We start from the raw sequence: 50,313 nt of genomic DNA on the forward strand, positions 1-50,313 counted from the left end.
TGGACCTATGAGCCGTGGCGGGGGGTGTTCTATCCCGAGGGGCTGGCCCGGAAGCGCGAGCTGGAGTTCGCCAGCCGCGCCCTGACCTCGATCGAGATCAACGGCACCTATTATTCGACCTTCAAGCCCGACAGCTGGATGAAGTGGCGGGACGAGACGCCGGAGGGCTTCGTCTTCGCGGTCAGGGCCAGCCGCTACTGCATCAACCGCAAGGTGCTGGCCGGCATGGGCGAGTCGATGGAGCGCTTCCTCGGCCAGGGCCTGACCGCGCTCGGCGACAAGCTGGGGCCGATCGGCCTATTGAGGCCTGGCCGTCTTGCAGGGCGGACGCGCCGGAGCCCTGTGGGGCGGCGGGCTCAGCGCCTGAGCAGGGCGAAGTCCAGCATGAGCTCGGGGGCGACCGAGGTTTCCAGCGGACGCTCCGCAACCTTCCTTGGTGAAAACGCCATGCGACCGGTCGGATCGATGACCCGCCCGGTGTGCGCCGTCGGTCCGCGAACGGATTCGGGGGCCGCGCCCGCGGAGGATCGAAGGGCGGAGGCCGGGCCCTCCCGCTCGAACCGGCTGCTCATCAGCAGCCCCATCAGCAGACGACGCTCGTCGGGGCTTTCCTGGTAGAGGCTGTCGTAGCGCCCGGAGTGAGGGGGCGGTCCGCCCTCTGCTCGCACCGCCGCGGAAGACTCGGGGATGTCGAAATCGACCGCCGCCGGGCCGGCCGGGGATCGCCGGCCGGACGCCTGGCCCCCCGGGTCGAGCCGTCCGCTCATCAGCATGCCCATGAGCAGACGACGCTCATCGGCCTGCTCCTGCACGAGGCTGTCATAGCGTGCCTGGAGATCGGCCTGGGCCCGCTGGCTCGTCTGGGCCTTGTGCTGGAAGACAGCGACCGCGCGCGCCAGGCGACCGACGCCCGTAACCGGGCCCCGGAGATCAAGGGGACCATCGACATGACCGTCCGCCAGCCGTTCGAAATGATCGGCCAGGGCGTCGTACGGCTTGAGGGTGGTCCGGATTATGGCCCGGGCGACAAGGGCGCAGACCACCCAGAGCAGGAGGCCTGTCAAACCGGCGGAGACGGCGTCGCGGATCAGCGCCTGCTGACCGGCCGGATGCATGAGCCGCTCGCCCGCGGCGATGAGGAGGTCAAGCTGCAAGGCCGCCAGGACGCCCAGTAGCGTCGCGGCCAGCGCACCCCAGATCAGGACCGCATGGTCCCTGAATGGAAAAACCCAATGGAGACGGGAGATGTCGAAGTTCCTTGGAAGCCCCCGGCAACGTTATGGCGCGATCTTCAGAGCCTGTGTAGATGGTAGTTCTACCAACGCACGGTCCGGTGCGGCCCAGTTGGCTTCAACCCAAATCCTGAAGACAGAAACGAGGCTCCGGGCCTTCAGTTTTTCCATCATATGGAGCCTATGCATCTCAACCGTCCGTATACTGATCTCAAGGCTGTGCGCGATCAACTTGTTCGGCATTCCCGCAAGCAGGCCTTCCATCACCTGGGTCTCGCGAGGAGACAGAAGCGCCAGCCGGGCGACGGCGGCCGCCTTGCGGTCCATGCCGACCTCGGTGGCGGCGAGCCTCTCGAACGCATCGGCGACCATGCCGAGCAGGTCGGCGTCATCGTAGGGCTTTTCCAGAAAATGCAGGCAGCCCGCCCGCATGGCGTGGGCGGCGAGCTCCATGTCGTTATCCCCGGTGAAAAGGATGACCGGCATCGTCACACCGCTCGCGATCAGCTGGTCCTGAATGGCCAGTCCGTCCGGTTCCGGCAGGTGAATGTCCAGCAGGACACAGCCGGGATAGGGGTCGGGCTGGCGGCGCAGGAAATCGTCGCCTGACGCATAGCTGCGGATGTCATAGCCCGCCGAGCGAAGCCGCCGGGCCCCATGGACCCTGGTGTCTGCATCCGCATCGACGATATGGACGAGGCGATCGACCTGCACAGGCTGTGTCCTGACGGACGTATGGCCCGGGAAGGTGGGCCGGAGGCGCGAATCCCGCGCCGGAAAACCATCCGCTTTAACCACGTTCGCTTTAAAAGGTTGCCGTCGCCCTATTCCTGCGGCGCGGCGATCAATGCAACGCAGCGGCGCTTTCCGTCTTCGGGGACGAGGCAGAGACCGTGGGAGCCGGGCCGGCCGAGCGGGGCCAGTTTGAAGTCCACGGCCTGACGCAGGCCCGCCGACATCGATCCGAAGCGTGCGCCCGGACTACGGCCGGCCGGTTCGGCCTCCGCCGAAGAAGTCCAGGCCGGGTGCGGCTCCTCGGTCGCATAGAGCCGTTCCGGCTCCATCGCCGGATCATAGAGGGCGATCTGCAAACCTGGACGGTGCGCTTCAAGCGACGCGATCCGAACCGGCGGGCCGGCGCAGCCTGTACCGTCGAGGCATGGAGTTGGCGACTCAGGTAAAGGAGATACGGCTTTCCAGGTAATATAGGCGCCAACCGCCACGCCGATCAGAATGGACACGATACGCATACTGTTACGCCTTACTGATTAACCCCCGGGTAACCATAATGTCTGGTCGACGCAGATCGTTCCGGGTACTCCATACCGGTAGAGTTATAGAGCCTACAGACAGTATTAGTACGGTTGCATCATTGGATTTGGCGCGCCGTCGCTGCGCTTGCTGACAGCGGCCGGTCAGCAAGGGCCGGGATGAAGAACAGCCGCGACCGGCGCCATCCTCGTCAGCGGGGCGAAGGCTGCCCGCCCCATGCTGATCGGCGGCTGAACCACCAGCCAATCCCGGCTATGTTTAAGGTCCTGATCTTCTGACCCAAGCGGAGCCTGTCATGACCGGAACCATTCGCGTCGGCGTCGGCGGCTGGACCTATGAGCCGTGGCGGGGGGTGTTCTATCCGGATAGCCTGACGCAGAAACGCGAGCTGGAGTTCGCCTCGCGGGCCCTGACCAGCATCGAGATCAACGGCACCTACTATTCCGGGTTCAAGCCCGGGACCTGGATGAAGTGGCGCGACGAGACGCCGGACAGTTTCGTGTTTTCGATCAAGGCCAGCCGGTTCTGCACCAACCGCAAGGTCCTGTCGGAGGGCGGCGAGAGCGTCGGGCGGTTTCTCGACCAGGGGCTGACGGCGCTGGGCGACAAGCTGGGACCGATCAACTGGCAGTTCATGGCCACCAAGAAGTTCGATCCAGCGGATTTCGAGGCGTTCCTGAAGCTGTTGCCGAAGGAACAGGACGGCGTGCACCTGCGCCATGCGCTGGAGGTGCGCAACGCCAGTTTCGACACGCAGGAATTCTACGACCTGGCGGCGGAATACGGCGCCGCCATCGTCTACGCCGAGGACGACGAGGCGCCCGGGTGGCCGAGGATCGACCAGCCGACCGCCGAGTTCACCTATGCGCGCCTGATGTCGAGCCGGGAGGACGAACCGACCGGCCTGACCCCGGACGAGCTGGACCGCATCGCCGCCCGGGCGCGCGAATGGGCCGGGCGGGGCGACGTCTTCGCCTATTTCATCGCCGGGGCCAAGGTGCGCAATCCGGCCGCGGCCCAGGCCCTGATCGCGAGGCTGGGCCAGTGACGGGCCAGGTGCGGGGAAGCTGCCACTGCGGGGCCCAGCGATTCGCCGCCCCGGCGCCCGAGACGGTGACGCACTGCAACTGTTCGAGCTGCACCAAACGCGGGACGCTGGCCGCCTACTATGCGCCGGGGGAGGTCGAGATGAGCCTCACCCCGGAGATCCTGGCCGCCTACCAGTGGGGCGACCGGATGATGACCTTCCATCACTGCACGACCTGCGGCTGCGCCGTGTTCGCCGAATCCGACGCCTGGACGACGGACGAGGGCGAGGACCGGCCCGCGCGCATCGTCCTGAACGCCCGGCTGTTCGACGACTTCGATCTGGACGCCGTGCCGGTCCGCCATGTGGACGGGCGCAACGGCGGGTAGCCCCTAGCCCCTGGCCCCTCCCGAGGCTAAACCTCCGGATGAACGGGCCCCCGTCAGAGCGGGCCATACAGGGACAGGAAACGGACATGGCACGAGTGGCTCTGGTCACGGGCGGCACCCGCGGCATCGGCAAGGCGATCGTCCAGCGGCTGAAGGAGGACGGCATGGCCGTCGCCGCCGGCTATTCCGGCAACGCCGAGGCGGCCGAGGCCACCGCGCGCGAGCTCGGCGTCATGGTGGTCAAGGGCAATGTCGGCTCGTTCGAGGACTGCCAGCGCGCCGTGGCCGAGGTCGAGGCCCGGCTGGGCCCGATCGACACCCTGGTCAACAACGCCGGCATCACCCGCGACGGCTTCTTCCACAAGATGACCGCCGACCAGTGGTCGGACGTGATCCGCGTCAACATGGACAGCGTCTTCAACATGACGCGCCAGGTGATCGGCGGCATGCGCGAGCGGGGCTTCGGCCGCATCGTCAACATCTCCTCGATCAACGGCCAGAAGGGCCAGATCGGCCAGACCAACTATTCCGCCGCCAAGGCCGGGATGATCGGCTTCACCAAGGCCCTGGCGCTGGAGAACGCGCGCAAGGGGGTGACCGTGAACTGCATCGCCCCGGGCTATATCGACACCGAGATGGTCGGGGCCATGGACGAGACGGTGCTGGCCGGGATCATCGCCCAGATTCCCGTCGGCCGGCTCGGAAAGGGCGAGGAAATCGCCGACATGGTGTCGTGGCTGGCGGGGGAACGTGCCGGATATGTCACAGGCTGCACCCTGTCCCTGAACGGCGGTCAGTATCTGGTCGGCTAGCCCCCCGTCCGCCCAAAATCCGCCGCGCGGCGATTCCACGAAGTCCGCATGGATTTGACGGCGAGGGTCAGGACGGCGCGCGGGCCGCTTCCGGCCGCGGTGGCGATCGCCCTCGCGGCGGCCGTGCTGTCGCTGCTGGCCGCGCCTTCCGGGACGGCCGCCCAGAACCGCGGCAATGTGCAGGCCGAACAGAGCCGCGCGCTGAAGCACCGGCGGCCGTCCTCGCCGGCCCTGCCGCCGGTCGGCCGCTATGTGGCGGACTCCGGCGAGGGCTTCATCCTCGACCGTTCGGGCCGCCATCCGCTGCTGCGCTTCGAGCGCCGCGACGAAACCTGGGTGCTGAGGCCCAGCGCGGCCCCGCGCGGCGACGTCATCTATCGCAACGACGCCGGCGAGCAGGTGCTGAGGGTGACCCCCAGCGGCGGCGTCACCGTCTATACGCCGCGCGCGCCCGGCGGATCGCCCGCCTCGTTCACGGGCGCGGGCCAGAGCCTGACGCCGCCGACGCTCGGGCCGATCCTGCTGTTCCGGCTGATGGCCCAGCGCAGCGCCATGGTCAGCGAGGTCGTCGGCCGGCTGGTCGAGGTCAATCTGGACGGCGACCAGTCGGAATCGCTGTGCGTCGAGGCCCTGGTGGTGTCCACCGAAGCGGTCATCCGCATCGCCCGCTCGCCGACCGCCCGCCAGTATGTCAGCGATCTGCGCAGCATCACCGTCGTCGAGGGCGAGCGCGCCGGGGTGACCTATTCGCGCGGGCGGCTGACCGTCACCGTCGATCCGGCCGAGGGCATGGCGGGGCGGCCCTCCTCGGCCCGCGTGATCCGCGCCATCCTGTCCTGAGCCCGTCCCCGGCGGTCAGCCGGCGAACCCGTCCTTGGCGGCGCGGCGGAGGGCGAAGTCGGCGGCGTCGGCGGCCCGCAGGAAGGGGTTGAACGCCTTTTCCGCGCCGATGGTAGTGGGGACCGTCGGCTGGCCCCGCTCGCGCGCGGCGAACACCGCCGCGGCCCGGGCCGCCATCTGCGGCCGGTCGTCGAGGCTGAGGGCGAAGCGGGCGTTGGCCGCGGTGTATTCGTGGGCGCACCAGACCAGGGTGTCGTCGGGCCAGGCGGCGAGCCTTTGCAGGCTGTCCCACATCTGTTCGGGAGTCCCCTCGAACAGCCGGCCGCAGCCGAGGGCGAACAGGGTGTCGCCGACGAAGGCCTGACCGCCGGCCGCGTCCCGGTAGACGATGTGGCCGAGCGTGTGACCGGGGGTGTCGGTGACCTCCAGGGCCGTCCCGCCGAGCCTGACCACGTCGCCGCCGCGCACGGTCCGGTCCAGCGGGGCGGCCCGGCGCACCTCCCCGGGCCCGACGATCTCGCACCCGGTGGCCGCCTGCAGCGCCGCATTGCCCTGGGTGTGGTCGGGGTGCCAGTGGGTGTTGAGGATCATGTCCAGCCGGCCCCAGCCGGACCGCTCCAGCTCGGCCAGGATGGCGGCCGCGTCGGGCGTGTCGACCGCGGCCACGGTCCCGGTGGCGGCGTCGCGCACGAGGAAGCCGTAGTTGTCCGAAAGACAGGGGAACAGGCGAACGTCGAGAAGCATGGCGCATTGTAGCAGCGGCCCTTCGCGCGGCCTATGGTGAGCCTATGCGGCGCAGCATCGAGGAGCTCCGGACCTTCTACGGCGAGCCGGCCGGCGCGCTGGCGCGGCGCCTGCTGGCCCGGCGGCTCGACGACGCCTGGGGCGAGGCGGCCGGCTGCGACGTGCTCGGCGTCGGCTACGCCACGCCCTGGCTGGACGCCTTCGTCGGCGCCCGCCGGGTGGTCGCCGCCATGCCGGGCGGGCAGGGCGTCGAACTGTGGCCGGCCGTGGGCCGCAACCGCACCGTGCTGGTCGACGACCGCCGCCTGCCGTTCGCCGCCGGGGCCTTCGACCGCATCCTGCTGATCCATGCGCTGGAGGAGGCGGAGGACGCCGCCGGCCTGCTGCTGGAGGCGGTGCGGACCCTGTCGCCGGCCGGACGGATCATCCTGGTCGCCGCCGCCCGGGGCGGGCTGTGGTCGCGGGTCGAGGCGACGCCGTTCGGCCACGGCCGGCCGTTCACCCGGCGGCAGCTGGAGCGGCTGGTCCGCGACGCGGGGCTGGAGCCGACCGCCTGGTCGCAGACCCTCTATGTGCCCCCGTGGGGACCGCTGCTGCCGCTCGCCGACGGTTTCGAACAGGTCGGACGCCGGATCCTGCCCGGGGCCGCCGGGGTCATCCTGCTGGAGGCGACGCGACAGGCCTACGCCCGCGTCCACCCCGGCGGGGCGACCGCCGCGGCCCCGGTGCTGGCCCCGGCCCTGCAGCCCCAGCCGGCCTCGCGCAGCCGCCGGGTCCGGCCCTGATCCGGCGCCGGCGCTTTGCAGCCCGGCCGCGAGGCCCTAAAGGGCGGACATGCAGAGACTGATCCTGATGCGGCACGCCGAGGCCGAGCGGGCCGCCGGCTCGGGCCGCGACCGCGATCGCGGCCTGTCGGCGCGGGGCCGGAGCGACGCCGTCGCCATGGGCCGGGCCCTGGCGGCCCGCGGCCTGCGCCCCGACCTGGCGCTGGTGTCGCCGGCGGCGCGGACCCGCCAGACCTGGGACCTGCTCCACGACGCCTTCGGCGATGTCCAGATCCGCGACGACGAGGCCCTGTTCAACGGCGGGGCCGACACCCTGCGCCGCCTCGTCGAGGGCGCCGGGGACGAGGCCGGCTGCCTGATGCTGGTGGCGCACAATCCGGGCGTCCACCTGCTGGCCGTCGAATACCTGGTCGAAAGCGCCGCCTCGCCGTCCGTGCTCGAGCGCATGACCGGCGGCTTCCCGCCCGGGGCGGCGGCGATCTTCAGCGTGGACGCGGCCGGGCGACCGGTCCTCGAAGGCTGGCTGCGGCCGCGTGACCTGGCCGGCGAATGAGCGGTCCGGTCTACAAGCTGGTCGGGCGGACCGAATGGGCGGCGGCGCGCGCGGCCGGGGCCTATGCCGGGTCCGAGGTCGACCGCGCCGACGGCTACATCCACCTGTCGACCGCGGCCCAGCTGGCCGAGACGGCGCGGCGGCATTTCGCCGGCCGGGCCGATCTGGTGCTGGTCGCCGTGGACCCCGCGGCGCTGGGCGGGGCGCTGCGCTGGGAGCCCTCGCGGGGCGGCGACCTGTTCCCCCACCTGTACCAGCCCCTGCCCCTGTCGGCGGCGGGGCCGGAGCGGGCGCTGGCGGTGCGGGCCGACGGGGTCATGGTGTTCGAGGACGGGACGGCCGGATGGACCTGAGCGACATCGGCGCCGCCGCGCTGCGGTCCGTCGACCCGGAGACGGCGCACCGCCTCGCTTTGCTGGCGCTGCAGGTCGTCCCCCTGCCCGCCCCCGCCGCCGACGACCCGGTGCTGGCCACCACGGTGGCCGGCCTGCGCCTGCCGAACCCGGTCGGGCTGGCGGCGGGCCTCGACAAGAATGCGGAGGCGCTGCGCGGCCTGGCGCGGCTGGGCTTCGGCTTCGTCGAATGCGGCTCGGTGACGCCGCGGCCGCAGCCCGGCAATCCCCGGCCCCGGCTGTTCCGCCTGGCCGAGGACCGCGCCGTGATCAACCGGATGGGCTTCAACAACGACGGCCTCGAGGCCTTCGCCGCCCGGCTGGCGCGCCGGCCCGCCGGCCTGACGCTGGGGGCCAATCTGGGGGCCAACAAGGACACCGCGGACAAGGCCGCCGACTATGTGGCCGGGCTGACGCGCCTGAGGGGCCTGGCCGACTATGTGACGGTCAACGTGTCCTCGCCGAACACGCCGGGGCTGCGCGACCTGCAGGGCCGGGCGGCGATGGACGACCTGCTCGGACGGCTGGCCGAGGCCCGGGCCGGAGACCGGACGCCGCTGTTCCTGAAGATCGCGCCCGACCTGACGGCGGCGCAGATCGGCGTGATCGTCGAGGCCGGACTGGATCACGGCCTCGACGCCCTGATCGTCTCCAACACCACCCTCGAGCGGCCGGAGAGCCTGCGCTCGCGGCACAGGGGCGAGGCCGGCGGACTGTCCGGGGCGCCGCTGAAGGCCGCCGCCGCGGCGGCGCTGCGCGCGGCCGCCGAAGCCTCGGCCGGCCGTCTGCCGCTGATCGCGGTCGGCGGCATCGATTCCGGCGAGGAGGCCTATCGGCGCATCCGCGCCGGGGCCTCGGCGGTGCAGATCTACAGCGCCCTCGTCTACGGGGGGCCCGGCCTGGTCGGCCGCCTCAAGCGCGAGCTGGCCGATCGTCTGAAGGCCGACGGCTTTTCCACAGCCGCGGAGGCCGCCGCCAGCGCCCGTTGACGGAGCGTTAGGGCAAGCCGGGCAGGATGCCCGAGGGTCAAGACGCCCGGTCCCAGAGGGAGCCGCATGCCGATCGCCAAAGCCGACAGGCCCGCCGCCCCCTCCGTCGACGGCTGGGCCGGGGCGATCCGCCAGCGGCGCAGGACGCTGCTGCAGCGGATGGGCATGGCGTCGGCCTGCGCCCTGGTGTTCAGCCCCCTGATCGGCTGGTCCCTGAGCGCCGGCTGGGTGCTGGGCTATTTCCTGGTCCAGCTGACGGACCTGTGGATCTTCGGCCCGGTCAACGCCGGCCGCACCGAGCGTCTCGGCGGCCTGCGACGCCTGGCCGGCGACGCGATCCTGATGGTCAACGCCGGCTATTTCGGCAGCCTGGCCGTGCCGCTGTGGATCGTCGGCGGGCCCATGGGCGGCATCTGCGCGGCCATGCTGCTGTCGGCCGCCGCCATCTATTCGATGATCAACGCGCCGCGCTCGGCCTCGGTGCTGGCGCTGACGACGGCGCCGCAATTCCTCTACCTCGCCTCGACGCCCTTCTTCATGGCCGCCCACGGCGCGTCGCCCGCCTTCGTGACGGCGGCCGCGGTCGCGGTCGGAGTGTTCATCAGCTACTGCGTGTCGACCTGGCAGCGCATGAACCAGGCCCGGATCTCGGAGGACGCCGCCCGCGTCGAGGCCGAGGAGAAGCGCGCCGACGCCGAGCGCATCATGGAGGGCCGCAGCGCCTTCCTCGCGGCCGTCGGCCATGACCTGCGCACCCCGATCAGCGCCATCCTGACGGGCTCGGCCGAACTGGAGCGGGGGGCCACGGACGGCGCCGCCCGGGCCCAGGCGCGGCTGATCAACGACGCCGGCTTCATGATGAAGGCGCTGCTGGACGACCTGCTGGACCACGCCAAGCTCGAGGCCGGGCACATGACCGTCGATGCGGTCGACTTCAACCTGCGCGACCTGCTGAACCAGTCGGCGCGGCTGTGGCGCGGCCCGGCCCGGGCCAAGGGGCTGAAATTCAGGATCGAGGGCGCCGCGAACGTGCCCGGCGCGGTGCGCGGCGATCCGATGCGGCTGCGGCAGGTGCTCAACAACCTGATCTCCAACGCCATGAAATTCACGGTCGCGGGCTCCATCACCCTGCGGCTCGACGCCTGGCCCGAGGACGGGGGCGGCCACGCCGTGCTGATCGAGGTGGCCGACACCGGGCCGGGCATGACCCCCGAGCAGCTGGCGCGGCTGTTCACGCCGTTCGACCAGACCGCCGACGGCGTCAGCGCCCGGCACGGCGGCACCGGCCTGGGGCTGTCGATCAGCCGGCAGCTGACCGAGCTGATGGGCGGCCGGCTGACGGCGCGCAGCCGCGTCGGCGACGGCGCGCGCTTCACCCTCGCCCTCCGGCTGGACGCCGCCCGGGCCGCCGTCGCCGTCGCCTCGGCGCTCGATCAGGAGAGCCGCGCCGCCGTCGCCCGCGCCCTGTCGAGCGGCCCGTCGACCCGGCCCTCCGCCCCGGCCACGCCGCCGCCGCCGGCGCAGTCGCTGGCCGAGGCGGCCCGCGGCGCCCCCCAGCCGGCGCCGGAGCCGGCGGCCGACGACGAGGAGGGGCGGCCGATGCGGGTGCTGGTCGTCGACGACCACGACATCAATCGCCGCGCCATCCAGCTGATCCTCCAGCCCCTGGGCTGCGACATCGCCACCGCCGCCGACGGCATGGCGGCGCTGAAGATCTGCGAGCACACCGCCTTCGACCTGATCTTCATGGACGTGCGGATGCCCGAGCTCGACGGGCGCGAGACGACCCGCCGCCTCCGCGCCGGCGACGGTCCCAACGCCCTGGCCCCGGTCATCGCCGTGACCGCGGACACGGCGCCGGAGGACATCGCCGCCTGCACCGAGGCCGGGATGACCTATTTCGTGCCCAAGCCGATCACCCCGCCCATGCTGCTGGGGGCGATCAACCATGTGATGACGTCGGCTCAGGCGGACGGCGAGGGCGCCGTCGAGAGCGCCGCCGCCTGATCCCGCACCGCCGCGACCAGCCGGGCGGCGAAGCCCGGATCTCCGAGGCCGCACTCCCAGACCGTCAGCACCCGCCAGCCGGCCGCCTCCAGCGCCGCCGCCGCCGCCGCGTCGCGGGCGCGGTTGCGGTCGATCTTGGCGGACCAGTAGGCGGCGTTGGCCTTGGGGGCCCGGGCCCCGCGCGGGCAGTCGTGGCCGTGCCAGAAGCAGCCGTGCACGAACACCGCCGTGCGCCGCCCCTTCATCACCAGGTCGGGCCGTCCGGGCAGACCGGCGCCGCCGAGCCGGTAGCCGATCCCGGCCGCGCGCAGGATGCGCCGCACGGCCCGCTCCGGCCCGGTGTCGCGCCCCTTCACCCGCCGCATCACGGCGCTGCGCTGTTCGGGCGTGAAGACGTCGGTGGCCATCGGGCAATCGGCGCTCAAGCAGCGAGCGTTGGCGCCCCTCCTCAGAGCCGGGTCAGCAGGTGCTCGGCCGAGGACACCTTGAACTCGCCCGGCTGCTCGACATTGAGCTGGTCGACCACGCCGTCCCGGACGATCATCGAATAGCGCTGCGAGCGCTCGCCCATGCCGAAGCCCTTGGCGTCCATCGACAGGCCGAGGGCGCGGGTGAAGTCGCCGTTGCCGTCGGCGAGCATGAGGATGTCGTCCTTGCCGACGCCCTGGCTGTCGGCCCAGGCGCCCATCACGAAGGCGTCGTTGACGGACAGGCAGGCGACGGTGTCGACGCCCTTGCCGGCCAGCGCCTCGCGCTGTTCCTTGAAGCCCGGCAGGTGTTTGGCCGAACAGGTCGGGGTGAAGGCGCCCGGCACGGCGAACAGGGCCACGGTCTTGCCGGCGAAAACCTCGTCGGTGGAGACCGGCTTCGGGCCGTCGTCGGTGGCGCGGGTCAGGGTGGCCGAGGGGATGCGGTCGCCGATCTGGACGGTCATGGCAGGCTCCGGAGCAGGGTGGGAGGGAAGGACGCCCGGTCCAGATAGGCGCTGTGGCGGTCCGCGCCAACCTTTCCCGCGGCCGCCGGCCTTGCGCCCGCCGCGCCCGCTCCCGATGATAGGGGCATGAACGATTTCGACTCCCTCGCCGGGCGGCTGCTGGTGGCCATGCCCGGGATAGGCGATCCGCGCTTTGAGCACGCCGTCATCCTGGTCTGCGCCCACCGCCCGGACCACGCCATGGGCCTGCGGCTCGACCGGCCGGCCCCGGGCGTCGACCTGAAGGCGGTGCTGGACAGGCTCGAGACCCCGGCCCCGGACGCGGCCGCCGGCCGCGCCGTGCTGGTCGGCGGGCCAGTCGAGCGCGAGCGCGGCTTCGTGCTGCACACCGACGACTGGCTGGTCGAGGACGCCTCCCTGGCCTTCGGCGACGGCCTGGCCATGACCGGCACGCGCGAGGCGCTGGCGGCCATGGTCGATCCGGCCGGCGGGCCGCGGCGCTCGGTGCTGCTGCTCGGCTACGCCGGCTGGGGCGAGGGCCAGCTGGAGGACGAACTGGGCGAGAACGTCTGGCTCACCGCCGACGCCGATCCGGAGCTGATCTTCGATCCGGACTACGAGGGCAAATGGGCCCGCGCCGTGGCCGGCCTGGGCATCGATCCGGCCCAGCTGTCGGGGCAGAGCGGGCGGGCCTGACGGTCAGGCCGACCGCGCCTTGATCGGCGCGCTGCCGTCAGCGAGGGACTCGTTCAGATAGACCTCGGCCTCCTGGGCCGGCAGGGCGGGGGCGTAGCCGAAGCCCTGGCCGTAGTGGCACTGGGCCTCGAGCAGGAGTTTGGCGAGGCCGGCGTTCTCGACGCCCTCGGCGACCACCTCCAGCGACAGGTCGCGGCCGAGGTTGACCACCGACTTGACGATCTTGGCCGAGCCCTCGTCGGCGTCCATGGTCAGCACGAAATAGCGGTCGATCTTCAGCGTGTCGAACGGCAGCTTGGCCAGCCAGGTCAGCGACGAGAAGCCGGTGCCGAAGTCGTCGAGGGCCAGCGAGGCCCCGACATCCTTCAGCCGGGTCAGGACGGCCGCGGCGCGCGTGGTGTCGCGCATGATGTCGCCCTCGGTGACCTCCAGCTTGAGGGCGCCGCGCGGCAGGCCGGCGTCGGCGATGATGCGGGCCACGTCCTCGACCAGATTGGCCCGCTCGATCTCGCCGACCGACAGGTTGACGCTGCAGAACAGCCGGCCGGCCGACGGATGCCGGGCCAGCCATTCGGCCAGCTGGCGCGCCGACCGGGTCATCATCAGCAGGCCCAGCTCGTTCATCAGGCCCATCTCGTCGGCCAGGCCGAGGAATGCGTCGGGCGGGACCAGGCCGCGCTGCGGGTGACGCCAGCGGGCCAGGGCCTCGAACCCGGCCACCGCCCCGGTCTCGAGATTGACGATGGGCTGGTAGAAGGGCTCGATCTCGCCGCGCACGAAGGCGTTGCGCAAATCGGCCTCGAGCGCCAGCCGCGACAGGCCGTCGGTCTCCAGCGCCCGGCCGTAGGCGGCGGCCCCGCCGCGGCCGGCCGTCTTGGCCTGTTCGACGGCCAGTTCGGCGCGGCGCAGCAGTTCGGCCGGGTCGGGCGCGTCCGGCCCGCCCTCGGCGGCCACGGCGCCGATCGACACGGTCGGATAGATGTCGAACCCGGCCACCCGCAGCGGCTGCTCCAGCGCCTCGCGCAGCCGTTCCGAGGCGGCCCCGGACCCGCGCGGCACGATGACCGCGAACTCGTCCTCGCCGACGCGGGCCGGGTTGGCGTCCTGGGCGAAGGCCCCGTTCAGGCGCGAGCCCAGCGCCGCCAGCACCAGGTCCACGCGCTCGTGGCCGAGCGCCTCGTTGAGGCGGCGCAGGCGGTCGACGTCGGCGACCACGAGGTCGTAGTCGCCCGGCTGGGTCAGGGTCTCGCCGACGCGGGCGAGGAAGGTGCGGCGGTCCAGCAGGCCGGTCAGATGATCCCGGTGCGAGGCGGCGAACTTGGTCTCCAGCGCCACCACCCCGGCGGCGCGCAGGCCGTCCTCGAGCCAGACGCCGCGCCAGATGCAGGTCTCGGCGTCGCGCATGCGCAGGCGCACGGCGACCTCGGAGCCCTCCTCCTGCGGCTTGAGGATGCGTTCGGCGAGGGCCCGGTCCGAGGGCACGGCCACGGCGGTGAAGGCCGCGCCCGAACACTCCGGGGCCAGCGGTCCGAGGCCGAGCGCGCGGGTCGCCCCGGTGAAACGCATCCGGTCGTCGGCCGGGGTCCAGATCCACAGCGCCGCGTCCGCAGCGGCCAACGCCTCGATGGCGGTCGTCGCGTCCCAGGCCAGACTTCTGGAGCGAGTATTCAAAACGCGTGACGATCCTGACAGGACGGCGCCCGGGTCAGCCGCCGCGTCCGGCCGCGTCATTGACGATGCCGAACAGCAGATGGTCTGCCCATGCGCCGTTAATTTTAAGATAAGCCCGCGCCTGCCCCTCGAGCGCGAAGCCGGCCTTCTCGAGCACCCGCCGCGAGGCCAGGTTGGTCGGCACGCAGGCGGCCTCGACCCGGTGCAGCTTCAGGGTGTCGAAGGCGTGGGCGACCACGGCCCGGACCGCCGCGGTGGCGTGGCCCCGGCCCGCATGGGGCCGGCCGATCCAGTAGCCCAGCGACCCCGCCTCGGCGACGCCGCGACGCACGTTCGACAGGGTGACGGCCCCGACCAGGGCCTGGTCCGGCCCGGCGAGGATGAAATAGGGCCAGGCGTTGCCGGCCTCCATCTCGCGGGCGTAGATCGACAGGCGGCGTCTGAAGGCGGGCCGGGTCAGGTCGTCCTCGGGCCAGGTCGGCTCCCACGGCTGCAGATAGGCCTGCGAGGCCTGGCGCAGGGCGGCCCAGGCCTCGTAGTCCGAGCTCCGCGGCGGCCGCAGGGTGACGCCCTCGCCCCGGACGACGGAGCCGGTCGCGTCGTTGATCCAGTCGAGCAGGGCCATGCCGGGACGATAGCCGCCGGACGCTCAGCCGAAAAGGGCGTCGCGGAAGGCGGGGCCGGCCGCGGCGGCGGCCCTGGGGCCCAGCACCGCGGTCGCCGCCCGGCCCGCCGACAGGGACCGGGCCGCGGCGGCGCGGACATCGTCGACGGTCTGGGCCAGGGTCCGGTCGGCCATCACCCGGGAGGCGACCGGCGCGCCGAAGATCAGCACCTGGCTGGCGGCGCGGCCGGCCCGGGCGGCCGGGCTCTCGTCCGACATCCACAGGCCGGCGTTCATCACCGCCTTGGCGCGCGCCAGCTCGGCCGCGGTCGGGCCGTCCGAGGCCAGCGCCCTCAGCTCGGCCGCGCACACCCGGGCCAGCTCCACCGCCCGGTCGGCGGCGGCGCCCGCATAGATGCCGAGGACGCCCGCGTCCTCATACGGCTCCTGGTAGGCGTCGATGGCGTAGGCGAGGCCGCGGTCCTCGCGGGCGCTCTGGAACAGGCGCGAGGCCATGCCGCCGCCGAGGATTTCGGCCATCAGCCGCGCCGCCGCATAGGCGGGATCGGCCGCCGACGGGGCGGGCAGCTGGAAAACGAGGTTGGCCTGTTCGATCCGCCGCGACAGGGCCGCGTGGCCGCCGGTGAAGCGCGAGGCCGCCGGCGCGTCCGCGGGCGTGGCCGCCTCGCCGCCGAACCAGCGCTCGGCCAGGGCCAGCAGCCCGGCCTCGTCCACCGCCCCGGAGGCGGCCACGACCATCCGGTCCGGCGAATACAGCCGGGCCCGCCAGTCGCTGATCGAGGCCCGCGTGAGCGGCTCCAGGCTGGCCACCGAGCCGAGGATCGGCCGGCCGAGCGGCTGGCCCTCGAAGGCGCGGGTCTGGGCCATTTCGAAGACGTGGTCGTCGGGGGTGTCGAAGGCCTCGGCGATCTCCTGGGCCACCACGTCCTTCTCGCGCTCGATCTCGTCCGGGTCGAGGCGCGGGCGGAACACCAGGTCGGACACCACCTGCATGGCCAGGGGCAGGGAGCCGTGCAGGGCGCGGACCTCGAAGGTGGTCCGCTCATAGCCGGTCGAGGCGTTGAGCGAGCCGCCCTCGGCCTCGATGCGCTCGACGATGTCGCGGGCGCCCATGTCGCCCGCCCCCTTGAACACCAGGTGTTCGAGGCAGTGGGACCAGCCGGAGCGGGCCTCGTCCTCCCATCTGGCGCCGCCGCGCACGGCCACGGTCAGGGCCAGGGTGCGCAGGCCGGGCATCGGATCGCAGACGACGCGGACGCCGTTGGACAGGGTGTGGAGGGTGGCGGTCAGGAGGGGCTCTTTCGCGGGTCGCCGCGCGGTTGGCGGCGGAGCAGGGCGATGTAGACACCGGCCAGGGCCAGCGCCAGTCCGAACCAGGTGATCGCATAGCCGAGATGGTTGTTGGCGAAGGCGGCGGGGGGCGCGGACGGCTCCAGCGCCGGCCAGTCCGGATTGGAGGAGGTCAGGGCGAACAGGGTCCAGGGGGCCACGCCCCCGTCGACGCCGAGGGCGCGGGCCATGGCGGCGTTGTCGCGGGCGTAGAAGCGGCGTCCCTCGGCGGCCAGGGCCATCGGACCCGGGGCAGGCGTCCGACGCACCTGGGCGACCAGCCGGACCGGCGCCCCCGACGCCGAGACGGGCGGGCGGGCGGGCACGGCATCCTCGACGAAGCCCCGGTCGACCAGCAGGGTCCGGCCATAGCCGGGATGGCGGCAGGCCGAGATCAGGCGGACGCCGGGCCGGCCCCGGTGGATGGTCCGGAGCTCCACGAACGGCGCGGTGGCCAGGCCCGGGCAGGTCAGCGACACCTTGCCGAACTCGGGATCGTCCGCGCCGAGGACATCGGCGGGGGCTTTCGGCGGGGCGGCGGCGGCGGTCTCGGCCCGGGCGATCAGGCCCTGTTTCCACTGCAGCCGCTGGACCTGCCAGAGGCCGAGCGCGATCAGGACGGCGAAGGCCAGCGCCGAGGCGATGGTCAGGCCCCAGGGGAAGCGGCGCATCTAGTCCTCCCCTGAGGGGGAGGAATGGTTCCTCATCTGCAGGGCGATCATGACGCCCTTCGCGGGCCGCATCAGACCCAGCGACAGCCCCGCCACCAGCGGCAGGGCCACGGCCAGCATGGCCCAGATCGGCGGATCATACGCCAGCTGGACGAACAGGGCCCCGAACACCACCGGCGCGCCGGCGATCTGCATCACGAACACCGCGGCCCCGTCGCCGGTGTTCAGCCGGGTGAAGTCGAAGCCGCAGATTTCGCAGCGCCCGGCCACCTTCAGGAAGCCGGCGAACAGGCGTCCCTCGCCGCAGTTCGGACAGCGGCAAAGCAGACCGGCGCGGATCGGGTCGATCCGCGCCGGCCGAGGGTCCGGAGCTGACGGTCCCGTCGTCACCCGAAGGTGACGTAGACGAAGGCGAACAGGAACAGCCAGACGACGTCGACGAAATGCCAGTACCAGGCCGCCGCCTCGAAGCCGAAATGCTTCTGCGGCGTCATCTGGCCGGCGAGGATGCGCAGCAGGCAGACGGTCAGGAAGATGGTCCCGATCAGCACGTGGAAGCCGTGGAAGCCGGTCGCCATGAAGAAGATCGACCCGTACAGGCCCGAGTTCACCGCCTCTTCGTTGAAGAACAGGTTCTCGTGGATGATGTGGCTGTACTCATAGGCCTGGATCGCGGTGAACAGCATGCCCAGGGCGATGGTGACGGCCAGGCCGATCTTGGTGGCCTTGCGGTCGCCGACCTGCAGGGCGTGGTGCGCCCAGGTCACCGTCGTGCCCGACAGCAGCAGGATGATGGTGTTGAGCAGCGGCAGCTGCCAGGCGTCCAGCACCTCGACGCCCCGGGGCGGCCAGGTCGACCAGGCGGCGGCGGTCTCGGCCCAGTTGCCGATCTCGGGAATATGGCCGCGGGCCTCGTTGAAGACCGCCATCTCGAAGAACATCCAGAAGAAGGCGGCGAAGAACATCACCTCGGAGGCGATGAACAGGATCATGCCGTAGCGCAGGCCGATCGAGACCACCGGGGTGTGGTCGCCCTGGCGGCTTTCCTTGATGACGTCGGCCCACCAGCCGAACATCGACACCAGCACCCCGGCGAGGCCGGCGAAGAACAGCGGCTTGCTGCCGTCCGAGAGCAGGGCCGCGGCCAGCGGACCGGAGTCGGTGGGGGCCAGCCCCTTCATCCAGACCACGGCCCCGACCATCATCACCACGACGGCGATCGAGGACACCAGCGGCCACGGGCTGGGGTTCACCAGGTGATAGTCGTGATGCGGAACGGCGTGGGCGTCGGCCATCTGGATCTCTTGCAACGGTCGAGAGTCGTGTGGGGAGGCTATAGCGTCCGCTATGCGCCCGCGCCAGTAGCCGGCGCGGCGATTGCGGCGTCTTCGGCGCCCTTGGTCGGATAGAAGGTGTAGCTGAGGGTGATCTCGCGCACGCCGCGGCTCTCGCGGTCGGTGGCGATCTCGGGGGCGACGAAATACTGGACGGGGAATTTCATCGTCCGCCCGGGCTGGATCGTCTGCCCCTCGAAGCAGAAGCACTGCAGCTTCTGGAAATAGGGGCCCGCCCGCTCGGGCACCACATTGTAGGCGGCGGTGGCGTGGATCGGCCGGTCGGAGGTGTTGGTCACGTCGAAGAAGGCCATGCCGGTCTCGCCGATGCGCACCCGCTGGCTGACCTGCTCGGCGCGGAAAATCATCGGCAGGCCGCGGACATTGGTGTCGAAGCGGATCAGCACCGTCTCGTCCAGCACGGTCCCGGGGGCGGCCTCGGCCTTGCGGACCGTGCCGTCGAAGCCGGTCACCTGGCAGAACATCCGGTACAGGGGCACGGCGGCGAAGGCCGCGCCGGTCATGACCATGACGGCGAAGACGCAGGCGATGGCGATCAGGTTCTTGCGGTTCATGGCCTCCCCCTCAATCGGGCTCCACGACCAGCCGGGCCGCGGCCCCGTCGGCAGCTTCGTCCCGGTTGCCCTGCAGCTTCAGGATGGTCGTGGCGAACACCAGCACGATGAAGGCGACCAGCGCGGCGGCGAGGGCGAGGTTGCGCCGCTTGCGGGCGGCGAGTTGTTCGGGGGTCAGGCGCATGGCGGTCAGGGCCTCAACAGCGGGGTCATGCTCTCGACCAGCAGGGCCGCGAACAGGGCCATCAGATACAGGATCGAAAAGGCGAACAGGTTGCGGGCCGGTCTGGCCTCGGCGCGCACATCATACAATGCGGCCTCTCGCCCCAGAGCGAAATCGGTCGAGTTGGACGTAGTCCGGCTCGGCTCAGATTTCGCTCCGGTTTCATCCTTGACCATTCTTCGAGAAGAATGGTCTGGGGCCTCGGCCTTGTCGGGCTGGTCGCCGGCCCGCGAGCGCCACAGGCGCAGGGCGAGGAACAGGAAGCCGAGGCCGCCGGCGATCGACACGGCCAGATAGACCGGCCCGCCCGGGCCGGTCAGCCCCGGCGCGACCGCCACGGGAACGAAGACGAGGCTGTAGAGCAGGATCTGCCGCCGGGTGCTGCGGGCCCCGCGCGCCACCGGCATCATCGGGATTCCGGCCCGGGCGTAGTCGCCGGCCGAATAGAGCGCCAGCGCCCAGCTGTGCGGCGGGGTCCACAGGAAGATGATCAGGAACAGCAGCCACGCCTGCCACGGGGCCGAGCCGGTCGCCGCGGCCCAGCCGATGACCGGCGGAAACGCCCCGGCGGCGCCGCCGATGACGATGTTCTGGGGCGTCCGCCGCTTCAGCAGCAGGGTGTAGAACCCGGCGTAATAGACGATGGTCAGGGCCAGCAGGCCGCCGGCGAGCCAGTTGGTCGCCATGCCCAGCAGCATGACCGAGAACAGCGACAGGATGACGCCGAAGGCCATGGCGTCGTGCTTGCCGATGCGCCCGGCCGCCACCGGCCGCCCCCGGGTGCGGCGCATCAGGGCGTCGGTCTCGCCCTCCAGCGCCATGTTCAGCGCCCCCGCCGCGCCCGCGCCCACGGCGATGCACAGGATGGCGATGGCCGCCGTCAGCGGGCCGATGTCGCCGCGCGCCACGACCAGGCCGGTCACCGCCGTGAAGATCACCAGCGACATCACGCGCGGCTTCAGCAGCTGGAAGAAGTCTTCCGGCTGGGCCGTGGAGATCGGGGTCGCGGCGGCGGATCGGGTCATGGTTCCTCTAACGCCCGAGGGCCGCTCCCCGGCAAGAGGAGCGGCCCCCGAGGCTCTGTTCCGGCCGGACCGGTCTAGTGCTCGTCGTTCTTGACCACCGGCAGTTCGTTGAACTGGTGGTGCGGCGGCGGCGAGGACAGGGTCCACTCCAGGGTCGTGGCGCCTTCGCCCCACGGATTGTCGACGCCCTTGCGGCGGCGCACGGCGGCCTCGACCAGCATGATCAGGAAGACCAGCACGCCGACGGCGGTGATCACATAGCCGGCCGACGAGACCTGGTTCCACAGGGTGTAGCCGTCGGGGTAGTCGACGTAACGCCGCGGCATGCCCTGCAGGCCGAGGAAATGCTGGGGGAAGAACACCAGGTTCACGCCGACGAACATGATCCAGAAATGGGTCGCGCCGAGGAATTCGTTGTATTTCACGCCGAACATCTTCTCGAACCAGTAGTAGAAGCCGGCGAAGATGGCGAAGACGGCGCCCAGCGACAGCACATAGTGGAAGTGGGCCACGACATAGTAGGTGTCGTGCAGGGTGTAGTCGATGCCGGCGTTGGCCACCACCACGCCGGTGACGCCGCCGACGGTGAACAGGAAGATGAAGCCCATCGCCCACAGCATCGGCGTCTTGAAGCTGATCGAGCCGCCCCACATGGTGGCGATCCAGCTGAAGATCTTCACCCCGGTCGGCACCGCGATGATCATCGTCGCGGCGACGAAATAGGCGCGCAGGTTCACGCTCATGCCGACCGTGAACATATGGTGGGCCCAGACGATGAAGCCGATGAAGCCGATGGCCACCATGGCGTAGGCCATGGCGAGATAGCCGAAGATGGGCTTCTTCGAGAAGGTCGAGACCACGTGGCTGATGATGCCGAAGCCCGGCAGGATCAGGATGTAGACCTCGGGGTGGCCGAAGAACCAGAACAGGTGCTGGTACATCACCGGGTCGCCGCCGCCGGCGGGGTCGAAGAAGCTGGTGCCGAAATTGCGGTCGGCCAGCAGCATGGTGATGGCGCCCGCGAACACGGGCAGCGACAGCAGCAGCAGGAAGGCGGTGACCAGCACCGACCAGGCGAACAGCGGCATCCGGTGCAGGGTCATGCCCGGGGCGCGCATGTTGAAGATGGTGGTGATGAAGTTGATCGCGCCGAGGATCGACGAGGCGCCGGCCACGTGCAGCGCGAAGATCGCCAGGTCCATGGCCGGCCCGGTGTGGCCCATGGTCGACAGCGGCGGATAGGCGGTCCAGCCGCCGCCGAAGCCCTTGCCCGGCCCGCCGTCGACCACCATCGACAGGCACAGCAGCACCCAGGAGGCGACCAGCAGCCAGAACGACACGTTGTTCATGCGCGGGAAGGCCATGTCCGGCGCGCCGATCATGATCGGCACGAACCAGTTGCCGAAGCCGCCGATCATCGCCGGCATGACCATGAAGAAGATCATGATCAGGGCGTGGGCGGTGACGGTGACGTTGTAGCCGTGCTTGGTGGCCTCGATCAGGCCGAGCTGCTCGACCAGGCCGCCGGCGACGAACACGTCCATGCCCGGCGTGGCCAGTTCCCAGCGGATCAGGCCGGACAGGGCCCCGCCGACGATCCCCGCCATGATGGCGAAGACCAGGTAGAGGGTGCCGATGTCCTTGTGGTTGGTCGACAGGAACCAGCGGGTGAAGAAACCCGGCCTGTGGTCGTCGTGACCGTCGTGGTCGTGGGCGAGGTTCGCGGCTGCGGTGGCCATGGTCTTTGGGACTCTCGCGTATCGTTACTGGGCGGCCGGCGCGGCGGCGGGGGCGGCTTCGGGAAGGTCGGCGGTCGCGCCGACCGGGGCGGCGGCGGCGGGCGCCATGGCCTCGGAGGAGACATTGCGCGAGGCCACGGCGCCGGTGGTTCCGGCCTCGATCTGGGCGGCGGTGCCGCCGGGGGCCTGCGCGGCGCTCCGCGGGGTCATCGACCCGCCCCTGGAGGCGACCCAGGCGGCGAACTCGGCGCGCGGCACGACGTTGATCTGGATCGGCATGAAGGCGTGGTCGACGCCGCACAGCTCGGAGCACTGGCCGTAGTAGACGCCCGGCCGGTCGGCGCGGAACCAGGTCTCGTTGACCCGGCCCGGGACGGCGTCGGTCTTCAGGCCGAAGGCCGGCAGGGCCACGGCGTGGATCACGTCGGCGGCGGTGACCAGCAGGCGGACATTGGCGCCGACCGGCACCACCATCGGCTCGTCGGCGGCGAGGCGGTAGAGGTCGTGCGGCAGGCCGCGGGCCGCGAGCTCTTCCTCCGGCAGCATGTTCGAAATGTATTCCGGCACGCCCTGGTCGGGATATTCATAGGCCCAGTTCCACTGGTTGCCGGTGACCTTAACCGTCAGGTCCGGCTCGGGCATGTCGTGATAGGCGAACAGCAGGCGGAACGAGAACAGCGAGATGAACACCAGGATCAGGACCGGCACCACCGTCCAGATCACCTCGACCAGGGTGTTGTGGCTCCACTTGGCGGGAACCGGGTTGGACTTCTTGTTGTAGCGGACGACGATCCACACCAGCAGGCCCAGCACCAGCAGGCAGATGAAGGTGATGATCGGCATCAGGATGGCGTCATGGAACAGGTGCGCCTGCTCCTTCAGCGGCGCGGCGGCCGGCTGCAGGCCCACGGCCCCGTTGGTCGGCTGACCGACCCGTTCGGGCTCCGCGTTGCACCCGGCGGCGAAAAGAGCCAGGGCCAGGGCGGCCGCGCCGCTCCCGATCAGACCCCGGGCCCGCGTGCCCATCCCCATGCGAGACATCCTCATGAACCGTTCTGCCGCAAGCGCCTGCGAGTGAATCGCAGGCAGACGCCCGGGCGACGGCCCGCAGCGCTTCCTGGCGGGTCCATATCGCCCTCCCCCGCGATTGCCAAGCGATTGGACGCCGCGGCCGGCCCCGGGGCGGGGATTAAATCGCCGTCATGTTTTAACAGCTACCTTGCAACGCCAGATACCTTGCGATAGGTGTTCCCCATCGAGGGAGACGCCGCCTTGCCTGAAACCATCGAGATCCAGCTGAAGAAGGGGGTGCTGACGCTGTGCGTCCTGGCCCTTCTCGACCGCCGCGACAGCTACGCCTATGAGATCGCCTCGACCCTGTCGGCGGCGATCGACATGGGCGAGGGCACCATCTACCCGCTGATGCGGCGGATGCAGGCCGAGGGCCATGTCGACACCTACCTGGTCGAATCGTCGGCCGGCCCGTCGCGGAAATACTATCGCCTGACCGACGCCGGCCGCCGCGCCCTCGAGGCGCAGACCGCCGAGTGGCGCGCCTTCGTGGCCGCCGTCGAGGGGGTCGTGAACGCCGACGCGCAACCGGCCGCGCCGATCGCCGCCGCCACCGCTGAAAGGGGAGCTGAACAATGACCCGCGCCGAATTCATGGGCCGCCTGAGGCGGGGCCTCGTCGGCCTGCCGGCGGCCGCGGCCGCCGAGATCGCCTCGGACTACGAGCAGCATTTCGAGGACGGCGCCGCCGCCGGCCGCACCGAGGCGGAGGTCGCCGCCGCCCTCGGCGACCCGGTCCGCCTCGCCCGCGAGCTGCGCGCCGAGGCCGGCGCCCGCCGCTGGGACCAGGAGAAGAACCCGTCCGCGGCCGCCGGGGCGGTGTTCGCGGTGCTCGGCCTGGGCGCGATCGACATCCTGATCCTGCTGCCCATCCTGATGACCGTGGTCGGCGTGCTGTTCGGCTTCGTCATGGCCGCCATCGGCCTGTTCATCGGCGGCGGGGTGGTCATGGTGGCCGGCCCGGTCGCGGGCTTCCCCGGCGGCGCGGTCACCGCGATCCTCGCCGGCCTGGGGATGATGGCGGGGGCCACGGCCATCGGCGCCCTGACCGCCATCGCGACCATCCTGCTGGTCAATGCGACGGTGTGGTTCGCCCGCCTCCACTACCGGCTGCTGAAGCCGGCCCTCGAACCGCAGACCCAGGCCTGAGGAGAGACCCGCATGATCCGCACCCTTCTGATCATCACCGGCGCCAGCCTGGTGCTCTGCGTCGCCGCCCTGGGCGGGGCCGCCGCCGTCGGCGGCCGGGACATGGCCCGCCACGGCTGGAGCTGGACCCTTCGCGGCGATGACGAGACCGTCCGCTTCCAGCGCGCCGACAGCGGGCCGCGCGTCACCCGCACCCTCGCCTGGGACGGCGGCGACCGGCTGGAGATCGATCTCGCCGCCGACGTCGCCTACGTCCAGGGCGATGCGGCCTCCTCGGTCGAGGTCACCGGTCCGCGCGAGCAGGTCGAGGGCCTGCGCCTCAACGGCGGCCGGCTGAGTTTCGACGACGGCGACGACGGCGTCGAGGTGGTCGTCTTCGGCCGGGGCGGCCGCGACCGCCTCCGGATCACGGTCACCGCCCCGGCGGTGCGCAGCTTCGGCCTGTCCGGTTCGGGCGACCTGGTCATCCGCGGCTACGATCAGCCGAGCCTGGCCATCGCGATCCATGGCTCGGGCGAGGTCGAGGCGACGGGGCGGACCGAATCCGTCGACCTGGACATATCGGGCTCGGGCGAGGCGGACCTTGCGGGGCTCGAGACCCGCGACGCCGACGTCGACATCTTCGGCTCCGGCGAGGCGAAGGTCGGTCCGACCGGCGCCGCCCGGATCACCATCTCGGGCTCGGGCGAGGTCGATCTGACCCGCCGTCCGGCGACCCTGGCCCAGAGCCTGTCCGGCTCGGGCGAGGTCAACCAGCCCTGATCGCCGGGCGAGGCCGGTGACTTCTCCGGCCTCACCCCCTATTTCAGCGGTATGACCCTGCACGTCCAGCCGCCCGCCATCCTCGAATCCGCCGACCTCGGCGCCGACGAGGCCCTCTCCATCCTCCAGGACGCCCTGGCCGGGGCCGACGACGGCGAGCTGTTCCTCGAACGCTCCGAACTGGAGTCGCTGGTCTTCGACGACGGGCGGCTCAAGTCGGCGGCCTATGACGCCGCCGAGGGTTTCGGCCTGAGGGTGGTGGCGGGCGAGACCGCCGGCTACGCCCACGCCAACGAGATCAGCGGCCCGGCCCTGCGCCGCGCCGCCGACAGCGCCGCCCTGGCCAAGGCCGGTCACGCGGGCGCGACCGCCGAGCCGCCCCGCGCCACCAACCAGAAACTCTACGACGCCGTCGACCCGCTGGCCTCCCCGGCCTTCTCCGACAAGATCGCCCTGCTCTGCGAGATCGACGCCTGGGCGCGCGCCCGCGACCCGCGCGTGGTCCAGGTCTCGGCCAGCCTGGTCGGCGAGCGGCGCAATATCGAGATCCTGCGCGCCGACGGCCGCCGGGTCTCGGACCTGCGCCCGCTGGTCCGCCTGAACGTCTCGGTCACGGTCGAGAAGGACGGCCGCCGCGAAAGCGCCTCGTCCGGGGCCGGCGGCCGGGCCGGCTTCGAGACCTGGATCGCGCCGGACCGCTGGCAGGCGCAGGTCGACGAGGCCCTGCGCCAGGCCCTGGTCAATCTGGAGTCCGTCGACTGCCCGGCCGGGGAGATGGATGTGGTCCTCGGCGCCGGCTGGCCCGGCGTGCTGCTGCACGAGGCCATCGGCCACGGCTTCGAGGGCGATTTCCACCGCAAGGGCTCGTCGGTCTTCTCCGGCAGGATGGGCCAGCGGGTCGCCGCCCCGGGCGTCACCGTCGTCGACGACGGCTCGATCGCCGGCCGGCGGGGTTCGCTGAGCGTCGACGACGAGGGCACCCCGACCTCGCGCACCGTGCTGATCGAGGACGGCGTCATGGTCGGGCTGATGCACGACCGGCTGTCGGCGCGCCAGCTGGGCGCGCGGGCCACCGGCAACGGCCGGCGCCAGTCGTTCGCCCACATGCCGATGCCGCGCATGACCAACACCTTCATGGAAGGCGGTTCGGCGAAACAGGCCGACATGATCGCCTCGACGAAGCGCGGCCTCTACGCGGCCAATTTCGGCGGCGGCCAGGTCGACATCACCAACGGCAAATTCGTCTTCCAGTGCACCGAGGCCTATCTGATCGAGGACGGCCGGATCACCGCCCCGGTGCGCGGCGCGACCCTGATCGGCGACGGGGCCACGGCCCTGACGAAGATCGAGGCGGTCGGCGACGACTTCGCCTTCGACCCCGGCGTCGGCGTCTGCGGCAAGGCCGGCCAGGGCGTGCCCGTCGGCATCGGCCAGCCGAGCCTGAAGATCCGCGGCCTGACCGTGGGCGGCACGGCGGTCTAGGCCTACGTCCGGGTTTGGCGCAGGGCCGCGCCAGTCTGGCCACATGAACCGGATCATCCGTGCTGACGAAGTAGGCGGGGTAGATGAGTTCGACGCCTTGTTTCGGAGTCTACCGCGTCGACGCCAGCCCGGTGGCCGGCGCCCGAGAGGGGCGCTAGCAACAGCTCCGTGATTGGCCGCGCGGTTTTCAATATTGATTCTGCCCTGATAAGAACATCAGCATGACAAAGCCGTAATACTGTCTGCTTTTTAATCCACCTTGTCGTCTTGTAACTGGAACAGGTGGCATCGGGACGCCAAACCTTCGCCACACGACGAGGGGAATCCTGCAATGACCAAGACCATCCTGCTGGCCACGACCGCCATCCTGCTCACCGGAGGCATGGCCGCGGCCCAGACCTCGTCGGATGGCCCCGATCCGCAGGTCGCCCAGGCCCCGCTCCCCACCGGTCCGACCAGACAGACGCCCCAGACCGACGCCGCCCAGCAGGGCGTGCTGGTCTTCACCCCCGACTTCTTCGCCGACCAGCGCCCCAACACCGCGCTGGACATGGTGGCCCGGGTGCCCGGCTTCTCGGTCAACGACGGCTCGGGCAGCCGCGGCTTCGAGGGCGCGGTCGGCAATATCCTGATCAACAACGCCCGCCCGGCGTCCAAGAACGACACCGGCTCCAACGTCCTGTCGCGCACCCCCGCCAGCCAGGTCGAGCGTATCGAACTGATCCGCGGCGGCGCGCCCGGCATCGACATGCAGGGCTATTCGGTCGTGGTGAACGTGATCCTGAAGACGGAGAACACCCGCCAGTCGACCCTCACCGCCAGCGCCTTCCTGTTCGACGGCGGCCGGGATTCGGCCGCCGGCTCCTACCAGTTCACCGCCCGCGAGGGCGAACGCACCTGGGGCGTCACCCTCAGCGACGGCGTCTCGATCAGCGACGCCAACGGCGTCGGGCCGGTGGTTCGCACCGACGCCGACGGAAACGTCATCCGCCGCGAGGACTACTTCAACGACTCCTGGGGCGGCGGCCAGTCCGTCCGCGGCAATTTCGCCACCCCGCTGTTCGGGGGCAAGATCGATCTGACCGCGCGGTACGGCGTCAACGACTTCCACAACGTCCATCTGCAGACCGCCACCGACGTCCGCCGCGAAAGCCTGTTCGACAACGACGGCGACGGCGGCGAATTCGGGGCCGTCTACACCCGCCCGCTCAGCGACCGGCTGAACATGGAGACCCGCCTGATCCACCAGTGGAACAGCTTCGAATCGGTCTCGACCTCGCGCAGCCGCCTCGGCGGCGTCGACAGCCCGGAGCAACAGTTCGCCGGCGTGGGCGACTCGTCCGAGTCCATCCTGCGCGGCCTGGTGCGGTTCGAGCGCTCGCCCGCCCTGACCTTCGAGACCGGCGCCGAGGTGGCCTACAACATGCTGGAGGTCGACCAGGCCTTCACCGTCGGCGGCGCGCCCGTCCCGCTGCCTTCGGCCTCGGTCAAGGTCGAGGAGACGCGCGGCGAGGCCTTCGGCAAGGCGACCTGGCGGGTCCGGCCTGATCTGACCCTCGAGGGCGGCCTGCGGCTGGAGAGTTCGACGATCAGCCAGTCCGGCGACGCCGAGCAGGAGAAGAGCTTCTTCTTCGCCAAGCCGCGTTTCCTCGCCACCTGGACGCCGATGGCCGACAACCAGGTCCGCTTGCGCTTCGAGCGCGAGGTCGGCCAGCTCGACTTCGGCGACTTCGCCGCCTCGTCCGATCTGGAAGACGAGAACGTGCTGGGCGGCAACGCGGACCTCGAGCCGGAGCAGCGCTGGATCAGCGAACTGATCTATGAGCGCCGCTTCTGGGGCGACGGCATCGTCAGCGTCGGCCTGCGCCACGACGAGATCACCGACGCCATCGACGTCATCCCGCTGGACCAGGGCCTGTCCGCGGTCGGCAACATCGGCGACGGCACGCTGGACCAGCTGGCCCTGACCGTCGCCGTGCCCACCGACAAGCTGGGCGTCCCGGGCGGCATGTTCCGCTTCCGCAACACCTGGAACCACACCGAGGTCACCGATCCGACCACGGGCGAAATCCGGCCCATCTCGAACGTCCGCGCCAGCCGGGCGGTGATCTCCTGGGAGCAGGACGTCACCCGCTGGAAGCTGCAGTATGGCGCGGCCTACATCCCGCTTCTGGGCCAGAAGAGCTTCGACCCGGACCAAACCTCGGGCTGGCGCGGCCACGACTATTTCGAGGCCTGGGCCGAGTACAAGCCGACCGAGACCCTGTCGATCCGGGCCCAGGTCAACATCTGGAACGATTTCGACGTCGAGCGCACGGTCTACGCCGACCGCTCGCCGGCCCGCCCGATCGCCTATGTCGAGCACCGCTACATCGACCCGAGAACCCTTTTCCAGGTCCGGGTGCGCAAGACCTTCTAGCGCTGGTCGGCGCGGTGGACGACGACGCCGTCGACCACGGTCAGCACGGCATGGCCCTTGGGAATATCGGCCAGGGGCGCGGTCATCAGATCGACCGAGAAGGCGGTGAAGTCGGCCCGCTTGCCGACCTCGATCGTGCCCAGCTCGTCCTCCCGGAAGCTGGCCCGGGCCGGCCAGAGGGTGAACATCTTCAGGGCGGTCCGGCGGTCGACCGCCTCATGCGGCCGCCAGTCCGGGCCCTGGAAGCCTTCGAGATCGCGCCGGGCCACGGCGGCGTAGAATTCGATCAGCGGCGATCCCCGCTCGACCGGGGCGTCCGAGCCGCCGACGACGATGACGCCGAGATCGGCCAGGCTGCGCCAGGCGTAGGCTCCGTCGAGGCGGCGGTCGCCGAGCCGGGCGGGGGCGAAATGCAGGTCGCCGATGGCGTGGCTGGGCTGCATCGAGGCGATGATCGGCAGGTCGACGAACCCGTGGTGGTCCTCGGGCCGGATGATCTGGGCGTGCTCGATGCGCCAGCGCACGTCGGCGCCGTTCGGCCGATCCTCCGGGGGGACGGCGGCCAGCGCCCGCCGGTACCACTCGGCCACCGAGGCGTTGCCGCGGTCGCCGATGGCGTGGGTGGCGACCTGGATGCCGCCGCGCAAGGCCGCCTCGTACAGGGGCGCGATCTCCGCTTCGCCGATCTGCATCAGGCCGGTGGCGGACGGCCGGTCGGCATAGGGCTCGAACAGGGCCGCGCCGCGCGAGCCGAGGGCGCCGTCGGCGTAGTATTTGATCGCCCGGGTGATGATCCGGCCGTCGGCGACGCTGCGCGGGCCGCCGGCGATCAGCTCGGCCGCGCCGTCGGGGGTGACGCTGTTATAGACGCGGATCGGCGCCTCGCCGGCTCCGGCCATGGCCTCGAGCAGGGGGATGTCCCGCCACGGCGCGCTCATGAAGTGGACGCCGGTCCAGCCGTATTCGGCCTCGACGCGGAAGCCGGCGCGATAGGCCTCGCGCAGGGCGGCGGGGTCCGCCCGCGGCGTCAGGCCGGAGACCAGCTGATCGGCCGCGTCCACGAGCAGGCCGGTCGGCTGGCCGTCGCCGTCCTTGAGGATTTCGCCGCCGGTGGGCGCGGCGGTCGAGGCGTCGATCCCGGCGGCGGCCAGGGCGGCGCTCGAGGCGACCACGGCGTGTCCGTCGGCGCGGCCCAGCAGCACCACCCGCCCGGGCGCGGCGGCGTCGAGGTCCTGCCGGGTCAGGAAACGCGCCTCGGGCCAGCGCGTCTCGATCCAGCCGCGACCGATGATCGGCCCTTCCGGGTGCGCCTCGGCCCAGTCGGTCAGGCGGGCCATGGCCTCGGCGGCGGAGGCGGCGCCCTCGAGGTTCAGGGTCAGCTCGCGCCAGCCGACGCCGTCGAGGTGGGCGTGGCCGTCGGTGAAACCGGGGAACAGGGCCGCGCCCTTGAGGTCGATGACCTCCAGGCCGTCCGCGGCGGGCGCGCCGGCGGCGGCGCCGACCCAGGCGATGCGGCCGCCGCGCACCTGCACCACCTCCGCCGTCGGGGCGGCGTCGACGCCGGTGTAGACCGGGCCGCCGCGGATCAGCAGGTCCTGGGCGGCGGCGGAGGCGGCCGGGCCCGAAAACAGCAGGGCGAGAAGGAGGGTGCGGCGCATCTGACGGTTCCCGGGACTGGCGGACGACGGACTCGCCTTACCCTGGGCGGTCCGTCAAGCTCCGGGCATGAGGAAGGTCGTGATCCCGGCCGCCCTGCGGCTTGCGGCGCCCGCCGCGGACCCCGATCCGCCCGGCCGGAGCTCGGCCCCGGCGGGCGACGTCAACCCGCCCGTTCGGCCGGACCCGCGGTCGATCCCTCGGCCCCGTCCATCACGCGGCCGATTTCGGCCAGCAGGGCCGCCGGCGATATCGGCTTGCTGGCCACGCCGTCCATGCCCGCGGCGAGATAGTCCCGTCGCTGATCCGACAGGGCGTTGGCGGTCAGGCCGATGATCGGCGTCCGTCCCGCCGGTCCGGCCAGGGCCCGGATGCGGCGCGTGGCCTCGATCCCGTCCATCCGGGGCATCTGCACGTCCATCAGGACCAGGTCGAAGGGCCGCGACTGGACCGCCTCGAGGCCCAGCAGGCCGTCGTCCGCCGTCTCCACCGCCGCCCCGAGGCCTTCCAGAATCCGGGTGGCGACCAGACGGTTGGTGGGATTGTCCTCGACCACCAGGATCGACAGGCCGGCGAGACAGCCGGCGCTGTCCCCGACCGCCTCCGGGGCCGTGGCGGCGGCGACCGGGGCCGACACCTCGAACCAGAAGATCGAACCCCGGCCGTCCCGGCTGGTGAAGTCCAGCTCGCCGCCCATCATCTCCACCAGGTCCCGGGTGATGGCGAGCCCCAGGCCCGAGCCGCCGAACCGGCGCACCGTCGATCCGTCGGCCTGCTGGAACCGCTCGAACAGCGACTCCCGCACCGCCTCGGGAATGCCGATGCCGGTGTCCTCGATCTCGAAGCGCAGGCGCCGCTCGCCGCCGTCCTCGTCGCCGATGAACAACCGCGCCTCGACATGCCCCTCGGTCGTGAACTTGACCGCATTGCCGACCAGGTTGAACAGCACCTGCCTCAGGCGCACCGGGTCGGCCAGGATCGAGCCGCCGCCGCCCTCGATGCGGGCTTGCAGGGTCACCCCCTTCGCCTCGGCCTGGGGCCGCAGCAGTCCGGCCACGGATTGCAGGACGTCGGCCGGGTCCAGCGGCTCCGGCGACAGCTCCAGCCGGCCGGCGTCGATCCTCGAGAAGTCGACCACGTCGTTGAGCAGCTGCGACAGCATCTGGCCGCAAGCCGAGGCCTCGGCGAGCAGTTTGCGGCCGTCCTCCGAAAGCGGCTCTTTGGCCAGCAGGTGGAGCACGCCGAGCACGCCGTTCATCGGCGTGCGGATTTCGTGGCTCATATTGGCCAGGAACTGCGCCTTGGCCTCGGCTCCGGCCTGGGCGGCGCGCTCGGCCTCGACCAGGGCGATTTCCTGGCGTTTGCGCTCGTCGATGTCGAGCACCAGCCCGACCAGTTTCTCGGCCTGCCCCTTGTCGTCGAGGTGGACCTCGCCGTTGATCTGGATCCAGCGGCTCGCGCCGTCCGGCAGCACGACGCGGAATTCGAACGGATCGAACCTGTCCTGGTCGAGCCATTCCCGAATCTGCCGGCGGACGCGTGGGATGTCATCGGGATGGGTCGTCTGCCAGACATCGCCGATGGCTTCCTCGAAGGGTACGGATCGCCCGACGATGTCGACGAATTCGGGCGAGCACCAGAACGACCGATCCCGGAAATTGACCTCGAACACACCTGCGTGGGCGGCGTCGAGGGCGAGCTTCAGTCGCCCGGCGCTGGTCCGTTCGGCCGCCCGCGCCGCGTCGATATAGACCGACAGGGCCAGGTCGATGTCGAGCAGGACGGCCTTGAGCAGGGCGGCCAGGTCCAAACCCATGTCGTCGGCGCCGCTGGCGTCCGGGGGCGCGCCGGCGGGCCATTTCTCGGCGACCACCGCGCGGACGAGATCAGCGGCCACCAGGGCGTAGCCGCCGACATACCACCGGGGCTCGAGTCCGATGCGGGCGTGGGCCTCGCCGGTGGCCCGGACGCCGGCCACATAGTCGTCGCCGAAATCCGCGGCGGCGAGCACGCCCCAGTGGGCGCTCTGACCCTGGCGCGCCTTGGCCAGGAGGCGTGGCTCCCGGAAGAAGGCCCGGGTGGCGTCACAGGCCTGAATCTGCCCATAGAGGTCGTCGAGCGCGGCGGGGAGCCGGCCCTCGACGATCGGTTTGAGCGCGCGCAGTCTTTCGCAGTCGGCCGCTTCCAACCGGATGAACGCCATGCGTTCGGTCAATGAATAGTCGGAAGACATTTTACCAGTATGCCGGTGCGTTCGACTCCCCATTAGGGGCACGATCTCTGAAGCTCGACTTAACGCGCCGGAATTGCCATTGTTTCATTGGGCCTTACGATTGGAGAACCGGCCGTAGAAGGTGTCACCCTTGGCGGCCATGTCGCGGAGCAGCTGGGGCGGCGAGAAGCGGTCGCCGTAGCGGGCGGCGTAGGCGTCCGCCTGTTCGACGAAGGCCTTGAGCCCGGTCTGGTCGATCAGGGTGATCGGCCCGCCGGTCCAGGGCGCGAAACCCCAGGCCAGGATGGCGCCGACGTCGGCCTCGCGCGGGTCGTCGATGACGCCCTCCTCCCAGCAGCGGGCCACCTCGACGGCCTGACGGTAGAGCAGGCGGCGCTTCTGGTCCTCGACCATCTCGGGTGTCGAGTCGTTGATCTTGACCGGGGCCAGGTCGGCAAGGCCGGACCACAGTTTTTTCGGCTTCGTTTCGTAGTCGTAGAAGCCCTTGCCGTTCTTGCGGCCGTAGCGGCCGAGCTCCTCGACCATGGTCTGGACGATGTGCGAGCCGGGCAGGGGTTCATACTTGTCGCCGAGGTCGGCGGCGGTCTGTTTGGCGATCTTGACCGACAGGTCCAGGGCCACGTCGTCGTGCATCTCCAGCGGCCCGCGCGGCATGCCGGTCATGCGGCCGATGTTGTCGATCAGGGCGGGGGCATAGCCCTCCTCCAGCATGGCCAGACCCTCGGCGACATAGGTGGCGAAACAGCGCGAGGTGTAGAAGCCGCGGCTGTCGTTGACGACGATCGGGGTCTTCCTGATCTTCATCACATAGTCCAGCGCCCGGGCGGTGGCCGCCTCGCCGGTCTTCTCGCCCGTGATGATCTCGACCAGCATCATCTTGTCGACCGGCGAGAAGAAGTGGATGCCGATGAAGTCCTCGGGCCGCACGCTGGCCTCGGCCAGGCCGGTGATCGGCAGGGTCGAGGTGTTGGAGCCGAACACCGCCCCGGGCTCGAGCCGGGCCTCGGCCCGCCGGGTCACCTCGGCCTTGATCTCGCGGTTCTCGAACACCGCCTCAATGACCAGGTCCGAGCCCTTGATCAGGTCATAGTCGGTGGTGGCGGTGACGGAGGCGAGCAGGGCGTCGAACCTGTCCTGGGTCAGCTGGCCGCGCGACAGACGCTTCTTCAGCAGTTCCTCGACATGGGCCTTGCCCTTGTCGGCGCTGTCCTGGTCGCGGTCGATCAGGATGGTCTCGATGCCGGCCAGGGCCTGCACATAGGCGATGCCCGCGCCCATCATGCCGGCGCCCAGGACCGTGACCTTCTTCGGATCGGATTTGGGCTGACCGGCCGGGCGGACCGCGCCCTTGTCGAGTTCCTGCTTGCTGAGGAACAGCGAGCGGATCATGGCCTGGGCCTGCGGGGTCATCAGGGTCCTGATGAAATAGCGGGTCTCGATGCGCAGGGCCGCGTCCATCGGCGCCTGGACGCCTTCGTAGACGGCCTTCATCAGGTTCAGCACGGCGGGGTAGTTGCCGTACGACTGCTTGCGCAGCATGGCGTTGCCGACGAGGAAATTCTGGATGCCGGCCGGGTGGTAGGGGCCGCCGCCGGGCAGTTTGAAGGACTTGTCGTCCCAAGGCTGCACGGCCTTGCCCCCGCCCTTGATCCAGGCTTTCGCAGCCTCGACCTCGGACCCGACCGGCACGACCTCATGCACGAAGCCCGCCCCCTTGGCGTCGTTGGGACGGAAGGACTTGCCCTCGCTCATCGCCATCATCGCCGCCTGCACCCCGATCAGCCGCGTCAGCCGCTGGGTGCCGCCGCCGCCGGGAAACAGGCCGACCTTGATCTCGGGCAGGCCCAGCTGGATCTTCGGATCGTCGCCGACGACGCGGTAGTGGCAGGCCAGGGTCAGCTCCAGCCCGCCGCCGAGGGCCAGGCCGTTGATCGCCGCGGCGACCGGCTTGCCGCAGGTCTCCAGCGCGCGCAGGGCCCCGTTGAGCCGCCAGCCGGCGTCGTACGCAGCCTGCAGGTCGGTCCCGCCCAGCATGCCGCCGGCCATGTCGCCGAGGTCGGCCCCGGCGCAGAAGCCGCTGGCCTTGCCCGAGGTCAGGACCGCGCCCTTGATGGCGTCGTCGGTCTTCACCCGTTCGACCCACTGCGGGATCTCGGCCATGACACCCGAGGTCAGGGTGTTCATCGACCGTCCGGGGACGTCAAAGGTGATCAGGGCGATGCCGTCGGCGTCGACGTCGATCTTGAAGTTTTCCATGGCTGTCGAGCTCCCGGTCAGACGCGTTCGATGACGGTGGCGGTGCCCATGCCGCCGCCGATGCACAGGGTGATCAGGGCGGTGGACTGGCCGGAGCGCTCGAGCTCGTCGAGGGCGACGCCGGTGATCATGGCCCCGGTCGCGCCCAGCGGATGGCCCATGGCGATGGCGCCGCCACAGACGTTGATCTTGTCGTGGGGAATGTCGAGCGCCTGCATGTAGCGCAGCACCACGGCCGCGAAGGCCTCGTTGAGCTCCCACAGGTCGATGTCGGTCGTCGTCATGCCCAGCTTGCCGAGCAGCTTCTGCGTCACGAACTCGGGCCCGGTCAGCATGATCGACGGCTCGGAGCCGATCGAGGCGGCCCCGACGATGCGGGCCCGGGGCTTGAGGCCCAGCGCCTGGCCGGCCTCCAGCGAGCCGATCAGCACGCCGGCCGAGCCGTCGACGATGCCCGAGCTGTTGCCCGGAGTATGGACGTGGACGACCCGCTCGACCTCGGGGTAGCGCTGGTTGATCACAGAGTCGAAAGCAAGCTCGCCCATCATGGCGAAGGAGGGGTTGAGGGCGCCCAGGGTCTGCATGTCCGTGTTCGGACGAATGGTCTCGTCGCGGTCGAGCTGGACCAGGCCGAGCTGGTTCCTGACCGGCACCACCGATTTCGAGAACCGGCCCTCGGCCCAGCTGCGGGCGGAGCGTTTGTGGCTCTCGACGGAGTAGGCGTCGACGTCGTCGCGGCTGAAGCCGTATTTGGTGGCGATCATGTCGGCCGAGACGCCCTGGGGCACGAAATAGGTCGGGAAGGCCGAGGACGGATCGACCGGCCAGGCCCCGCCGTCCGAACCCATCGGCACCCGGCTCATCACCTCGACGCCGCCGCCGACGGCGAAGTCGGCCTCGCCGGCCTTGACCTTGGCCGCGGCCATGTTCACCGCCTCCAGGCCCGAGGCGCAGAAGCGGTTGACCTGGACGCCGGCGGTGGTCTGGGCCCAGCCGGCCGACAGCACGGCGGTGCGGGCGATGTCGGCGCCGAGTTCGCCCACCGGGGTGACGCAGCCGAGGATGACGTCGTCGACCTTCGAGGTGTCGAGATCGTTGCGGTCGCGCAGGGCCTCCAGCACCTGGGTCGCCAGGCTGAGACCGGTGATCTCGTGCAGGGAGCCGTCCTTCTTGCCCTTGCCGCGCGGGGTGCGGACCGCGTCATAGATATAGGCGTCGGCCATCAAGGTCTCCTTGAGCTTCGCGGGAGGGTACGGTTTCGAAACGCGCTCGCCAGAAACCCTACGTTTACGTCAACGTCAAGCAACTTGCCCGAACCGGCGCGGCTGGTCGCGAGAACGACTCTCACCTGGCCCGGTTTCGGGAACGCCCGCGCCGTCCGCGGCTTAAGCGGCCAGACCCCGCCAATTCCAGAGAGGACGAGACATGGCCCGGACCTACGAAGAGATGGATGCGATCGCGATGCTGAAGGCCGACCACCGCAAGGTGGAGGAGATTTTCGAGCAGTTCGAGAAGGCGACCTCGAAGGCGAAGAAGCAGCAGCTGGCCGCACAGGCCTGCCTCGAGCTGAAGGTCCACACCGTCATCGAGGAGGAGATCTTCTATCCGGCCTGCCGCGGCAAGATCGAGGATGACCTGCTGGACGAGGCCTATGTCGAGCACGACGCCGCCAAGCAGCTGATCAACGAGATCGAGGCGGGCGGGCCGGAAGAGGATTTCTACGACGCCAAGGTCAAGGTGCTGTCCGAGATGATCGAGCACCACGTCGAGGAGGAGGAGAAGCGGTCGGAGGGGATGTTCGCCCAGGCCCGCGAGGCCGGCCTCGACATGGACGGGCTCGCCGACGACATGCGCGCCCGCAAGCGCACCGCCATGGAGGAGTTCCAGGCCGGCAAGCCCGCCGCGACGCGGACGATGGAGGGCGACGACGTGGAGAGCGCCGGGGCCGAGGGGCCGCTCGGCGAAGGGGCGGGCCGGCGCTGAGGCGGCCGATGGTCCGGAGGCGATCCGCAGGCGCTGCCGCCGTCCTGATCCTGTCGGCGACGGGGGCCTGCGCCGACCCGAGATTGCTGGTGGTCCCGCCGTCACAGGAGCCGCGGACGGTCCAGCCGATCGCGCCGCCGCGCGCGACCGCACCGTCCAGCGAGGTCGAGCGGCGACTGCTGGACGCCCACAACGCCGAGCGGGGCCGGGTCGGCGCACCCCCGCTGCGCTGGGCCGACGCCCTGGAGGCGGAGGCGCGCGCCTGGGCGCGCCAGCTGATCGCCATCGACCGTTTCGCCCACGACCCCGCCCCGCACGGGCATGGCGAGAACCTGTGGACCGGCTGGGGCGGCCGCGTCTGGACGCCCGAGGCCATGGTCGGCGAGTGGATCGCCGAAAAGGCCGACTACCGCCACGGCGTCTTCCCCAACGTCAGCCGGACCGGCAACTGGAGCGACGTCAGCCACTACACCCAGCTGGTCTGGCGCGACACGACCCACGTCGGTTGCGCGGTCGAGAGCCGCGGGGACCGCTCGGTGCTGGCCTGCCGCTACGCCCCGCCGGGCAATATCGACGGACGGACGGCGTACTGAAGATGGGGTGTGGGGTGTGGGGCGTAGGGCGTAGGGCGTAGGGAGGGCCCCGACCGCTCCGGCTGCACTCAGTCCCTACTCGCTACACCCCACACCCCACACCCCACGCCCCACACCCTAGCTGACGTAGCCCGCCTGCATCAGCTCGGCGATGTGGACGATGGCCACCGGGCGGTCGTCCTCGACCACCAGCAGGGTGGCGATCTTGTTCTGGGTCATCAGGTCGATGGCGTCGCTCATGCGGGCGTCGGGGCCGACGACCTTGGGCCGCGGGCTCATCACATCGGCGGCGCTCAGCCCGGCCAGGTCGCCGCGCGAGAAGGCCCGGCGCACGTCGCCGTCGGTGACGATCCCCGCCAGGGTCCCGTCCGCGTTGAGCACGGCGACCGCGCCCTTGCGGCCCTCGGTGATGGCCGAGACCACCTCGGCGAAGGTCGCGCTCAGGGGCACGGTGGCCGGAGCCGGCGGGCGGTCGCCCATCCAGTCGCGGACGCTCTGCAGGCTCATGCCCAGCTTGCCGCCGGGATGGTGGAGGCCGAAATCCTCGGCGGTGAAGCCGCGGCGGTCCATCAGCACCATGGCCAGGGCGTCGCCGAGCGCCAGCGTCATCAGCGTCGAGGTCGTCGGGGCCAGGCCGTTGGGGCAGGCCTCGGCGACCTGCGGCAGGGTCAGGCAGACGGCCGACGAGCGGCCGAGGAAGCTGTTCGGCCACTGGGTCATGCCGATGACCGGAATGCCCTCGCGCTGGCAGAAGATCAGCGGATCGCGCAGCTCGCGGCTCTCGCCGGAGTTGGAGATGGCCAGCAGGGTGACGTCCCTGCGCAGCATGCCGAGGTCGCCGTGGCTCATCTCGGCCGGGTGGACGAAGAAGGCGTTGGTCCCGGTCGAGGCGAGGGTGGCGGCGATCTTGCCGCCGATGTGGCCCGACTTGCCCATGCCGGTGACGACCAGATAGCCCGGCCGGGACAGGATGATCCCGCAGGCCCGGGCGAGGCTGTCGTCGAGGCCGGCCTCGAGCGCCTGAAGCGCCTCGATGTTCAGCCGGATGACCTGACGGGCGCGGGCCGTGATCGCGGCCGGGTCGGCGGACAGGACGGGTCTTGCGGGGTCGCTCATGCGGCCGATGTGGCGCATCGGACGCGGATAGACAATCTCCGGCCGGCGCCCGGAGAATGCTGCGACGCGAGAAAAAGCGTCGCCCGGGTCAACCTTTGCCGCAGGATTGCGTTAGAAGGAGCCATGCGGACCACCAATCTGATCACCGACGGCGCGGCCGCGCCGGTCGAAGCCGCCCCGCATCTGCCGCCCCCGCCGACCCGCCTGACCCGTCCGGCCCTGTTCCTCGACATGGACGGCGTGCTGGCCCCGCTGGCCGCCACCCCCGACGCCGTCGTGCCGCATCCCGAGCGGACCGCGGCCCTGCGGGCGGCGACCGAGCGGCTGCACGGCCGGGTGGCCATCATCAGCGGCCGGACCATCGCCGAGATCGACCGCATCGCCGAGGCCAGCGCCGCCTCGGCCTCGGGCGTGCATGGGCTGGAACGCCGCCGCGCCGACGGTTCGCTGCACCGCGCCGAGGCGGCGCCGGCGGTGCGGGAGGTGGTCGTCGCCTTCGAGGCCTTCGCCCGCACGCGGCCGGGGATCATCGTCGAGGACAAGGCGGTGTCGGCCGGCCTGCACTACCGCGGGGCGCCGACGGAGGCCGGGGCGGCGATGGCGCTGGCCAGGGAGCTGGCCGAGCGGACCGGCCTGACCCTGCAGGCGGGCAACCTGGTGGTCGAGCTGAAGACGCCCGGGGCCAGCAAGGGAACGGCGCTGACGGCCTTCATGCAGGAGCCTCCGTTCGCCGGAGCCGTTCCGGTCATGCTGGGCGACGACCTGACGGACGAGGACGGCTTCCGCGCCGCCGGGGCGCTCGGAGGCTTCGGCGTGCTGGTCGGGCCGCCCCGCGAGACCGCCGCCCGCTACGGACTGGCCGATGTCGCGGCGGTGCTGGCCTGGCTGAACGCCGTGGAGGATGGCGCATGACCCCGAACCTGGATCTCGCCCCGATCGGCAATTGCTCGATCAGCGCCCTGATCGACCGCGACGGCCGCTACGTGTGGGCCTGCGCCCCGAGGGTGGACGGCGACCCGGTGTTTTCGGCCCTGATGGACGGGACCGACCCGGAGCACGGCTTCTGGGACATCGAACTGGTCGGGCTCAAGCACGTCAGCCAGACCTACATCCGCAACACCCCGGTGCTGCGCACGGTGCTGACGGCGGAGGATGGGGCCGCGGTCGAAATCCTCGACTTCGCCCCGCGCCATCCGAAGCACAGCCGCACCTACCGGCCGCTGGCCTTCGCCCGCGTGGTGCGGCCGCTGGACGGGGCGCCGCGCATCCGGGTGCGGCTGCGCCCCTCGGCCGACTGGGGCGCGCGGCCCGCCGAGCGGACCAGCGGCTCGAACCACATCCGCTACCTTTGCACCGACGTGACCTTCCGGCTGACCACCGACTGCCCGGTGTCGCACGTCCTCAACGAGCGGGTGTTCCGGCTGGAGCGTCCGCACGCCTTCTTCTTCGGCCCCGACGAGGGTTACGACCAGGACGTCGGCCCGGGCGTCGCCGCCGCGCTGGACCGCACCGTGGCCTATTGGCAGGACTGGGTGCGGACCCTCTACCTGCCGCTGGACTGGCAGGAGGCGGTGATCCGCGCCGCCATCACCCTGAAGCTGTGCGCCTATGAGGAGACCGGGGCGATCGTGGCGGCCCTGACCACCTCGGTGCCGGAGTTCCCGGAGAGCGGCCGCAACTGGGACTACCGCTACTGCTGGATCCGCGACGCCTACTATGTGGTGCGGGCGCTGAACCGGCTCGGCGCCGTCGACATCCTCGAGAACTATCTGGGCTACCTGCGCAACCTGGTCGACGATTCCGCCGGCGGCCACGTGCAGCCGGTCTATGGCGTCGGGCTGGAGCCGGGCATCGGCGAGCGGATCATCGAGACCGTCGAGGGCTATCGCGGCATGAAGCCGGTGCGCGTCGGCAACCAGGCCCACCAGCACCTGCAGCACGACGTCTACGGCCAGATCGTGCTGCCGCTGGTCCAGGCCTTTTACGACCAGCGGCTGCTGCGGCCCGGCACGATCGACGACTTCTATGCGCTGGAGAAGGTCGGCGAGCGCGCCTTCGCCATGCACGACCAGGTCGACGCCGGCCTGTGGGAGTTCCGCACCATCGCCCGGGTCCACACCTATTCGTCGGTGATGTGCTGGGCGGCCTGCGACCGCCTGGCCAAGGCCGCGGACCACCTGGGCCTGCACTCGCGGGGCGAGGTGTGGCGGGATCGCGCGCAGATCGTCCGCCGCCGCATCGAGACCGAGGCCTTCCTGCCCGACGAGGGGCGGTTCGCGGCCAGTTTCGGCAATCGCGAGCTGGACGCCTCGCTGCTGCAGCTCACCGACCTCGGCTTTCTCGATCCGCTCGATCCGCGGCAGGTCAAGACCTTCGAGGCCATCGAGCGGGACCTGAAGAAGGGCCCCTACCTGTTCCGCTACGTCGAGGCGGACGATTTCGGCGAGCCGGAGACGGCGTTCAACTTCTGCACCTTCTGGTTCATCGAGGCCCTGCACCTGAACGGCCGCACGGAGGAGGCGCGGGAAATCTTCGAGGAGATGCTGAACCGGCGGACCCACGCGGGCCTGCTGTCGGAGGACATATCGCTGGGAGACAATGAACTATGGGGCAACTATCCGCAGACCTATTCGCTGGTCGGCATGATCAATTGCGCGGTGCTGCTGAGCCGCTCGTGGACCGACGCGCGATGAGGGGTCGCACATCATTCCTCCCCCTGTGGGGGAGGGGGACCGCGAAGCGGCGGAGGGGGCGGTCCCAAACTTCGGCGCATCTGCCACGCCCCCTCCACCACCCTTCGGGCGGTCCCCCTCCCCCTGTGGGGGAGGATCGCGGAGGGCGCACTGGCGTTAGCTGCCCATGAGCCGGCTGATCGTCGTTTCCAATCGCGTCTCGGCGCCGCGGGACCCGGCCGCCGGCTCGGCCGGAGGCCTGGCCATGGCCCTGTCGGCGGCCCTGCGCAAATATGACGGCCTGTGGTTCGGCTGGTCCGGCGAAACGGTCGAGACCTTCGTCCCGGAGGCCGAGATCGAGGACCGGGCCGGCGTCACCGTCGCCCTCGTCGATCTGGAGGCGCAGGACGTCGAGGAATACTACAACGGCTACGCCAACAAGACGCTGTGGCCGCTGTTCCACCACCGGGTCGACCTGACCGCCTACGAACGGTCCTACGGCGAGGGCTATGAGCGCACCAACGCCCGCTTCGCCGAGGTGCTGGCCCCGCTGCTGAAGCCCGACGACCTGATCTGGATCCACGACTACCACATGATCCCGCTGGCCCGCGACCTGCGCCGGCTGGGCGTCCGCAACCGCATCGGCTTCTTCCTGCACACGCCCTGGCCGGCGCGGCAGCTGCTGGTCACCCTGCCCCACCACCGGCGGCTGGTGGAGTCGATGTTCGACTACGACCTGATCGGCTTCCAGACCCGGGAATGGCTGGACCTGTTCCGGGACTATGTGGCCTCGGAGCCGAGCGTCCACGGCCGGCTGCTGCCCAATGACGCCCTGGCCGCCTTCGGCAAGACCGTCCAGGCCGGGGTCTTCCCGATCGGCATCGATGTCGAGGCCTTCCTGGCCGCGCGCAACTCGACCTTCGGCGCCCGCACCTACGACCGCATGGCCGCATCCTCGGCCTTCCGCTCGATGATGGTGGGGGTCGACCGGCTGGACTATTCCAAGGGTCTGGAGGAGCGGCTGCTGGGCTATGAACAGTTCCTCCGCGACAATCCGGACATGCGCGGCGAGGTCTTCCTGCTGCAGGTCACGCCGATCAGCCGCGACGACGTCGACACCTACCAGGACATCCGGGCCCGGCTCGACGCCCTGGCCGGGCGGATCAACGGCGAGTTCGCCGACATGGACTGGCAGCCGATCCGCTACCTGAACCGCACCTACCGCCGGGACCAGCTGGCCGGCATCTATCGCGCCGCCCGGGTGGGGCTGGTGACGCCGCTGCGCGACGGCATGAACCTGGTCGCCAAGGAATATGTGGCGGCCCAGAATCCCGACGACCCCGGCGTGCTGGTGCTGTCGCGCTTCGCCGGGGCGGCCGAGCAGATGGGCGAGGCCCTGCTGGTCAACCCGTTCAGCCGCGAGGAGCTGTCGGACGCCATCAAGCGGGCCCTGACCATGCCGCTGGCCGAACGCAAGCGGAAGTGGGACCATCTGATGCAGGTGGTGCGCGACACCGACGTCGGCGTCTGGCGCAACGACTTCGTGGCCTCGCTGCGGGCGGTGGAGAAGCCGGCCGACGGCGGCGCGGACGCCGTCGCCGCCGCCTGACGGCCCCGCCCCGTCCGGACCCTCAGTAGATTTCGATCAGCCCGGCGGCCCCCATGCCGCCGCCGACGCACATGGTCACGACGCCATAGCGGGCCCCGCGGCGTTTGCCCTCGATCAGGACGTGGCCGGTCATCCGGGCGCCCGACATGCCGTAGGGATGGCCGATCGAGATGGCCCCGCCCGAGACGTTGAGCCGGTCGCCGGGAATGCCGAGCCGGTCGCGGCAGTAGATCACCTGCACGGCGAAGGCCTCGTTGAGCTCCCAGATGCCGATGTCGTCGACGCCCAGCCCGTGACGCTCCAGCAGGCGGGGCACCGCGAAGACCGGGCCGATGCCCATCTCGTCCGGTTCGCAGCCCGCCACCGCCATGCCGCGGAAGGCCCCCAGCGGCTGCAGGCCGCGGCGTTCGGCCTCCTTCGCCTCCATGATCACCGAGGCCGAGGCCCCGTCCGACAGCTGGCTGGCGTTGCCGGCGGTGATGAAACGGCCTTCCTTGATCTCCTCCCCGCCCCCGAACACGGGCTTCAGCGATGACAGGCCCTCCAGCGTGGTGTCGGCGCGGTTGCCCTCGTCCTTCGACAGGGTGACCTCTTTCGCCAAGGTCTGGCCGGTGGCCTTGTCCATCACCTGCATGGTGGTGGTCATGGGCACGATCTCGGCGTCAAGCCGGCCCTCGGCCTGGGCGGCGGCGGTGCGCTGCTGCGATTGCAGGGCGTATTCGTCCTGGGCCTCGCGGCCGATGCCGTAGCGGGCCGCGACGACCTCGGCGGTCTCCAGCATCGACATATAGATATGCGGCTGCAGCTTCAGCAGGTCCGGATCGCGCAGTCGGTGCAGGTTCATGTTCTGGTTCTGCACCAGCGAGATCGACTCGAGGCCGCCGCCGACGGTCACGACCTGGCCGTCGTGCACCACCTGTTTCGCCGCCGTGGCGATGGCCATCAGCCCGGAGGCGCACTGGCGGTCGAGGCTCATGCCCGCCGTGGTGACCGGGAGTCCCGCCGCCAGCGCCGCCTGGCGGCCGATGTTGGTCCCGGTCGAGCCCTGCTGCAGGGCCGCACCCATGACCACGTCCTCGACCTCGGCCGGGTCGATCCCGGAACGGGCCACGGCGTGGCGGATGGCGTGGGCGCCCAGCTGCTGGGCCTGGGTGTCGTTGAACGCCCCCCGGTAGGCCCGCCCGATCGGGGTCCGGGCGGTGGCGACGATCACGGCTTCACGCATGGCAGGTCTCCATCAGTTCGAAGGCAGCCTTAGCCGCCTGCCGCCACGTCAACGCAAGGCGTCAGCGTCCGTGCGCCGCCCGGGCCTTGGTCAATTCCGTGAAACCCTGGGCCGCGCCCATCTCCGGCACGATCTCGCCGGTGCGGTCCGAGATCTCGTCGAACCGGGCCGCCACCTGCTCGGGCGCGTCCTCCCCGGCGATCCAGACGCCCCGGGTGAGGGTGACGTAGGCGCGCTCGAACCCGCCGGCCCCGGCGGCGAGGATGCAGCGGCTCGGCGCATCGTCGCTGACCAGATGGAGCAGGCCGGGGGTGACCATCTCCGGTCCCAGCAGCTCGAGCGGCAGGCGCGCGCCGAGGTCCTCGGTCATTCGCGTGTGGGCGGTGGGCGCCAGGCAGTTGACGCGGATGTCGTGCTTCGCCCCCTCGATCGACAGGGTCTGCATCAGGCCGACCAGGGCCATCTTGGCGGCCCCGTAGTTGGACTGGCCGAAATTGCCGTACAGGCCCGACGAGGAAGTGGTCATGACGATGCGGCCGTAGTTGGCCTCGCGCATAGGATCCCAGACCGCCTTGGTGCAGTTGACCGCGCCCATCAGGTGGACGTCGACGACGAAGCGGAAGTCCTCCAGGTCCATCTTGGCGAAGGTCTTGTCGCGCAGCACGCCGGCGTTGTTGACGAGGATGTCGATCCGGCCCCATCGGGCCATGGCCGCGTCGACCATGGCCTGGACGGCGGCGGGGTCCGTGACCGAGGCGGGGTTGGCCATGGCCTCGCCGCCGGCGGCCTCGATCTCGGCCACCACGGCCTCCGCGGCGGTGGCCGAGCCGCCCGATCCGTCGCGGGCGCCGCCCAGGTCGTTGACCACCACCCTGGCTCCGCGCCGGGCCAGGGCCAGGGCATGCTGCCGGCCGAGGCCGCCGCCGGCCCCGGTCACGATCGCCACCCGCCCGTCGAATCTCATCGCCATGCCTCTTCTCCCTGAAGGTCCCGGACGTCCTAGCAGGGCTTCCGCCCCGGGGCAGCCCCGGACGAATGTGTTGAAACGGCGCCACAGTGGCCGCATTCCAAGCGAAAACAAGGAACCGGAACCGTACATTGCCGTTCGGGTCCGGAGCGCCCCGTGTAAGCGTGGGCATTCGGGCAACCTTGAGTGTGAGGGATATCATGAAGGTGAAACTATTAGCCGGCGTTGCGATGGCGGGGCTGTTCGCAGCCGGCGCTGCGTCCGCCGATCCGAACGGTTGGTACGGCGGTCTCGACGCCGGCTACCATTCGGCCGACGCCGAGACCGCCAATGGTTTCGACATCGAGGTCGATCACGACTGGGCCGGCTTCGCCCGCCTCGGCTACCGGTTCACGCCGAACTGGCGCGTCGAGCTCGAGGGCGGCTACCGTCCGGGCGAGATCGAGGCGATCAACCGGTCGACGTCGGGCGCGGCGGCGGTCTGCAGCACGGCGGCCGGTCCGTGCGAGGGCCCGGACGGCGATCTGACCGCCTCCTCGCTGATGATGAACGTCCTCTATGATTTCGGCTCGGCGGACTCGACGCTGCGTCCGTTCATCGGCCTCGGGGCCGGCATCAACCGGGTCGACACCGAATACCTCGGCACCCTGGCGGCCGACCGCACGATCGCGGTCGGCGCCGACGACAGCTCGGGCAAGCTGGCGGCGCAGGCCATCGCCGGCCTGGCCTGGGCGCTCAGCGACCGGGCCCTGCTGGACCTGACCTACCGCTATCTGGTGTCGAATTTCGCGTACGACACCTTCGCCTCGGCCCCGGCCGGCGACTTCGGCAAGGTCGAGGGCCGCTACACCGATCACTCGATCAGCCTGGGCCTGCGCTATGCGTTCGGCGCCGCGGAGCCGGCCTATGTGCCGCCGCCGCCGCCGCCGCCGCCTCCCCCGCCGCCGCCTCCCCCGCCGCCGCCGCCGCCTCCGCCGGCCCCGGTCGCGCGTGAGTTCGTGGTCTATTTCGACTGGGATCGCTCGGACCTGACCGCCGAGGCCCAGTCGGTGGTCACCCAGGCGGCCAACTACGCCAGGTCGGGCCGTCCGACCCGGATCCTCGTGGTCGGCCACGCCGACACCTCCGGTTCGGCCGCCTACAACGTCGGCCTGTCCAACCGCCGCGCCCGCACCGTCGCGGACGCCCTGGTCGCCCAGGGCGTCAACGGCGGGGTGATCTCGCTCGACGGCAAGGGCGAGACCCAGCTGGCCCGTCCGACCGCCGACGGCGTTCGCGAGCCGCTCAACCGCCGCGCCACCATCGGCATCAACTTCTAAAGAGTTGAGACCGACCGTTCCGGCCTCCGGGCCGGGACGGGACGCCGACGACGACAGAGCCGCCGGCCCCCCGCGGGGCCGGCGATTTTGCGCTGGCCGCCCCCCGCCTCCGGCCCGCCAACAACAACCGGGGCTGTGTGTCTCCGACGACACCCTCGCGGGCTGTCATGTCACCGTCACAACAGTGTCGCCTCATTTTCCGACCGCGCGCCTAGAGGGGGCGGGCTTTCAGCCGGCCGAGGCCGGTCGGCGGGCGTTCGCGCCCTTCTTTCATCGGGGATAGATGACAATGACGAACCGCAAACGCGCGTTCTGGGCGACGACCGCCCTGGCTACATCGATGCTGGCGGCGAGCGCCGTCTACGCCCAGGAGACCACCTCGGCGGTGCGCGGCCAGCTGGTCACCGCCGATGGCGCCCCGATCCGCGGCGCGGCGGTCACCCTGGTCCACCAGCCTTCAGGCACCCGGCTGACGACCGTGTCGGACAACTCCGGCGCCTTCGACGCGCGCGGCCTGCGCGTCGGCGGCCCCTATCTGATCACCGTCCAGGCGGACGGGTTCGCCAGCGAGACCATTGACAACGTCTTCCTGACCGTCGCCGAGACCACCCGCCTGACCATCGACCTGGAAAGCGCCGCCGACACGGTGGACGACGTCGTCGTGGTCGGCGCGCGCGACGTGACCGCGAACAATAGCGGCGTCTCCTCGGTCCTGGACCGCGACGGGGTGGACAGCGTCGTCTCGGTCAACCGCGACATCCGCGATCTGGCCCGCCGCAACGTCCTGGTGTCGCAGAACACCCGCGGCGACGGCGGCATCTCCATCGCCGGCTCCAACCCGCGCACCAACCGCATCACCATCGACGGCGCCCAGGCCCAGGACGATTTCGGCCTGAACACCGGCGGCACCCCGACCCGCCGCGGCCCGATCTCGCTGGACGCCATCGAGCAGTTCAGCGTCAATGCCGTGCCGGTCGACGTCGAGAACGGCGACTTCCTGGGCGGCGCCCTCGACGTCGTGCTGCGCTCGGGCGACAATGATTTCTCGGGCTCGCTGTTCGTCAACTACCTGAACGACGGCATGGTCGGTGATTCGATCCGCGGCGTGGATCTGCCCTCGGCCATCACCCAGACCAACTACGGCGCCTTCTTCTCGGGCCCGATCTGGCGCGACCGGCTGTTCTTCGCCCTGTCCTACGAACTCTATGAATCGGCCGACACGACGAGCACCGGCCCGACCGGGGCGGGCTTCGCCAACAGCATTCGCGGCCTGGACCAGGCGGCGATCGACAATATCGTCAACATCTTCAACACCAACTACGCGACCGAGTTCGACCCTGGCGTCATCGCCCGCAACAAGCCGATCCTCGACGAGAAATATTCGGCCAAGGTCGACTGGAACATCAACGACAACCACCGTCTGGCGCTGACCTACCGCCACGCCCTGTCCGAACTCATCCAGCGCACCAACCTGCACCCCGGTTCGGCCGGCCTGGATTCGCAATGGTATCTGACCGGCGAGACCGACGACGCCTATGCCGGTGAGTTGAACTCGCGGTGGTCGGACGCCTTCTCGACCCAACTGCGCGTCACCTTCCGCGACTACGAGCGCCTGCAGAATCCGCCGTCGGGCCAGGAGTTCGCCGACATCACCGTCTGTTCGGCCCCCACGAGCATCAACTCCGGCGGCGACACCCTGACCGGCTGCGGCCCGAATTCGGTGGTCCGCTTCGGCCCGGACCAGTTCCGTCACGCCAACTATCTGACGACCGAAAACATGCAGGTCCATGCCAAGGGCGAGTATTCCCTGGGCGATAACCTGTTCAAGTTCGGCTATCAGGGCCAGTTCGTCGAGATTTTCAATATCTTCGTACCGTTCAGCGACGGCGTCTACTATTTCGACTCGGTGGCCGATTTCTCCGCCGGTCGCGCCAACCGGCTGTTCTACAACAACGCCGTCAGCGGCAACACCATCGACGGCGCGGCCGACTTCAGCTACGCCCTGCACTCGCTGTTCGGCCAGGACACGCTGCAGCTGTTCCCCAACCTGACGCTGACCGCCGGCGCCCGCTACGACTTCTACACCAGCGACGACAAGCCGGCCTACAACCCCAATTTCGAGGCGCGCCAGGGCTTCTCGAACCAGACCACCTATGACGGCCTCGGCGTTCTGATGCCGCGGGTCTCGTTCAACTGGCAGGCCAACGACTGGCTCAACGTCCGGGGCGGCGTCGGCCTGTTCTCGGGCGGCCTGCCCGACGTGTTCATCTCCAACAGCTTCTCGAACACCGGCATCATCACCTCCAGCGTCGCCATCCAGCGCAATGCCGACGGCACCTTCCGGGAGACCACCGGCGCCCCCGGCTTCACCCAGGCCATCGGCTCCGACGCCCTCAACATCGACGTCAACGACCCGCGCTTCGGCTACGACATCCCGGCCTCGGTCCAGGCCCTGCTGGGCGGGGTGACGGTGTCGCCGTTCGCGGAAACCAACGCCCTGATCCCGACCTTCGAGATGCCGTCGGACTGGAAATTCTTCCTGACGACGACGGTCGAGGCGCCGCTGGGCTGGGCCTCGGGCTTCACCCCGCAACTGGTCTCGGACTTCCTCGACGACTGGCGGATCAGCCTGGACGCGGTCTACACCCGGGCCAACGACGGCCTGTCGTTCCGCGATTTCCGGGCCCAGCCCCTGACGGTCGGCGGCGTGCAGCAGTACACTCCGGACGGCCGCCTCCGTTACGACGGCATCGGCGGGTCGGCGGCGCTGCGGACCGCGAACGGCATCACCTCGACCAACCCCGGCTCCAGCCGCGACATCGTCGCCTTCAACACCGATGAGGGCGAGAGCTACACGATCGGTCTGAGCGCCTACAAGTCGTTCGACAACGGCCTGGACCTGCTGCTCGGCTACGCCCGCCAGAGCGTCGAGGACCGGGTTTCCGGCGCCCGCTTCGCCTCGACGGCCAGTTCGCTCTACGGCGGCGGCGCGACCGGCCTCGATCCGAACGAGGAGGCCTACGGCACCTCGTTCGAGGAGATCGAGAACCGCTGGAAGGCGGAGGTCGGCTACCGCCGGAACTTCTTCGGCGACCTCGAGACCCGGATGAACCTGTTCGGGGAAATCCGCGACGGCCGCCCGATCAGCTTCGTCATGAACGCCCCGGGGTTCGGCCGCAGCTCGACCTTCGGCGTCAATCGCGGCGCCCATCTGCTGTATGTGCCGGACTTCGCCGCCGACGCCGACCCGACCGACCTGAACGTCGGCTTCGTCACCTTCGACAGCGCCGCGACGCGGGACAATTTCCGCGCCTTCGTCGAACAGTTCGGCCTGCCCCAGGGTCGTATGCTCGACAAGGGCGAAGGGTCCGACGACCAGCCGGAAGTCTATCAGATCGACTTCCAGATCAGCCAGGAGCTGCCGGCCTTCTTCCTGCCGGGCCGGTTCCGGCTGGTCGCCGACCTCCAGAACGTGGCCAATCTGCTGAACGACGAATGGGGTATCGTCGAGGAGTATGGCGACACGATCAACGTGGTCAGCGCCCAGTGCGCCACCTCGACGGGCGCGGCGGCGCCGGCCGGAAGTCCGGCCTGCGACCGCTATCGCTACTCGAACTTCAACTCGAACGGCGGCCGGTTGTCGATCGACAACAACGGCAAGTCGCTGTGGGCCCTCCAGATCGGCCTGCGCTACGAGTTCTAGGGCGCGATCCGGAACAGGACCGGGACGGAAAGGAGCGGCCCCCGCGGGCCGCTCCTTTTTCGTCGTCGGTCGCGGGCCGGCGTTTTTGTCCGGGCGTCCGGTTGAAGTCCGGCTCCCGGCCGCCTATCTGGCGCGGCCGGCCCGTCACGGGTCGCCCGGGACTCCTCCGCCCATGAACACCCCCGTCCCCGCCGAATGGTCGCCGCATCGCGCCATGTGGGTCGGCTGGCCCAGC

47 protein-coding genes are annotated in these 50,313 nt (G+C 70.6%); 24 read left to right on the top strand and 23 right to left on the bottom strand.

Annotated features, from left to right (window positions below):
* Window positions 1–618: DUF72 domain-containing protein (locus Q0588_RS02815; RefSeq protein WP_298743568.1), on the top strand; the 618-nt coding region annotated here is incomplete at its 5' end.
* A 20-nt stretch (window positions 619–638) separates the two neighbouring features.
* Window positions 639–1,175, top strand: coding sequence for a hypothetical protein (locus tag Q0588_RS02820; protein WP_298743570.1), 537 nt, complete (start codon window positions 639–641; stop codon window positions 1,173–1,175).
* A 102-nt stretch (window positions 1,176–1,277) separates the two neighbouring features.
* Here Q0588_RS02820 and Q0588_RS02825 read toward each other — a convergent pair whose 3' ends face one another.
* Window positions 1,278–1,946 (bottom strand): response regulator, encoded by a 669-nt coding sequence (locus tag Q0588_RS02825; protein ID WP_298743571.1) that lies wholly within the window; start codon window positions 1,944–1,946, stop codon window positions 1,278–1,280.
* A 110-nt stretch (window positions 1,947–2,056) separates the two neighbouring features.
* Window positions 2,057–2,482: a hypothetical protein gene (locus Q0588_RS02830; protein ID WP_298743573.1), complete on the bottom strand. Its 426-nt coding sequence runs from the start codon at window positions 2,480–2,482 to the stop codon at window positions 2,057–2,059.
* 317 nt (window positions 2,483–2,799) lie between these two features.
* On the opposite strand from Q0588_RS02830, the gene Q0588_RS02835 reads away from it, so the two are divergent.
* The 4 genes from Q0588_RS02835 (at window position 2,800) to Q0588_RS02850 (ending at window position 5,572) form a co-directional block, all read left to right on the top strand.
* A complete protein-coding gene (locus Q0588_RS02835) occupies window positions 2,800–3,552 on the top strand; it encodes a DUF72 domain-containing protein (protein ID WP_298743575.1) in 753 nt (250 codons plus the stop codon).
* Entirely contained in the window at window positions 3,549–3,920 is a 372-nt protein-coding gene (locus Q0588_RS02840) for a GFA family protein (protein WP_298743577.1), read from the top strand. Before Q0588_RS02835 ends, Q0588_RS02840 begins: the two co-directional genes overlap by 4 nt.
* 86 nt (window positions 3,921–4,006) lie before the next feature.
* The gene (phbB, locus tag Q0588_RS02845) at window positions 4,007–4,732 is read left to right on the top strand and encodes an acetoacetyl-CoA reductase (protein ID WP_298743579.1); all 726 of its coding nucleotides are present in this window, start codon (window positions 4,007–4,009) and stop codon (window positions 4,730–4,732) included.
* Between the two features lie 48 nt (window positions 4,733–4,780).
* Window positions 4,781–5,572 (top strand): DUF4908 domain-containing protein, encoded by a 792-nt coding sequence (locus tag Q0588_RS02850; protein WP_298743581.1) that lies wholly within the window; start codon window positions 4,781–4,783, stop codon window positions 5,570–5,572.
* 15 nt (window positions 5,573–5,587) lie between these two features.
* Here the strand turns inward: Q0588_RS02850 and gloB are convergent, their stop codons facing one another.
* Window positions 5,588–6,316: a hydroxyacylglutathione hydrolase gene (gene gloB / locus Q0588_RS02855; protein WP_298743583.1), complete on the bottom strand. Its 729-nt coding sequence runs from the start codon at window positions 6,314–6,316 to the stop codon at window positions 5,588–5,590.
* 44 nt (window positions 6,317–6,360) lie between these two features.
* On the opposite strand from gloB, the gene Q0588_RS02860 reads away from it, so the two are divergent.
* The 5 genes from Q0588_RS02860 to Q0588_RS02880 all read left to right on the top strand — a co-directional run bounded on the left by Q0588_RS02860 (window position 6,361) and on the right by Q0588_RS02880 (window position 11,042).
* Window positions 6,361–7,101, top strand: a complete 741-nt coding sequence (locus tag Q0588_RS02860; RefSeq protein ID WP_298743585.1) for a methyltransferase domain-containing protein — start codon at window positions 6,361–6,363, stop codon at window positions 7,099–7,101.
* Between the two features lie 49 nt (window positions 7,102–7,150).
* Window positions 7,151–7,654, top strand: a complete 504-nt coding sequence (locus Q0588_RS02865; RefSeq protein ID WP_298743587.1) for a histidine phosphatase family protein — start codon at window positions 7,151–7,153, stop codon at window positions 7,652–7,654.
* Window positions 7,651–8,007, top strand: coding sequence for a DUF952 domain-containing protein (locus Q0588_RS02870; RefSeq protein WP_298743589.1), 357 nt, complete (start codon window positions 7,651–7,653; stop codon window positions 8,005–8,007). The genes Q0588_RS02865 and Q0588_RS02870 overlap by 4 nt, the downstream gene beginning before the upstream one ends.
* On the top strand, window positions 7,998–9,035 hold the full coding sequence (locus Q0588_RS02875) for a quinone-dependent dihydroorotate dehydrogenase (RefSeq protein WP_298743591.1): 1,038 nt from the start codon (window positions 7,998–8,000) through the stop codon (window positions 9,033–9,035). The genes Q0588_RS02870 and Q0588_RS02875 overlap by 10 nt, the downstream gene beginning before the upstream one ends.
* Before the next feature lie 66 nt (window positions 9,036–9,101).
* Window positions 9,102–11,042 carry an ATP-binding protein gene (locus tag Q0588_RS02880; RefSeq protein WP_298743593.1) on the top strand — a complete coding sequence of 647 codons (1,941 nt, stop codon included), beginning with the start codon at window positions 9,102–9,104 and terminating at the stop codon, window positions 11,040–11,042.
* Here the strand turns inward: Q0588_RS02880 and Q0588_RS02885 are convergent.
* Window positions 11,000–11,449: a very short patch repair endonuclease gene (locus tag Q0588_RS02885; protein ID WP_298743595.1), complete on the bottom strand. Its 450-nt coding sequence runs from the start codon at window positions 11,447–11,449 to the stop codon at window positions 11,000–11,002. The genes Q0588_RS02880 and Q0588_RS02885 overlap by 43 nt on opposite strands.
* A gap of 41 nt (window positions 11,450–11,490) precedes the next feature.
* The gene (locus tag Q0588_RS02890; RefSeq protein ID WP_298743597.1) at window positions 11,491–11,976 is read right to left on the bottom strand and encodes a peroxiredoxin; all 486 of its coding nucleotides are present in this window, start codon (window positions 11,974–11,976) and stop codon (window positions 11,491–11,493) included.
* Between the two features lie 126 nt (window positions 11,977–12,102).
* On the opposite strand from Q0588_RS02890, the gene Q0588_RS02895 reads away from it, so the two are divergent.
* Window positions 12,103–12,672 carry a YqgE/AlgH family protein gene (locus Q0588_RS02895; RefSeq protein WP_298743599.1) on the top strand — a complete coding sequence of 190 codons (570 nt, stop codon included), beginning with the start codon at window positions 12,103–12,105 and terminating at the stop codon, window positions 12,670–12,672.
* Window positions 12,673–12,675: 3 nt separating this feature from the next.
* Here Q0588_RS02895 and Q0588_RS02900 read toward each other — a convergent pair whose 3' ends face one another.
* The 11 genes from Q0588_RS02900 to coxB form a co-directional block, all read right to left on the bottom strand.
* Window positions 12,676–14,343, bottom strand: coding sequence for a bifunctional diguanylate cyclase/phosphodiesterase (locus Q0588_RS02900; protein WP_298743601.1), 1,668 nt, complete (start codon window positions 14,341–14,343; stop codon window positions 12,676–12,678).
* A gap of 34 nt (window positions 14,344–14,377) precedes the next feature.
* A complete protein-coding gene (locus Q0588_RS02905) occupies window positions 14,378–14,968 on the bottom strand; it encodes a GNAT family protein (protein WP_298743603.1) in 591 nt (196 codons plus the stop codon).
* A 24-nt stretch (window positions 14,969–14,992) separates the two neighbouring features.
* Window positions 14,993–16,204 carry a pitrilysin family protein gene (locus Q0588_RS02910; protein ID WP_298743605.1) on the bottom strand — a complete coding sequence of 404 codons (1,212 nt, stop codon included), beginning with the start codon at window positions 16,202–16,204 and terminating at the stop codon, window positions 14,993–14,995.
* Window positions 16,205–16,254: 50 nt separating this feature from the next.
* Complete coding sequence (locus Q0588_RS02915; RefSeq protein WP_298743607.1) at window positions 16,255–16,968, bottom strand: SURF1 family protein; 714 nt, start codon at window positions 16,966–16,968, stop codon at window positions 16,255–16,257.
* Window positions 16,969–17,358: a DUF983 domain-containing protein gene (locus tag Q0588_RS02920; protein WP_298743609.1), complete on the bottom strand. Its 390-nt coding sequence runs from the start codon at window positions 17,356–17,358 to the stop codon at window positions 16,969–16,971.
* Window positions 17,355–18,263: a cytochrome c oxidase subunit 3 gene (locus Q0588_RS02925; protein WP_298743610.1), complete on the bottom strand. Its 909-nt coding sequence runs from the start codon at window positions 18,261–18,263 to the stop codon at window positions 17,355–17,357. The genes Q0588_RS02920 and Q0588_RS02925 overlap by 4 nt, the downstream gene beginning before the upstream one ends.
* Window positions 18,264–18,313: 50 nt before the next feature.
* Complete coding sequence (locus Q0588_RS02930) at window positions 18,314–18,877, bottom strand: cytochrome c oxidase assembly protein (RefSeq protein ID WP_298743612.1); 564 nt, start codon at window positions 18,875–18,877, stop codon at window positions 18,314–18,316.
* 10 nt (window positions 18,878–18,887) lie between these two features.
* The gene (locus Q0588_RS02935) at window positions 18,888–19,061 is read right to left on the bottom strand and encodes a hypothetical protein (protein ID WP_298743614.1); all 174 of its coding nucleotides are present in this window, start codon (window positions 19,059–19,061) and stop codon (window positions 18,888–18,890) included.
* A 5-nt stretch (window positions 19,062–19,066) separates the two neighbouring features.
* Window positions 19,067–20,125: a heme o synthase gene (locus Q0588_RS02940; RefSeq protein WP_298743616.1), complete on the bottom strand. Its 1,059-nt coding sequence runs from the start codon at window positions 20,123–20,125 to the stop codon at window positions 19,067–19,069.
* 74 nt (window positions 20,126–20,199) lie between these two features.
* The gene (ctaD, locus tag Q0588_RS02945; protein WP_298743618.1) at window positions 20,200–21,864 is read right to left on the bottom strand and encodes a cytochrome c oxidase subunit I; all 1,665 of its coding nucleotides are present in this window, start codon (window positions 21,862–21,864) and stop codon (window positions 20,200–20,202) included.
* 24 nt (window positions 21,865–21,888) lie between these two features.
* The gene (gene coxB / locus Q0588_RS02950) at window positions 21,889–22,890 is read right to left on the bottom strand and encodes a cytochrome c oxidase subunit II (RefSeq protein WP_298743658.1); all 1,002 of its coding nucleotides are present in this window, start codon (window positions 22,888–22,890) and stop codon (window positions 21,889–21,891) included.
* 246 nt (window positions 22,891–23,136) lie between these two features.
* On the opposite strand from coxB, the gene Q0588_RS02955 reads away from it, so the two are divergent.
* The 5 genes from Q0588_RS02955 to Q0588_RS02975 all read left to right on the top strand — a co-directional run bounded on the left by Q0588_RS02955 (window position 23,137) and on the right by Q0588_RS02975 (window position 28,746).
* Window positions 23,137–23,514 carry a PadR family transcriptional regulator gene (locus Q0588_RS02955; RefSeq protein WP_298743621.1) on the top strand — a complete coding sequence of 126 codons (378 nt, stop codon included), beginning with the start codon at window positions 23,137–23,139 and terminating at the stop codon, window positions 23,512–23,514.
* On the top strand, window positions 23,511–24,083 hold the full coding sequence (locus Q0588_RS02960; RefSeq protein WP_298743623.1) for a DUF1700 domain-containing protein: 573 nt from the start codon (window positions 23,511–23,513) through the stop codon (window positions 24,081–24,083). The genes Q0588_RS02955 and Q0588_RS02960 overlap by 4 nt, the downstream gene beginning before the upstream one ends.
* A 12-nt stretch (window positions 24,084–24,095) precedes the next feature.
* Window positions 24,096–24,845, top strand: a complete 750-nt coding sequence (locus tag Q0588_RS02965) for a DUF2807 domain-containing protein (RefSeq protein ID WP_298743625.1) — start codon at window positions 24,096–24,098, stop codon at window positions 24,843–24,845.
* A gap of 51 nt (window positions 24,846–24,896) precedes the next feature.
* A complete protein-coding gene (gene tldD, locus Q0588_RS02970; RefSeq protein WP_298743627.1) occupies window positions 24,897–26,327 on the top strand; it encodes a metalloprotease TldD in 1,431 nt (476 codons plus the stop codon).
* 331 nt (window positions 26,328–26,658) lie between these two features.
* Window positions 26,659–28,746, top strand: a complete 2,088-nt coding sequence (locus tag Q0588_RS02975; RefSeq protein ID WP_298743629.1) for a TonB-dependent receptor — start codon at window positions 26,659–26,661, stop codon at window positions 28,744–28,746.
* Here the strand turns inward: Q0588_RS02975 and Q0588_RS02980 are convergent.
* From Q0588_RS02980 to Q0588_RS02995, 4 genes are all read right to left on the bottom strand, one after another.
* The gene (locus Q0588_RS02980) at window positions 28,743–30,404 is read right to left on the bottom strand and encodes an amidohydrolase (RefSeq protein ID WP_298743630.1); all 1,662 of its coding nucleotides are present in this window, start codon (window positions 30,402–30,404) and stop codon (window positions 28,743–28,745) included. The genes Q0588_RS02975 and Q0588_RS02980 overlap by 4 nt on opposite strands.
* A 161-nt stretch (window positions 30,405–30,565) precedes the next feature.
* Window positions 30,566–32,617: a protoglobin domain-containing protein gene (locus tag Q0588_RS02985; protein ID WP_298743631.1), complete on the bottom strand. Its 2,052-nt coding sequence runs from the start codon at window positions 32,615–32,617 to the stop codon at window positions 30,566–30,568.
* 102 nt (window positions 32,618–32,719) lie between these two features.
* Window positions 32,720–34,891: a 3-hydroxyacyl-CoA dehydrogenase NAD-binding domain-containing protein gene (locus Q0588_RS02990; protein WP_298743633.1), complete on the bottom strand. Its 2,172-nt coding sequence runs from the start codon at window positions 34,889–34,891 to the stop codon at window positions 32,720–32,722.
* 17 nt (window positions 34,892–34,908) lie between these two features.
* Window positions 34,909–36,114 (bottom strand): acetyl-CoA C-acetyltransferase, encoded by a 1,206-nt coding sequence (locus Q0588_RS02995; RefSeq protein ID WP_298743635.1) that lies wholly within the window; start codon window positions 36,112–36,114, stop codon window positions 34,909–34,911.
* A 202-nt stretch (window positions 36,115–36,316) separates the two neighbouring features.
* On the opposite strand from Q0588_RS02995, the gene Q0588_RS03000 reads away from it, so the two are divergent.
* Together Q0588_RS03000 and Q0588_RS03005 are read left to right on the top strand one after the other, a co-directional pair.
* On the top strand, window positions 36,317–36,874 hold the full coding sequence (locus Q0588_RS03000) for a hemerythrin domain-containing protein (RefSeq protein WP_298743637.1): 558 nt from the start codon (window positions 36,317–36,319) through the stop codon (window positions 36,872–36,874).
* Window positions 36,875–36,882: 8 nt separating this feature from the next.
* Window positions 36,883–37,467 carry a CAP domain-containing protein gene (locus Q0588_RS03005; RefSeq protein WP_298743639.1) on the top strand — a complete coding sequence of 195 codons (585 nt, stop codon included), beginning with the start codon at window positions 36,883–36,885 and terminating at the stop codon, window positions 37,465–37,467.
* 117 nt (window positions 37,468–37,584) lie between these two features.
* Here Q0588_RS03005 and Q0588_RS03010 read toward each other — a convergent pair whose 3' ends face one another.
* Window positions 37,585–38,583 (bottom strand): KpsF/GutQ family sugar-phosphate isomerase, encoded by a 999-nt coding sequence (locus Q0588_RS03010; protein WP_298743641.1) that lies wholly within the window; start codon window positions 38,581–38,583, stop codon window positions 37,585–37,587.
* A 123-nt stretch (window positions 38,584–38,706) separates the two neighbouring features.
* Here Q0588_RS03010 and otsB point away from each other — a divergent pair, with 123 nt between their 5' ends.
* From otsB to Q0588_RS03025, 3 genes are all read left to right on the top strand, one after another.
* The gene (otsB, locus tag Q0588_RS03015; RefSeq protein ID WP_298743643.1) at window positions 38,707–39,495 is read left to right on the top strand and encodes a trehalose-phosphatase; all 789 of its coding nucleotides are present in this window, start codon (window positions 38,707–38,709) and stop codon (window positions 39,493–39,495) included.
* On the top strand, window positions 39,492–41,276 hold the full coding sequence (locus Q0588_RS03020; RefSeq protein ID WP_298743645.1) for a glycoside hydrolase family 15 protein: 1,785 nt from the start codon (window positions 39,492–39,494) through the stop codon (window positions 41,274–41,276). Before otsB ends, Q0588_RS03020 begins: the two co-directional genes overlap by 4 nt.
* A 166-nt stretch (window positions 41,277–41,442) precedes the next feature.
* Window positions 41,443–42,864 carry a trehalose-6-phosphate synthase gene (locus Q0588_RS03025; protein ID WP_298743647.1) on the top strand — a complete coding sequence of 474 codons (1,422 nt, stop codon included), beginning with the start codon at window positions 41,443–41,445 and terminating at the stop codon, window positions 42,862–42,864.
* A 22-nt stretch (window positions 42,865–42,886) separates the two neighbouring features.
* On the opposite strand, the gene Q0588_RS03030 is transcribed toward Q0588_RS03025, so the two are convergent.
* Both Q0588_RS03030 and Q0588_RS03035 read right to left on the bottom strand, forming a co-directional pair.
* A complete protein-coding gene (locus tag Q0588_RS03030; protein WP_298743649.1) occupies window positions 42,887–44,089 on the bottom strand; it encodes an acetyl-CoA C-acyltransferase in 1,203 nt (400 codons plus the stop codon).
* Between the two features lie 61 nt (window positions 44,090–44,150).
* Window positions 44,151–45,059: an SDR family NAD(P)-dependent oxidoreductase gene (locus Q0588_RS03035; protein ID WP_298743651.1), complete on the bottom strand. Its 909-nt coding sequence runs from the start codon at window positions 45,057–45,059 to the stop codon at window positions 44,151–44,153.
* 197 nt (window positions 45,060–45,256) lie between these two features.
* Between Q0588_RS03035 and Q0588_RS03040 the strand changes: the two genes are divergently transcribed.
* Both Q0588_RS03040 and Q0588_RS03045 read left to right on the top strand, forming a co-directional pair.
* Window positions 45,257–46,375: an outer membrane beta-barrel protein gene (locus tag Q0588_RS03040; RefSeq protein ID WP_298743653.1), complete on the top strand. Its 1,119-nt coding sequence runs from the start codon at window positions 45,257–45,259 to the stop codon at window positions 46,373–46,375.
* Between the two features lie 289 nt (window positions 46,376–46,664).
* Entirely contained in the window at window positions 46,665–50,078 is a 3,414-nt protein-coding gene (locus tag Q0588_RS03045) for a TonB-dependent receptor (protein WP_298743655.1), read from the top strand.
* The last annotated feature ends 235 nt before the right edge of the window (window positions 50,079–50,313 follow it).

Source organism: uncultured Brevundimonas sp., assembly GCF_937870815.1.
Classification (GTDB): Bacteria; Pseudomonadota; Alphaproteobacteria; order Caulobacterales; family Caulobacteraceae; genus Brevundimonas.

What these genes read in the sequence shown, in the direction of transcription:
- Q0588_RS02880 (WP_298743593.1), top strand. Translation starts at nt 9,102, where the DNA reads ATGCCGATCGCCAAAGCCGACAGGCCCGCCGCCCCCTCCGTCGACGGC.
- phbB (WP_298743579.1), top strand. Translation starts at nt 4,007, where the DNA reads ATGGCACGAGTGGCTCTGGTCACGGGCGGCACCCGCGGCATCGGCAAG.
- Q0588_RS02980 (WP_298743630.1), bottom strand. Translation starts at nt 30,404, where the DNA reads ATGCGCCGCACCCTCCTTCTCGCCCTGCTGTTTTCGGGCCCGGCCGCC.
- Q0588_RS02925 (WP_298743610.1), bottom strand. Translation starts at nt 18,263, where the DNA reads ATGGCCGACGCCCACGCCGTTCCGCATCACGACTATCACCTGGTGAAC.
- Q0588_RS02990 (WP_298743633.1), bottom strand. Translation starts at nt 34,891, where the DNA reads ATGGAAAACTTCAAGATCGACGTCGACGCCGACGGCATCGCCCTGATC.
- Q0588_RS02830 (WP_298743573.1), bottom strand. Translation starts at nt 2,482, where the DNA reads ATGCGTATCGTGTCCATTCTGATCGGCGTGGCGGTTGGCGCCTATATT.
- ctaD (WP_298743618.1), bottom strand. Translation starts at nt 21,864, where the DNA reads ATGGCCACCGCAGCCGCGAACCTCGCCCACGACCACGACGGTCACGAC.
- Q0588_RS02935 (WP_298743614.1), bottom strand. Translation starts at nt 19,061, where the DNA reads ATGCGCCTGACCCCCGAACAACTCGCCGCCCGCAAGCGGCGCAACCTC.
- Q0588_RS02960 (WP_298743623.1), top strand. Translation starts at nt 23,511, where the DNA reads ATGACCCGCGCCGAATTCATGGGCCGCCTGAGGCGGGGCCTCGTCGGC.
- Q0588_RS03030 (WP_298743649.1), bottom strand. Translation starts at nt 44,089, where the DNA reads ATGCGTGAAGCCGTGATCGTCGCCACCGCCCGGACCCCGATCGGGCGG.
- Q0588_RS02885 (WP_298743595.1), bottom strand. Translation starts at nt 11,449, where the DNA reads ATGGCCACCGACGTCTTCACGCCCGAACAGCGCAGCGCCGTGATGCGG.
- Q0588_RS02850 (WP_298743581.1), top strand. Translation starts at nt 4,781, where the DNA reads ATGGATTTGACGGCGAGGGTCAGGACGGCGCGCGGGCCGCTTCCGGCC.
- Q0588_RS02910 (WP_298743605.1), bottom strand. Translation starts at nt 16,204, where the DNA reads ATGCCCGGCCTGCGCACCCTGGCCCTGACCGTGGCCGTGCGCGGCGGC.
- otsB (WP_298743643.1), top strand. Translation starts at nt 38,707, where the DNA reads ATGCGGACCACCAATCTGATCACCGACGGCGCGGCCGCGCCGGTCGAA.
- Q0588_RS02975 (WP_298743629.1), top strand. Translation starts at nt 26,659, where the DNA reads ATGACCAAGACCATCCTGCTGGCCACGACCGCCATCCTGCTCACCGGA.
- Q0588_RS02965 (WP_298743625.1), top strand. Translation starts at nt 24,096, where the DNA reads ATGATCCGCACCCTTCTGATCATCACCGGCGCCAGCCTGGTGCTCTGC.
- coxB (WP_298743658.1), bottom strand. Translation starts at nt 22,890, where the DNA reads ATGGGCACGCGGGCCCGGGGTCTGATCGGGAGCGGCGCGGCCGCCCTG.
- Q0588_RS02905 (WP_298743603.1), bottom strand. Translation starts at nt 14,968, where the DNA reads ATGGCCCTGCTCGACTGGATCAACGACGCGACCGGCTCCGTCGTCCGG.
- Q0588_RS02940 (WP_298743616.1), bottom strand. Translation starts at nt 20,125, where the DNA reads ATGACCCGATCCGCCGCCGCGACCCCGATCTCCACGGCCCAGCCGGAA.
- Q0588_RS02915 (WP_298743607.1), bottom strand. Translation starts at nt 16,968, where the DNA reads ATGCGCCGCTTCCCCTGGGGCCTGACCATCGCCTCGGCGCTGGCCTTC.
- Q0588_RS03025 (WP_298743647.1), top strand. Translation starts at nt 41,443, where the DNA reads ATGAGCCGGCTGATCGTCGTTTCCAATCGCGTCTCGGCGCCGCGGGAC.
- Q0588_RS02895 (WP_298743599.1), top strand. Translation starts at nt 12,103, where the DNA reads ATGAACGATTTCGACTCCCTCGCCGGGCGGCTGCTGGTGGCCATGCCC.
- Q0588_RS02995 (WP_298743635.1), bottom strand. Translation starts at nt 36,114, where the DNA reads ATGGCCGACGCCTATATCTATGACGCGGTCCGCACCCCGCGCGGCAAG.
- Q0588_RS02865 (WP_298743587.1), top strand. Translation starts at nt 7,151, where the DNA reads ATGCAGAGACTGATCCTGATGCGGCACGCCGAGGCCGAGCGGGCCGCC.
- Q0588_RS03035 (WP_298743651.1), bottom strand. Translation starts at nt 45,059, where the DNA reads ATGGCGATGAGATTCGACGGGCGGGTGGCGATCGTGACCGGGGCCGGC.
- tldD (WP_298743627.1), top strand. Translation starts at nt 24,897, where the DNA reads ATGACCCTGCACGTCCAGCCGCCCGCCATCCTCGAATCCGCCGACCTC.
- Q0588_RS03045 (WP_298743655.1), top strand. Translation starts at nt 46,665, where the DNA reads ATGACGAACCGCAAACGCGCGTTCTGGGCGACGACCGCCCTGGCTACA.
- Q0588_RS02890 (WP_298743597.1), bottom strand. Translation starts at nt 11,976, where the DNA reads ATGACCGTCCAGATCGGCGACCGCATCCCCTCGGCCACCCTGACCCGC.
- Q0588_RS03040 (WP_298743653.1), top strand. Translation starts at nt 45,257, where the DNA reads ATGAAGGTGAAACTATTAGCCGGCGTTGCGATGGCGGGGCTGTTCGCA.
- Q0588_RS02835 (WP_298743575.1), top strand. Translation starts at nt 2,800, where the DNA reads ATGACCGGAACCATTCGCGTCGGCGTCGGCGGCTGGACCTATGAGCCG.
- Q0588_RS02870 (WP_298743589.1), top strand. Translation starts at nt 7,651, where the DNA reads ATGAGCGGTCCGGTCTACAAGCTGGTCGGGCGGACCGAATGGGCGGCG.
- gloB (WP_298743583.1), bottom strand. Translation starts at nt 6,316, where the DNA reads ATGCTTCTCGACGTTCGCCTGTTCCCCTGTCTTTCGGACAACTACGGC.
- Q0588_RS03000 (WP_298743637.1), top strand. Translation starts at nt 36,317, where the DNA reads ATGGCCCGGACCTACGAAGAGATGGATGCGATCGCGATGCTGAAGGCC.
- Q0588_RS03020 (WP_298743645.1), top strand. Translation starts at nt 39,492, where the DNA reads ATGACCCCGAACCTGGATCTCGCCCCGATCGGCAATTGCTCGATCAGC.
- Q0588_RS03005 (WP_298743639.1), top strand. Translation starts at nt 36,883, where the DNA reads ATGGTCCGGAGGCGATCCGCAGGCGCTGCCGCCGTCCTGATCCTGTCG.
- Q0588_RS02860 (WP_298743585.1), top strand. Translation starts at nt 6,361, where the DNA reads ATGCGGCGCAGCATCGAGGAGCTCCGGACCTTCTACGGCGAGCCGGCC.
- Q0588_RS02930 (WP_298743612.1), bottom strand. Translation starts at nt 18,877, where the DNA reads ATGAACCGCAAGAACCTGATCGCCATCGCCTGCGTCTTCGCCGTCATG.
- Q0588_RS02875 (WP_298743591.1), top strand. Translation starts at nt 7,998, where the DNA reads ATGGACCTGAGCGACATCGGCGCCGCCGCGCTGCGGTCCGTCGACCCG.
- Q0588_RS03010 (WP_298743641.1), bottom strand. Translation starts at nt 38,583, where the DNA reads ATGAGCGACCCCGCAAGACCCGTCCTGTCCGCCGACCCGGCCGCGATC.